The organism is Aeromonas veronii bv. veronii, from assembly GCF_000820225.1.
Classification (GTDB): domain Bacteria; phylum Pseudomonadota; class Gammaproteobacteria; order Enterobacterales; family Aeromonadaceae; genus Aeromonas; species Aeromonas veronii.
The window spans coordinates 1-41,215 of record NZ_CDDK01000026.1; the positions used below are offsets into that span (position 1 = coordinate 1).

Genomic DNA, 41,215 nt, shown 5'->3' on the forward strand with positions numbered 1-41,215 from the left:
CGGCCGCGGCCGTGCCGACAGCGAAGGGGATATCAACCTCGGTGAGGGGCGGGCGCGTTGGTGGGCGGGCCAGAGCGAAGATGTACGGGCCGGATTGGCGGAGGATAGCCGCTATTTCCTCCATCAGGCGCTCTCCACCCCCTGTCTCGATCTGCTTGAGGGGGCGCAGGGGAGCTGGTTGACCAGCGTATCGGGCAAACGCTATCTCGATTTTCACGGCAACAGCGTCCATCAGCTGGGCCACGGTCACCCCAAGGTGGTGGCCGCGGTGCAGCAGCAACTCGCCAATCTGCCGTTCGCGCCCCGCCGCTACACCCATCAGGTCGCCATCGACTGCGCCCGCACCCTGGCCGAGTTGGCCCCGGGCGATCTCAACCGGGTGCTGTTTGCCCCCGGCGGCAGCGAGGTGGTGGGGATTGCCCTGAAGCTCGCCCGTTTCATCACCGGCAACAGCAAGGTGGTGTCCCTCTGGGATGCCTTTCACGGCGCCTCCCTCGATGCCATCTCGGTCGGCGGTGAAGCCTGTTTTCGCGCTGGTATGGGCCCGCTGATGGCCGGAGTGGAGCGCATCCCGCCGCCCACCCGTTATCGCGGTGTCTGGTACCGCGGGGAGGGGGATGACCTGCACTACGCCGATTATCTGGAGTACGTCATCGAGAAGGAGGGAGGCATCGGCGCCTTTATCGCCGAGCCCATCCGCAACACCGATGTGCAGGTGCCCTCGAAGGCCTACTGGCAGCGGGTGCGGGAGATCTGCGATCGCCACAAGGTGTTGCTGATCGTCGACGAGATCCCCAATGCCCTGGGCCGCACCGGCCACTGGTTCAGCTTTGAAGAGTTCGGCATCGAACCCGACATCATCTGTCTGGGCAAGGGGTTGGGGGGCGGGGTGGTACCGTTTGCCGCGCTCATTACCCGCGACCGTTTCAATCAGGCCGCAGCCATCTCACTCGGTCACTACACCCACGAGAAGAGCCCTATCGGCTGCGCGGCGGCCCTCGCGACCATCGCGACCATCCGCGAAGAGGGGTTGCTGGCAAAAGCGCAGGAGGATGGCCGTTTTATGGCGGCCGAGCTCGGCAAGTTGGCCGAACGTCACCCGCTGATCGGGCAGGTGCGCGGTATCGGCCTCCTGTGGGCACTCGATCTGGTGGTCGATCACCGGAGTCGCACCCGCAACAGCCAGGCCGCCGAGCGGCTGCTCTACCGCTGTCTGGAGCTGGGGCTCAGCTTCAAGGTCTCCCAGGGCAACGTTATCCAGCTCTCGCCACCGCTCAATATCGCCCGCGCCGATCTGGTGCGCGCCATCACCATTCTCGATCGCGCCCTTGGCGAGATCGCACTTTCACTGAAACAGGAACACCACCATGACTGACTTGCAGATTGCTGTAGATCCGATCACCGACGTAGAGGCGCTGATCCTCGACTGGGCCGGCACCGTCGTCGATTTCGGCTCCTTCGCCCCCACCTCCATCTTCGTCGAGGCCTTCGCCCGCGCCTATGACTTTCCAGTGACCCTGGACGAAGCGCGCCAGCCCATGGGCCTTGGCAAGTGGGATCATATCGCCGCGCTGGGCCGTCTGCCCTCGGTGGATGCGCGCTGGCAGGCTCGCTTTGGCCACCCCATGAGCCACGCCGAGGTGGACCACATTTATCACACCTTTATGCCGCTGCAGATTGCCGCCGTGACCCGCTTTGCCACCCCCATCCCCGGTGTGCTGCCGGTGTTGGACGCTCTGCGGGTGCAGGGGATGAAAATCGGCTCCTGCTCCGGTTATCCCCGTCCGGTGATGGAGGCGCTGGTACCTGCTGCGGCCGATCACGGCTACCGCCCGGATCACTGGGTCGCCACCGACGATCTCAAAGCCGGTGGTCGCCCCGGCCCCTGGATGGCGCTGGCCAACGTAATTGAGCTCGGAGTGAGCGCGGTGCATCGCTGCATCAAGGTGGATGACGCCGTACCCGGCATCAGCGAAGGGCTTAACGCTGGCATGTGGACGGTGGGGCTGTCTGTTTCCGGCAACGAATTTGGTGCCACCTGGGACGAGTTTGCCGCCATGAGTGAGGCGGAGATCGCCGCCCGGCGCGCACCGGCCGAGGCCAAACTGCGGGCGGCGGGGGCACACTATGTGATTGATACCCTGGCCGACATCGCCCCGGTTATCGCCGATATCAACCGTCGTCTGGCCGCTGGCGAGCGGCCGTAGGCCATCGGTGGGGTCTAACAAAAGCGCTTGGCTGGCTTGAGATACAACACGCCCCCATCCGGGGGCGTGTTGCATTTACAGGGGGAAGCCGCGCGCGGTCAGCGGATATCGATCCGCATCAGGGGAGAGGGGGCGTTGTCGACAAAGTGGTGCCAGATATGGTCGTAGAGTGCCTTCTGGCCGGGGAAACTCACCAGCGCCTTGGCCTCGGCCAGGGAACACCAGCGATATTCGGTGTGCTCGTCGTTGAGGGTCACCGCCTGATTGGGCGGGCAATAGACCACAAAGACCGGTACCACCTCCACCGTATTCAAGCTCGCCTCGTAAAACTGCTCCAGATACTGGCCGTTGTAGAGTTCGGTGACCCTGATCCCCGTCTCTTCGCCAAACTCCCGAATAATGGTCTGCCAGCCGGTTTCACCCGCCTCTACTGTGCCTGCCACATGACACCAGAAGTCCCCCTTGACCCGTTTCATCACCAGCAATTTGGTTTCGCCATCGACAGTGGTAAGGGCAACGCCAGAGACGGCCTTGCAGCGAATGGGGATCATGATCTTCTCTCCGGGTTTGGGCTCTGTGATAGCCACGAACAGTGTGAAGGCGTGTTAATTGAAATACGCCTCGGCGGGTAGGCCCATGACCTCTATTTCATTCAGTCCATTTTTGGCCAGATAGTTGGTCACCAGATTGAACCCCACCCAGTAACCGGCATATTTGGGAAATGGCCGGTTATCACGGCAGTAGAAAAAGTCTAAATAGTTGAACTGCTTGCTGGATAGATGGGGCGTCATCTCTGCCAGGAGCGATTGCCAGTCATGGTGATGAGACTCCTTGAACAGCGAGGGGAGGGTGCCACCATTGAACCTCTGCTCAAAGTAGCAGGCCAGTCCTTCAAAAATCAGGTTTTCGGCCAGTGTTTCTGCTTCCACCTTATTCTTCTTTTGCACGATATGGTGGACTTCGTGGGCCAGCACGGCAGGCAATTCGGTGATGATCACCTCTTTGATATCAGGCCGTTCCAGATCAAGCTGGAGTTCTATCCGATACATGTTGATGGCCCAGCCACCGATACCCGAATCGGGAGCATCCCCCTCGGCAAAAGGGCTGAAGGTGACATCCAGTTGGGAGAGATCGAACAAGGAATTCAATTTGTGCGCCGTCTCGGCAAAAACGTGCGTAATGGTGTCATCGAGCTCATCGAATTTGCCTGAGTCGTTTAACAGGGTGAGTTGCATCCAGACATCCTTGTCTATTGAAAGAGAGTGCTGAGCCACTTGCGTGGTCGCGGCGCCATATCACCACGATTACCCTCTTTCAATCAAGGGGTTACCCGCCCATTATGCTTGCCGTCTGGATCGCCTCGATCAGTGCAGCCCGGTTGATGCGAGGGCGTTCGCCATCGAGCAGTTGCTGCCACAGGGCAATGGCCTGGCTGTAGCGGCCATGCAGGAAGTGATCGGAGGCCAGCAGCATCAGGGCGCTCACTTCCCCCGCGTCCTGCTTGAGGGCGCTCTCCAGCAGGCGGGTTGCCTCGGAAGTTAGCTGCTGGCCCGCCTGATAGTAGAGCACGGTGGCTTGGGCGGCTTGAGTCGCCGCGCTGGCGCCCCCCTCCAGCAGAGCGAGACGCTGGTAGGCGAGCAGGGCGTTGTCATATTCGCCCCGATAGAGATAGAGCTGGCCGAGCGCCGTCCAAGCGTCGAGATCGGCGGGGCTGCGCTGAAGCTTCTGATGCAGACTCCCCAGCTCCTTGTCCTGCAGATCCCGCGGGCTCAATCCCGCCAGCGGGTCGGGACGGGATGCATAATCCTGCCATGCCTGATAGCGGCCGGTGCTGAGATACACAGCGGCAACGGCCGCGATGGCCAGGAGGCCAAGCAGCAACAAGGCCTGCCCGTGCCGGTTATTGCGGCCGCGATTGTTATGCTGGCTGGCCAGTTGCGCGCGCAGGGCCAGCTCAGCCGCCGGGATGGTGTTGGCCAGGCGGGCGGCGCTTAGCTCCCTGTAGAGTGGCTGGTCGGGGGAGAGGCCTGCCTGCTCCCCGTGCATGATCAGCAAATTCAATTCGCTGCGCAGATCGGCGGCGGGTTGAGGGGGGGCCTCAACGATGGCCTTAACGGCAGGGATGGGTTGCGCCTTTGTGCGCGTCAGGCGGCGAAACAGGATCAACAGCGCCAGCCCCAACAGCAGCAGGGGGCCGCCCCACAGCAGCGCCGTGCTGCTCTTGAAGGGGGGATCGTAGCGGACGAAATCACCGAAGCGCTCCGTCATGCGGGCGATCACCTGTTCATCAGACTGCCCCTCGTCTACCCAGCGGTATACCTCGAGTCGCAGATCCCGCGCGATGGGGGAGTTGGACTCCACCAGATTCTGGTTCTGGCACTGGGGGCAGCGCAGGGCGCGGGCCAGCTCTTGCGCCCGATTTTGCAGCTCGGGGTGGCGAAACTGATAGGTGTCGACCCCGCTGGAATATGCAGTTGCACTCAGCAGCATGCCGAGGGCCAGCAGGGCGCAGGCAAGAGAACGGCACATCATGGCTGTGTCTCCCGAGCTGATGTTGCAATAGACGGCGCAATTGCGGGTGCCGTTGTGGCGGCCTTGAGCTGCGCATCCGTTCGCGCCTGGTCGAGCAGGGGAGCAAACTGACGTTGCCAGATCCCTTTGGTTAGCTCGCCGGTATGGCGGGCTAGCAGGGCACCATCGGCATCAAACAGATAGGTCTCAGGCGTGCCGTAGACGCCGAGCTCAAGGGCCAGTTTGCCGTCAGGGTCGGCCAGCACAGCGCGATAGGGGTTGCCCGCCTGGATAAGCCAGGCGCGGGCCGCATCCCCCTTGTCCCGGTAGTTGAGACCATAGAGGGGCACTGTGCCCGCGAGCTCGCTGAGCAACGGATGCTCGGCGCGGCAGTTGGCGCACCAGCTGGCCCAGACGTTAAGCACAAAGGGCTCCCCCTTGAGGCTGGGGGTCTGGATCGGACGCCCATCCAGCAGATTGTCGCTCTGCCACACAGGCAGGGTGCGCCCGAGCGTCGCCTCATCCTGGCTGTAGGGATTGTTGCCAAGGCCGAGCCAGAGCAGGGCGCCGAGGCCCAGGGTCAGCAGCAGTGGAACAAAGAGGCGCAGGCGGGATCTCATAACGCCTCCTGTTCGAGCTGGTGATGGGAGGTGCCAACCGCAACGGAACGAGAGGCTAGCAAAGGGCGACGGGCGAGCAGGCGCAGGGTGCCGCCCGCCATCATCAACAGGCCGCCGAGCCAGATCCAGCGCACCAGCGGCTTGTAGTGCAGCCGCATGGCATAGGCATCTGGCCCCATCTTCTCACCCAGCACCACGTAGAGATCGCCGAACATTCCCCACGCAATGCCCGGTTCGTTCATGTTCATGGTGCGAACGCTGTAGTGGCGCCGCTCCGGCGTCAGCCGCGCCACCTCTTTACCGTTCTTGTGCACGCTAAGTGTGATCCGCTCGGCGGTATAGTTGGGGCCGATCACCGGCTCGCGCCCCTCATAACGAAACTCGAACGCGCCGAGCTGGTAGGGCTGGTTGGCACTTAGCACTGTGCCTCCTTCCTGACTTTGGTGACTCACCTGCGCGATGCCAAGGGCGCACACCGCCACCCCGAGGTGGGCCAGCAAGCTGCCAAACCGATTGAGGGTGAACTCGCGCAGCAATGTCGGTTGCATGAGCGGGAGTAACAGACTGGCCATCAGCCAGAGGCTCATCATATTGGCGAGGATGCCAATCCAGCTACCGGAAAACGATCCCTGTTCCAGATAGGCAAGGCTAAGCAGCCCGCCGCCAAGCAGGCCAAACAGCGGCGGTAACAGAGCGTTTAGTCGGCAATGTGGCGCAAGCTGCTGCCAGCGCAGGCGCGGCAGCTGGGTCATCAGCGCCATCATGCAGAGGGCCAGCGGCACGAAGATGGAATTGAAATAGGGGGCGCCCACCGAGAGCGAGCCCAGATGAAGCGACTGGAACACCATGGGGTAGAAGGTGCCGAGCAGCACGCTGGCGCAGGCCACGCAGAGCAGCAGGATGGAGGCGCCGAGCAGCCCCTCCTTTGACAGCAAGCCAAAGCGGGCATAGGGGGCGCGAATGTCCGCCCGCAGGGCAAACAGGGTGAGGGCGCAGGTCAATAGCAAGCCGAGCAGTAACAAGAGGGTGAGGCCGCGGCTGGGGTCCACCGCAAAGGCGTGTACCGAGGTGAGCACCCCGGAGCGCACTACAAAGGTGCCGAGCAGGCTCAAGGCGAAGGTAAAGATGGAGAGCAACAGCACGGCGTGGCCGTAAGCGCCGCGCTTCTCGCAGACAATCAGGGCGTGCAGCAGGGCAGTGCCGAGCAGCCAGGGCAAGAGGGAGGCGTTTTCTACCGGATCCCAGAACCACCAGCCGCCCCAGCCGAGCTCGTAGTAGGCCCACCAGGAACCTAGCACTATGCCGGCGGTGAGAAACACCCAGGAGCCGAGCGCCCAGGGGCGGCTCCAGTGGGCCACGGCGCCATCCAGTCTGCCCGAATGGAGCGCCGCCATGGCGAAGGCGAAGTTGACCGCAAAGCCGACGTAACCGAGATAGAGCAGGGGCGGGTGGATGATAAGGCCGATATCCTGCAGCATGGGGTTGAGATCGCGCCCCTCCAGCGGCCCCGGGAACTGGCGGTCAAACGGGCTGGAGAAGATCAGGGTATAGAGGGCGAAGAGCCCGACGATCAGCCCCATGATGGCCAATACCCGAGTTGTAATCAGCGGATCGACCCGCCTGGAGCAAAGGGCCACCAGAGCGCCCCACAGCCCCAATGCAAAGACGAAAAAGAGCATGGAGCCTTCATGGCCGCCCCATACCGCCGCCAGCTTGAAGCCCAGCGGCAGGGCGCTGTTGGCGTGTTGAGCCACATAGCTGACGGTGAAATCATCCTGGCCAAAGCAGCTGGCGAGCAGCAGCAGGGCAGCCCCCAGCAGGATGGCATTGATCAGCGCCAGCGGCGTGGCGCAGCGCAGCAGAGTTGGGGAGGCGAGTCGCAATCCCAGCCAGGGCAGGGTGCCCTGCAGCAAGGAGAGTGCCGCCGCCAGTAGCAGTGAGAGATAGCCAAGCTCCGCCAGCACATAACCTCCGGTTCAATCTTTGATCTCATTCATGTCATGACACACACGCCGCGTTGTCTCCCTTTGGCGGAGAACATTGCCAAGCAACGGGTGTGGCATCACCAGAAATTCATTGGGCCAGCAACAAGCCAGCGCCAGTCACCCGAATGGCGGCTGGCGCTGGTGATCATACCGTTATACGACCGTCATTTGACCGGCATAAAGCACGAAGTAGCGCAGCAGCAGGATCCCCACCAGGGTCAGGCTGCAGACCAGCACCAGATGGCCGTTTCGCTCCCGCAGGGGCGCCGGGGTCAGCAGGGCTAGCAGCTGGGGCAGCAGCATGCCGATGCCCACAACGCCGAGCCAGAACACCTGAGCCCAGAAGCCGCTGCCGATGGCGGCCCACATCGCCACCTCTTTCTGGCCGCCACCGAAGTAGAGGCCGGTAAAGAAGCAGACCAGCAGCAATACCTCCACTGCCAGCACCGGCCGCTCGAAGCGATGCACAAAGCCCACCCCCTGGCTGTGGTGATTCTCCTTGAAGAGCGTCACCGCCAGCAAGATGGTGGAGGCGATGCCGGAGCTGATGCCCGAGACCAGAAACAGCACTGGCAACACCGGGTTGTTCAAGAGCGGATAGGTCTTGAGCGCCGAGAGCAGAAAGCCGGTGTAGGCCCCCAGCAGCACGGCGAGCAGCAGCAACAGCGGCGCCAGCAGCCGCTCGATGCGGGCGAGCCAGCCAATCAGGCCATCCACGAAGGCGAACTTCTCCTTGAACAGGTGCCCGCGCAGCCTCTCGATCTCGGTGCGAAATACCACCGCCAGCCAGGCGAACAGCACCGCCATATAGAGCTGGAACAGCATGACCCCCATCGACATCACGGAGTCGAACTGGTAGTGGAACATCAGCTTCCAGAAGGTCCAGGGGCGGGCCAGATGGAAGATAAGGATCAGCAGCCCCAATATCACGCTCGCTGGCGCCAGAATGGCGGTCGCCTTGATGATGCCGCTCTCGCTGCCTGCCCCCTTACGGCGCAGCAGCACCGAGAGGGTGGTGGCCCCGGCGGAGATGCCGAGCAGGAACAGATAGATGGCTATGGGCCAGTCCCAGACAAGGGAAGGGAAGTGAAATGCGTCATGCAACATGATCCATTCCTCCCTCTGTTACTGCGGTAGATGGCGATCGGACAAATCCCCAGACAAGGGAGGGAAAATAAAATGCCGCTTGCATGGTCATGACGTTATCTCCCCTTTGGGCACGCGGTACATCTTGGGCGAGGTGCCGAGCGCCTGCTTGTAGCGATAGGTGGTCTCCTTCACCAGCCGTTGGGAGATGGGGCTGTCCGGATCATCCAGATTACCGAACACCAGCGCCTTGGTGGGGCAGGATTCCACGCACGCCGGCTCCTTGCCCGCCGCCAGGTTGGTCTTGCGGCAAAAGTCGCATTTGTCCGCCACTCGGGTGACCGGGTTGATAAAGCGCACCTGATAGGGGCAGGCGGCGAGGCAATACATGCAACCGACGCAGAGATCCGCGTTGACATCGACGATGCCATCCTTCTTGCGGATATGGGAGGCGCCGGTGGGGCAGACATGCACACAGGGGGCGTTGTCGCAGTGCTGGCAGGACTTGCGAAAGAAGCGGTACTCGGCGTCGGGAAATTCACCGATGGGGCCTGAACGGATGATCTCGAGGCGCGAGACCCCTTCCGGTACTTTGTTCACTTCCCGGCAGGCATCCATGCAGGCGGTGCAACCGATGCAGGCCGTCTCATCGTGGATCATGCCATAGCGTATCCCGTCGATGGTCTGGCTGTGGGCAAGGGGAGTGGCAAGGGAGCGAGTCGGCCCCGTCATCATGATAAGGGCCCCCGCGCCCATGCCCGCCATAAAGTCACGGCGAGAGCAGCTCATGATGCCTCCTTGCCGGTAGCCGGTTTGGACTGCTCCTGCCGGGCCTTGCTGGCCTCATGCTGCTTGCTGTGGCAGTCGACGCAGAGCTTGATGCGGGATTTTTCCGGGATCCCCACCATGAGCTCCTTGGCCGGATGCAACTGGTGACAGCTGGTGCAGGTGAGCTTGGTGGCGTGCACGTCGTGGGCCCAGAGCGCCTCGCGCAGTGGTTTGGGCTCGTGGCAGCTCATGCAGACCCCGTTCTGCTCGCTGATGGGATAAAGCTTGATGCTCTCTTTATCCTTCAGGCTGTGGCTAAAACGCATCACATCCTTGACCCCTTCCCGGTGCTGGGGGGAGGGCTGGCCGTGGCAGTTGGTGCAGGTCACCGGCTTGAGGTTGTTGGGATTGGTCGCCTGACCATGCTTGCCGTGCATCCCCTCGCTCTGCTCCTTGTGACAGTCGGTACAGGCCTTGTCGGGATTGCGTAAAAATTCCACCTCATGTGTAGCTGGAACAGGGGCTGCTGCCGACTCGGCCGCCTGACCCTGCAGGCTGGTGAGCAGCATGGCTGCCATCAGCATCAGTCGTAAAAAATCCATCGTTAAATCACCCATAGGAAGCCTCCATCCGCTGCGGGCCTGGTCTGGCCGGGCCCGCAGGCGCCGTTACTGTGCCAGCCGTCCGGCCGCTTTGGCCTCGGCATCCCAGGCGGGGACCGTGGTCTTGAGGAACTGGGCCTTGTCGCTGTTGAACTGCTTCATATCCATGCCAAGGGCAGCTTGCGCTTTCTCCTTGGTGGAGATGTCGGGGATGGCGATCTCGTGGCTGATCCCCTTGCTGGCCAACAGGCGCGCCAGCTTGGTGCGGGCGTCAGCGGCTTTATCCAGCGCGCTGCCAAGTACCTTGAGGGCCACTTCGGGGGCGTGCATCTGCACCCCGTGGGAGGCGATGGCGTAGTCCCAGCGCCACTGGGCGTGACGGATGTCCTGCAGAATATCCTTCATCTCTGCCTCGGTGGCGCCGGCATCCCAGGCCGCCTTGGCTTCAAAGTGGGCGTGTACCAGCTGCTTCTCGACCTTCAGCTTGGTCTCGATCACCGCCTCTTTGCGCTGTTTGACAATCCCTTGCAGCATCTCCTTGCTCTGGGTGTGGCAGTTGCGGCAGGTCTGCTCGAAGCGATCGAAGGGGTTACCCACCTTGTGATCGGTGTAGACCTTGCCCTGCTCGTTCTGCACTTTGGGCATGTGGCAGTCGACACAGGCGACGTTGTTCTGGCCGTGAATGCCAGCGCGCCAGGTTTCGTACTCGGGGTGCTGGGCTTTGAGCATGGGGGTTTTGGAGAGGGCATGGGTCCAGTCGGCAAAGCCGATTTCATCGTAATAGGCCTCCATCTGCTCAACCGTGGTGCCCTTGTCCCAGGGGAATTTGACCGCCTTGGTGGGGCCGCTGAAGTAATACTCCACGTGGCACTGGCCGCACACCTGGGACTGCTGATCAAAGCGCCCCTGCTCCTTGAACGGCTTGCCGATGGCGGTCATGGCCCGATCGGCATAGGGACGGGAGAGGTGCAGGGCAGGTTTGCCCTCCTTGAACTCCTTCGAGGCGGTATCGTGGCAGTCGGCGCAGCCGATGGTGTTGACTACTTCCGGCCCGCCTTTTGCCCACATCCCCTTGAAGTAGCCATCCTCACCCTGCTCGTCGATGACGCGGGCCACATCCGGGCCTTTGCAGCTCCAGCAGGCCATGGGCAGGGGGCCATCTTCGGCTGTTTTCGGGGCGCCGGTACGCAGGGTTTCGCGCACATCGGTCAGCGCATAGAAGTGACCGCGCGGCTTGTTGTAATCCTTGGAAAAGGGGTAACCGCCCCACAGCACCACCATATTGGGATCTTCCGCCAGCGCGTCGGTGCGTTCCTTGCTTTCGCTGGTGGCTTGCCAGCTGGTGAACTGATCGGCGTGATCCTTGGCGAACAGCTCGCTGCGCGCCTCTATCTTGCCCTTGGTGGTTGCGTCATCAGCCAGTGCCCAGCCGCTGGCGCCAAGGCTGGTAGTCAGCAGCAGGGCGGCGAGGCCCAGTTTGATATGCCTGTGTTGTGAACCCACGTTTATCACTCCCAGATAAATGTTTTGGTCTCGTCTGACCCGTTCCATCTTGGTGTGGATTTTCTCCCCGTCGGGCGGGGTGGGCAGACATTCGCTTGCGGGTGAATAAAACCGCGCAATATGTGATTGCTCGAGGGTTACCCTAACAAATAGGTAAATTTAATGATGATTTATCGGAGGGAGAGTTGTGCCAGATCAATTGGTGCACAGGATTGATCGCTGAAATGAGATCTGGATTAAATTTTATGGAAACTCAACTTCTTGTTAATTGCCGAGCATTCGATGGCAGGCGTTTGATCGATACAGTTACGTACTGGCAATTTTGCCAGCTGAGCTGGATTGCTGCCGTATTGTTCACACATTCCGGCAATGACTTATGCTAATAATTGACTAAATATGCAAGTTATCGGTGTTGTGGTGTGAGCTTTTGACCTTCGGATTATGATTCATTTATTGAAGCTACAGTGGATTTATCGTCAAACGACAGAAATGGTTACATGCAGTCTGGTATGCCTATTAATAAAGGTGATGGGATTAGGTTCATACAAATCTCATTTTATTAAAAAGGGCCTGTTAGATGCACAATCTTGTAAGTTATGGCCATTTTATGGCAATCATTGTCGAAAATAGCGAAAAGACCCACTTAGTCTGGTGCGGTATGATTATTGAACAGACACGTACCCTGTAGGTACTGATGTTGGTGGTTAAGGTTTTGCTGGAGGTTGTATGGCAGAGTTGCAAATTGAAAAGTCCACGGTGATCTCCCAACTCGAGGGCTCCGTGTTTGTCATCAGTGCAGATGGATCTGTCATACGAGCAAAGGTGGGGATGGCATTGCAGCCGGGGGACCGCCTGCAAACTGCCCAAGGGGGCCATTTTCAACTAGCCGAGCCGGGCAGTGAGCCTGCTGGTGAGCAAGATATGGCCGCCAAACCTGAGCCCGCCACACCTGTTGCTGATGGGCAACCGACCGATCCGGAACTGGCCTCATTGCAAGAGGCGATCCGTCAGGGTATTGACCCGACCGAATTGTTTCAAGAGACCGCCGCCGGTAACGCAGCCGCTGCCGGTAATATCGGTGGTGTAGCCGGTTCCAGTTCGGGTGGTTTTGTGGTGGTCGATCGTACCAATGATGCCACCCTGGCCGAGGCCGGTTTTGATACCGACCATGCGGTGCAACCTGTCGGCGATGAGCTGCTGTTTTCCGAAGAGCGCGATTTCTTTGCCGCCATCACCATCACCGAGCCCCAAACCAGCGACAACATTATCAACGCCGATGAAGCGGCTGGCGTCATCATTCGTGGTGTGGTGGATGATGTGGAGGTTGGCCAGCCAGTCACTGTGACCCTTATCGATCAGGCGGGCAATTCACTGACGGTGACGACAGTGGTGCTGCCCGGCCTGGTGTGGGAAGCCAATTTTGGCGATGTGACCGGCAAGCTGGTGGATGGCCCGTTGCAGATTGTGGCCAATACCCAGGATCAGGCGGGCAACAACGCCAGCGATACCGGACAGACTCTGCTCGATACCATCACCACCATTACCCTCGATCTCGCCGATGAGAGCGACACCGGCGCCAGCCAGACCGATGATCTGACCCGCGACAATACCCCGCTGCTGCAAGGGAAGGGGGAGCCCGGTGCCACCGTAACCCTGAGCCTTGGCGGTAGCGTGCTCACCGTCCTGACGGTGGATGCCGCCGGTAACTGGCAATATCAGCTGCCGCAGACCCTGGCCGATGGCCAGTACCAGTTTCAGGTCAATTCCGTGGATATTGCCGGCAACCGTGCCAGCGATACCCTCGTTATCAATGTCGATACTCAGGCATCTATCGACATCGATGATCTCGATACCACTGCCCTGTTTGGCAACAGCAGCGCCACCCTGAGCGGCTCCACCAGCAATGTGGAAGCGGGTCAGAGTGTCATCATCACTTTGGTCGACAGCAATGGCCAGCCGCTGTTGACCACCTCGGCACTGGTGGGGGCCGATGGCCGCTGGCAGGTATCAGGTCTTGATCTCTCCGGTATCAATCAATCCTTTGAAGTGCGTGCCAGTGTCACCGATCTGGCGGGCAACAGCGCCAGCGATGGGGCACCGCTGATCGGTCAAAGCGAAACCCTGACGCTCTCCGAAGCCGGATTGGCCGAAGGCCCGATCACCGCGACCGGTAGTCTAAATACCGGTGCCGGCCAGGATGGCAATCTGCAAGTCCAGTTCGCCGCTGATCAGAGTGCCTTGGAAGGGCTGGGGCTCGTCAGTCATGGCGCGCCTCTTGGCTATACCATCAACGGTCAGACCCTGACCGCCAGTGCTGGTGGGGCGACGGTCTTCACCCTGACACTCAACAGTGATGGCAGTTACCGCATCGTCTGGAGTCAAAGCCTGGATCACGGTCAGGACGCGTTGCGCCTGCCGTTCAACCTCGAATATCGCGACAGCGACGGCGATCTGGTGAAGGCGCCGCTGGTGATCAATCTGGTGGACAGCAATCCGCCCAGCTTCGAGATCCCGGCCATTCCTCTGACCGAAGATGCTTTTACCAACGGCGCCGCCGTGGTGGGCGAGAGCAGCTTTGTAGTCAAACACACCGCCGATCCTCTGCTGGTGGATTCGTTGGTGTTCAGCAATCAGAGCAGCACCCTGACTACCCTCAACGGCTCGGGTCTTGCCAGCGATGGTCATCAGCTGACCTTTGAATTTGCCGATGATCGCACCCTGGTGGGTTACTACCTGGATGACAGTGGCCAACGGGTGGAGGTGCTGCGTGCCGAATTGAATGCGCAGCAGCAGGGCAGCGATCTGGCTGGGCGGGTGGTGGTCACCCTCACCGGCCCGCTCGATCATCAGGGCAGCGACACGCTTTCCCTCGGTTTGCAGGTAAGCGCCAGCGAGATCGATGGCGACAGCACCAGTGCCAACCTGACCCTGACTGTCAATGATGGCAGTGATCCCGCATTGGGCATCGATAAGGGGGTCGCCCTGCAAGAGGGGGGCAACCAGAGCATCGATGGCCAACTGCCGGTGACGGTGGGCAGCGATCGTCTGGTCTCCCTCAACTTTGAGGCCAGCCAGCCGGCGCTGGATGGGCTCACCAGCCAGGGCAAGGCGACTAGTTACGAGGTTCAAGACAACCAGCTGATCGTCAAGGATTGGCAGGGCAAGACGATCCTCACCGTTACCATCGGACTGGATGGCAAATACAGTGTCTCTCTGACCGGGGTGTTTGACGAGCCGGAAGCGACCAACAGCCTCAACCTTGGCCTGAAGGTACAGGGCTCAGATTTTGACGGCGACAAGAGCAATCTCGGCACCCTCAATATCACCATTACCGATGGTGCCTTGCCGCAGGTTAATCCTGTCTCCCTCATGCTCACCGAAGATAGCAACTGGCAGCAAGGCCAGACCCTTGACGGTGATCTGACTATCACGGCGGGCAGCGATCCGCTGGCCAGCATCACTTTCGATGCCAATCAGCCGGGGCTGCAAGGGTTCACCTCGGGCAAGCAGGCCGTGACCATCGCGGTGGCCGATCATCGTATCGAGGGACGTACCCCAGATGGCAAGCTGGTGTTTGAGCTGACCCTCGGTAACGATGGCAAATACAGCTTTACCCTCCATCAACCGCTGGATCAGGGCAGTGCCGACAGCCTGCTCAAGGCGGGCTTTACCCTGCTCGACAGCGATGGTGACAAGGTCTTCTCCACCATTACGGTTGAGGTGGGGGATGGTGCCAATCCGACCATCTCCGCCGTGACCGGCACCACCATCACCGAGATGGCGCAAGGGGAGACGGCTGCCGTCAGCACCATGAGTTTCTCGGTCACGGACGGCAGTGATGCCCTTGACCCTAACTCCCTCGGCTTTGATATCGCCGCTATTCAGAGCACCCTGACCGGACTCACCAGCCACGGTAACCCGGTCACTTTCGCTGTTGATCCCGCAACCGGCCAGCTGGTCGGAACCGCCGGTGGCCAGGTGGTGCTGCGCGCCGAGCTGAGCCTGGTCGATAACAATGGCAACTGGAGCGTCACCGCCAAGGTCACCCTGAGCGGCGAGCTGGATCACAAGGGGAGTGAATCACTCAACCTGCCGCTGGCGGTCACCCTCGCCGATAAGGATGGCGATCGCATCGGTACCACGCTGCCGCTCACCACCGTGGATGGTAAGGCACCGAGCTTTATTCCGGGCAAAGGCGTGTCCCTGGATGAGGGGGACCTCACCGGCAGCAACAGCCTGAGTCAAACCGGTCACTTCGATGTGCAAGCCGGGTCGGATCGGGTGGTCGAGGTGGCCTTTGCCGATGCCAGCGAACAACCTGCGCTGACCGCATTGGGTAAACCGGTGCAGTACGAGCTGGTTGATGGTGACCCGCTGATCCCGGGCAGCCAGCAGCTCAAGGGCTATGTGATGGTCGATGGCCTGCGGGTCGAGGTGTTCGAGGTCAAGCTGATTGGCAGCCTCGATCAGGCGGGCAAGAACGGGTTTGACTATCAGGTCACCCTCTATCAGGGGCTTCATCAGGGCGCCAACGCCGTGACCGAGCTGCCCATCAAGGTGATCGTCAACGACTACGACAAGGCGGGCGGCAACAACGACAGCACCAGCGGCACCCTCAATATCCAGATTGGGGAAGGGGAGAAACCGACCCTGACCCTGACCGATGTAACCCTCAATGAAGGGCGCTTCGATGGCGCCAATTCTGCCACTGATGACCAGCAGACGAGCGGAAAGATCACCATCAAGGCCGACTCGGATCCGGTGACCGATGTGCGGCTGACCCTCTCCGGTCAGGTCATGGATACCAGCGGCAAGCCCATCACCCATAACGGCGAAACCCTGACCTGGAAAGCGGTTGGCACCGATGGTCACACCTTCCAGGCGGTGACCAGTGGTGGTCTGGTAGTGATGACGGTCTCCATTCCCACTGTCCCCGCCACCATCGCCGCTCACACCAGCGCAGAGATCGGTTATCAGGTGACAGTGCATACCAACCTGGATCACGGGGCAGATAACAAGCTGGAACTGACCCTTCCGGTCGAAGTCATCGACAGCGATGGCAGCAAAAATCAGGGAACCGCTACCATCACGGTGACTGATGGCATCAACCCGATCATATCCGCCATTGAACCGGTTCGGGTCGAGGAGTCTGATCTCGATGCAGTCAACGGTCAGCATCCGGGGACCACACCTGCAGAGAGTGGAGAAACCGATAGTGGCAAGGTGACCATCACTGCCGGTTCGGATCGGGTTGCCTCCCTTGAGCTGGATGTGGCTGCATTCAATCAGGCCAATCACCTCACGTCGGGTGGCAAAGCGGTTACGCTGGCTGCACACAGCACCGGCTGGTATCTGGCTACTGCCGAGGGGGGCAAGCCCGTTTTCTGGGTCCACCTCGATGTTAACGGCAGTTACAGCGTCCATCTGGTAGGCCAGCTTGATCACGGTGCACAGGGCAAGGATGAGTTGACCATCGAAGTGCCGCTGTTTGTCACCGATCACGATGGCGATCGTAGCCCCAATGTCAGCGTGACCGTGACGGTACAAGATGACATGCCTATCGGCACTGTGCTGGCTCATACCCTGAGCGAGGGGAGCAGTACCGTGACCGGCGATCTGCTGCCTACCGCCAATGAAGGTGCGGATGGTGCCCGCGTCGAGTCGATTACCATCAATGGCCAGACGTACGCCATCAATGGCTCTTTGATACAAGATGTGATGAGCCCCGATGGCAAGCAGGTGATGGGAACCCTGACCATCTCTGCCGATGGGTCCTACTCCTTCAATCCTGCGGCCGGTTTCAATCACGACGCAAGTCAGCTCAGTCAGGTGGTGACAGCCCATCTGGTCGATGGCGATGGCGATCGTGCAAACAGCACACTGACCCTCAATCTGCAGGATGAAGCGGTGCGCTTTACCGTTAGCGCAGCCATTGGTAACGAAGATCAGGGGTCGCAAGACCCGAGGCTGGGTATCCCTATCAACATGCAGCTCGATATTGGCGATTTCGATCGCGGTGAGCATGTGGATCAGTTGCTTATCCAGGCGCCTGCCAATGCCCATGGCACCTTCTATTACAACGGCGTTGCCCTCACCACCACGGCTGATGGCAAGTGGTTTATCGTGCCGCCAGCGGCCATGGTGACCAGTGATAATGTTCACTACACCACTCAGGGGGTGACCTTTGTGCCTTCAAGCAACTGGTCGAGCTGGAGCAATGGCGGTCAGCCGCTGCACTTCCAGGTGCAACTGCAGGTCGGTGTCACCGAAGGGGCGGCTCCTGCGGCCGTAACGGGGGATCTGGCTGTGACGGTACGCGGTGTTGCCGACAAGCCGATGTGGGACACAGCCAACACCACTCGCCACTATGACACCAATGAAGACAGCACGGGTATCAAGCTGGACGTCAAGGCGAGCCTGACTGACACCGACAGCTCCGAGACGTTGACCTATCAGATCAAGCTGGAAGCGGGCAGGGGAACCCTGATGCTCAACGGTGTCGAGCTCCAGCCAAATAGCAGTGGCATCTACACCGTTTCGGCAGGCAACATCAACAAGGTAACTGTGGTTCCGGGCAAGGATTTCAGTGGTGACATCAAGCTGTCGGTGACGCCGATCAGCACCGAGAAGAACCCGATCGCTCAGGGTCAGGGTACGGCTCAGGGAGACAAAATTGATCTGGTGATCAACGTCAATCCGGTGGCAGATGACGCCAAGCTCACCGTGCGTGACATTCAGGGCAAGGAAGACACCCTGCTCGATCTGGGCAGCAAGATTGCCCTCGCTCATCTGGGTGACAAACTCGATGGCTCCGAGCAGATGTTTGTCCGCATCAGTGGCCTGCCTGACGGTGCAACCTTGTTGCTGGGTGGTTCCGCCGTTGCACAGAACATAGCCGGTTACTATGAGGTTCCTTTTGATCGGATTGGCGAACTCAAGCTGCAACCGCCGAAAAACAGCAACGTCGATTTCGACCTGATCATCAAGGGGGTGGTGAAAGACACGGCGACCTTGACCGATGCCAACGGCCAGCCCCATACCGTGGTGAACGAGAAGGAGACCGGCTCCCAGACCCTTCATGTGGATCTGGTGGGGGTGGTGGATCAGCCCCATTTCGAGCTTGGCAATACCGGCTGGGAGGCCGAAGGGACAGGCTATGCCACCACAGTGGGCGAGGATGGGCGGGCGCCGCTTAACTTTACCCTCACCTCGGGCGAGTGGGTCGATACCCCGCACGACACTTCCGAGAGCCTCAACGTGGTGCTGCAAGGGCTGCCGGAAGGTGCCCGGGTCTTTGATGCCAACGGCAAGGAGCTGACCCTCACCTTTGCCGGACTCGACGCCCATGGCAAGCCGACCTATCAGGTCGATGTCTCCGATTTTGGCAACCTGCTTATTCAGCCGCCCCATAACAGCACGGCGGATTTGAACCTGATCGCCAAGGTGGTGGTGACCGAGAACGATGGCGATCACAAGAGCTTCGATGTGCCGCTGCATATCAAGGTTGAACCCGAGATTGACGCCACCGACTACAGCAAGACCAGCCATGGCCTGGAAGATCAGTTCACCGTGCTGGACTGGCATCCGACCCTTACTGACGGCGCCGAGAAAGTCACGGCGCTGAGTCTCTCCGGGGTGGAGGATGGCTACCAGATCTGGCTGCGAGTCGGCGGTGTCGAGAGCCAGCTGACCGTGGTCAGTGGCAAGGTCACCCTGACTGCCGCCCAGCTCGACAGCCTGCTCAACGGGGGACAACTGCTGGTGAAGGCGCCGGAGGATAGCGATCGGGATACCAATATCCAGAGCCACGTCACTGTTACCCAGCATGATGTGGATTCGGGCGCGGTGGCCGAGAAGGTGATCGATGGCAATCTGCATGTCGATATCCAGGCCGTGGTGGAGCCCGATGGCGCGCTGACCCAGAGCGGTGGAGCTCTCGTGGGGCAGAGCGGTGCTGATATAGACCTGACTGGACGCTTCGTCTTTACCGACCTCGATCCCTCGAGCGTGGAGGAGATCGACTATCTGGTGATCAACCTGCCGGTGTTGAACGGTGGTGCAGGCGATCAGTTCGTGGTGGTTGGCGGTATCAACAACGGTAACGGCAGCTGGATCGTGCCGGCGGGCAATCTCGGTAGCTTCAAGCTGCATGCGCCGGACGGGTTTGTCGGCAAGGTCGAACCGATCCGCATCGATGCCATGGTTATCGACCGGGGCGACGATGGCGATGCCAGTTCCCATGTCAAAGTGAGCCTGGAAACCAGCGCCGAATTTGAGAACCAGCCAGTGACGCCCAAGACACCGGCGGCGACTGTCGATATCGACGACAACGCCGTGCTGGTGGGCAAGGAGGATATCCGGGTTGATTTTGGTCAGCAGCTCAAAGGCGTGATCCATATCGGCGCCGCCGACCAGGCCAGCGACGAGGTGACCATTGTCCTCAAGGGGTTGCCAGCAGGCGTCACCATCAGCGGGGCCGAGTACAACATCTCGACCGGTGAGTACGTCATCAAGGTGCCACCGTCACTGGCGGGCCTGGAAGGGTTGACCCTTGGTTTGCCACAGGACTTTGCCGGCTCGCTCAATATCGAGGTGAAGGTGGTGAATACCGATACCGCCAGTGGCGATATCAAGGTTGACAGCAGCACGGTACGGGTCGATGTGGCCCCCGTAGTCGATGTGAATAGTGGCCGTGGCGAGCATCCGGAACTGACTCTGACCGTGCAGGACACCAACCATGACGGACAGCCGGACAATCTGGAAGATAGCGAGATCCACCTCGATCTCTCGGTGAAACTGGCCGATGTCAGCCCCTCCATCGCGGGCGGCGGCCTCGAAACCGTGGAGCGGGTCACCATCACGGTGGATGCGAAATATGGCTACTTCCTCGATGGCAGTGGTAAGCCGGTTAACACCCTGGTGGTCAACGATGTGGTAGCCCTCAAGGATTTGGTGTTTGTGCCCAAAGAGCACTTCAGCGGTCATGTACCGCTCGATATCAAGGTCGATATCGTCGATACCGCGCTGGTCGGCGGCCAGCAGGTGACCGACAGCGGCAGCTGGAGCGGCCAGGTCGGCTTTGAGGTGAGACCGGTCAACGATCCGGCCCAGCTCTCGGTGCATAGCGTCACGGGGAGCGAGGATGGCACGGTCAACCTTGCCGGATTTGGCGCAACCCTAATCGATAACGATGGTTCGGAGCAGATCGTCGCGCTGCAGATCAAGGGGGTACCGGATGGCTTCACCCTGTCGGCTCCGGCGGTCAACAATGGTGGCGGCGTCTGGCAGATCCCGGTGGGGACCGATTTTTCCAAGCTGACCCTGATCCCGCCAGCTGACTTCAGCGGCACCGTGGAGCTGTCGCTGAGTGCCTTTACCCTGGACAAGGGGCTCACCATTCCGCTCGAAACCAGTGGCAGCTTTACTGTCACTGTGACGCCGGTAGGGGATGCCCTTATCGCCGATATTCAGGATCAGGCGAGTGGTACCGAAGGGGATATGATTACTCTGGATCTGGGGCTGGAGACCCGGGATAACCAGCCAACCGGCGGCAGTGCGGGTAATGTGCATGAGAACAAGCCCGAGCAGGTGCGGGTCACTATCGAAGGGGTGCCTGATGGTGCCGAGATCCGCTTGCCAAATGGCGTGGCTGGGACGGTTGTTGATCTGGGTGGCGGTCGCTGGCAGGTCACTACCGAGGGCGGCAAGCTGGGCGCGGTCGAGCTGGTGACCAATGATGCCAACGGTGCACTGGATCTCAAGATCACCGCCCAGAGCCTCGACAACGGCGCCCTTGGCCCCGAGGTCAATGGCACCATCCATGTGGAGGTGAGCCCGGTCAACGATGCGCCAATCAACGTATTGCCAACGACCCCTCAGGTCGCGCAGGAAGATCAGCCTTTTGTCATCCACGGTTTGCAGGTGAAAGATGTGGATGCAGGCAACAGCCCCATCAAGATCACCCTCTCGGTGGAGCATGGCACCCTGACGCTGCCTGCTGGCAGCGGCGTGACGGTAGTCGGCAACGGCACTGGTTCGCTGGTGCTGACCGGCACGCTGGCCGATCTCAATGCCTTGCTCTCTGGTGGGGTCACCTATCAGGGCAACAGTGATTTCTACGGCAATGACGCCCTGACCATGGTCACCAACGATCAGGGCAACACGGGTAGTGGCGGGGCACTCAGCGATACCGATGTGCTGCCTATCGAGGTGCAGCCGGTCAACGATGCCCCGGTCAATCAGCTGCCTGGCAGCATGACGGTGAAGGAAGATGGCTCCCTGTCGCTCTCCGGCGTCAGCGAGAAGGATGTGGATGCAGGCAGTGCGCCTGTCTCCATGGTGCTGCGGGTCGAGCATGGTGTGCTGACCTTGCTGGGTGCAACTGGTGCCGTGATGGTGCAGGGGGCGGGTACCCGCGAGATCACTCTGGTGGGGTCGCTGGCTGATCTCAACCAGTTGCTGGCAAGCAACCTGCACTATGAACCGGTCAAAGATTTCTGGGGAGAGGATACCCTTACCGTCACTACCTCCGATCAGGGCAACACTGGTGCGGGTGGCCCGCTGAGCGACACCGATCAGGTGACCATCACGGTCACTCCCGAGCCGGATATGCTGGGTCTGACGGTGGATCAGCATGCGTTCCATGCCTTGCAGGGGGCAGTTATCCCCCTTGGCATCAATGCCAGCGTGGTCAATCCGGCAACCGGTGAGCTCTCCATCCGCATCAGCGGTCTGGATGGGGCGCAGGTGCAGGACGAGCATGGTCAGATCGTTGGTCATGCCGATGGCAATGGCGACTGGCTGATCCCGGCCGATCACTCGGTTCCGCTCTACTTCAGCGGTTTTGGCGACGGTGACCATGTGCTGGGGATCAGTGCCGAGTCGAGTGTCGGCGGCTCAACCGTCAGCACGCCCCTTGAGACCATCACGGTGCACGGCCAGAGTGGTCATGAGCTGGTCGGTTCCGATCAGGGGGATTGGCTGTTTGGCTCCTCTGGCGATGACCGTCTATTGGGGGGGCATGGCAACGACATTCTCACCGGCGGGGCTGGCAGCGATCTCTTCGTTTGGCAGCACGGGGATGAGGGGAGTCAGGGGCAGCCCGCCATCGATACCATCACCGACTTCCATCCGGAACTGGGGGACAAGATCGATCTGGCTGACATGCTGCAAGGGGTCACTGGCAATGGTGTCGATGATCTGCTCAAGCATCTCTCTGCCTCGGTGACCACGGGGAGCAATGGCCTGAGCGATGTGAATCTCTCGGTTTCCCCCGCGGGTGATAGCCAGATAACTCAGCAGATCACCCTGAAGGATGTGGACCTGACCAGCTGGAATCTCACCAGCACCTCGTCCCACGATATCCTGCAGAGCATGCTGGAAGATCAACATAGCCTGATCATCCAGCACCCCTGATAGCGTGCGTGAAGCGTAAAAAAGAAGAGCCGGCAATTGCCGGCTCTTTGTTGATCTCTGCGTGGATTGTTTTTATGCGACCGCAAGGGCCGGGGGGATTCAGGCCAGCGCCTGGGCCAGCAGGTGGATCGGATGTTCACAGCGGAAGCTGGTGCTCATCTCGATCTGCCATTTGCAGGTCTCGCAATCGGTGATCACCAGATCGGGGGAGAGGCGGTTGATTTGATCAAACAGCCCCTCACCGATGGTCTGGCTGGTCTGATAGTTCTCCGACTTGAAGCCGTAGGTGCCGGCGATGCCGCAGCACTGGGACTCCAGCACCGTCACCTTGACTCCGGGAATGGCGCGCAGCAATTCGAGGGTGTAGATGACGCCCCCCATCTTCTCCATGTGGCAGGGGGTGTGGTAGGCGATGTGCAGATTGAGCGGCTTCATCGCCGGTTTGTTGCCCTTGTAGAACTCGTTCCACAGGAAGCGGGTCACCAGCGAGATGCGATCCCGCACCTTGTGGTTGTCCTGCTCCAGCAGGTGGGGGTATTCATCGCGCAGGGTAAAGCCACAGGTGGAGGAGGTAGCCAGCAGCGGCATCTCGTTCCCCAGCAGGGAATTCTCCATCTGCTTGATATTGAAGGCCGCCTGCTGCTTGGCCTTGTCCATGAAGCCGTTGGCAATCAGCGGCACACCGCAGCACTTCTCCCGCTCCAGCAGTTGCATGCCTATGTTCATGGCGTTGAGCACTTGCACCAGCTCCTTGCCAAGCTGCGGGTGGTTGTAGTTGACGTAGCAGCCGTGGAAATAGGCTATCTGGCGCTCATATTGGGCCTGGCTGGCTTTCTGCTTCTTGTACCAGCCGCGGAAGGTGCCTTGCGAATACTTGGGCAGGTCGCGGTGGGAGGAGACGCCCAGCGCCTTGTCCAGTACCAGCTTCATGGGCTTGAGCCCGGTGGTGAAGTTGACCACGGGCGCCATCAGGGTGGACATGCCGCCCATCAGATCGGTGTGGGAGAGCACGAATTCGCGGATCCCGGGTTTGAAGCCGCTGTATTTGTGTTTGGCCTTGGCGATGATGTCGCCGATGCGCACCCCGCTTGGGCAGGCCACTTCACAGCGCTTGCAGTTGGTGCAGTACTTGAGGGCGCTGTCGAACAGCTCAGGGCTCTTGATGCGCAGCCGCTCCCCATCCGGGCCCGCCTGTTTCGGGCCGGGGTAGGCGGGATTGGCCTTGGCCACCGGGCAGTAGGCGGTGCAGACGGTGCATTTGATGCACTGATCGAAAGTTTGGTTGGCGTGATCCAGTAGCATGTCAGTTCTCCTCCCGTAGGGTGTAAAGGCACGGGATATGGGACAAAATCATCATTGGGCTGAACTCAAAATGTGACCGGCAGCCTGCCAGCCGGTGGCAACGGCAACGCCGGAGCCGGAACCTTCACGAATTGGGTCGTAATGGGCCAAGACACTGCCCGCGCCATAGAGGTTGGTGAGCGGCTTGCCGCCACGCAGCACTCTGAGTTTGTCGTCGGTCTTGACCCCGAAGCCCATGAAGGGGTGATGGTCAAACAGGCGACGACCGGCCCAGGCGTCGCGCTCCTCCAGACTCAGCACATCGGCATCGAAGATGGGTTCGCGAATGCCGCGCAGACGGGATTCCAGCCCGCGACTAAAGAAGCTGCCGGAGGCAAGCACGAAGTTGTCCGCTTCAAACAGCTGATCATCGCCATTCTGGGTATGTACGCCGACTACCCGGTCACCTTCGTAACGGGCGCCCAGCACCCGCTCGCTGGTGAGGAAGGTGCCACCAAGGGCCATAAAGCGGCGCTTGAGCGCCTCCTGCATTCTCATTCCGATCAGAGACGGCGGCATGGTGGCCACCTCCTTGATGGTGCAGCCGGTGCGCTGTTCCAGCTCCGCCAGACGCGGGCCAACCAGCCCCAGCGACAGGCAGGCGGGCAGCACGATATGGCGGCAGCCGGGTACGCCGCTCTCCTGCACCATGCGGCTGATCTCGCGTGCCAGATCGGCCACCAGATGATGCTTGTCACAGAGGCGCGCGATGTCGGCTGAGCGAAACTCGTGGGGATTGCGGCTGAATTCCGCCAGCTGGGGCAGGCGGATTTCGCCGGTCAGAATGCGGCAGTGGGCAAAGCGCGGATGGGTCGCCAGATTGGCCGCCGCCAGTGCCGGATGAAAGTCGCGAAAGCCTTCGAGGGTAGCCAGCAGTAGCACGTCCGGGATCGGTGCATCGGTGACGCAGGCGCAAGTATCGGGGGAGAGCCAGGTGCGCTTGAGGGTACCGATGGGGGTCAGGCGCTGGTGGTTGGTGTCGTGGCGAACCAGCGGCAATCCCTGTTCGGCGCAGTGGCGCTGCAGATCGGCCAGACTCGCTTCGATATTTTGCATTCCTACTTTGCTGTAGGGGTGATCCGGATGGGCAGCCATAAAGGCGGGCAGGGCGGCGCGGGGATCTCCCTCGCTTTCGAGCAGATCGACCGAGCCGGAGGAGAAGTGCAGGGCACTCTGGCCGGAGGCCATCAGCAGGGTCTTCTGGCCTGCCTCCACCAGCCGCAGGGCAGCCGAGAGTCCCGCCATGCCACCGCCGATAACGATATTGTCAAACTTCATGACGGCTCTCCTTGTGAGTGGTCTCGCTGGTTGAGCCGCGTGGGGTATCGGCAACCAGTTGCGGCGCCGTCCATTCCCCCAGGCCAAACAGCCCTTCGTAGATCCAGTAGGTGAACTCGGCCTCGCGCAGGGCATCGCCCCACAGAACGGGGCGGGTTCCCTTGTAACGCTCCTCAAGGAACTGGCGCAGCATGACGCAGGCCTGACGGCCATCGGCCTTGCCGTACTCCTGCATCAGACCGGCGGCGCGGTAGGCGCACAGCTCGCCCTGACAGGGCCCCATCCCCAGACGGGTGCGGCGGCGCAGATCGATGAGGTTGTCCACATCCAGCTCGCGCAGGGCGTATTCGATTTCACCCGCGGTGACCATTTCGCACTCGCAGATCAGGGCGTTGGCCTTGGGATTGTCACGGAAGAAGGCGATGACCCGCTCGCCGTGGCGGTATTGGGCTGAGCCTTCGACCGGCACCGAGAGACCGGGGGCGGAGACCTTTTCCGGATCCCGCGAGCCGGGCAGGCTCAGTTCGGCGGTCTGGCAGGGTTTGCTGTTGCCGAGTTTCTTGGCCAGCAGATCGGTGGCCCACTCCGCCATCAGGCGGTAGGTCATCAGCTTGCCGCCGGTGATGGTGTTGAAGCCCTTGAGGCCGTCACGCTCGGCGTGATCGAGCAGCACGATGCCGCGACTGATGTTGCGGCCGGTGTCGTCACCGTCCACCGCCACCAGCGGGCGTACCCCGGCGTAGGCGCGCAGCAGACGGGTGCGGGCCATGATGGGGGCGAGCTTGATCCCCTCGCGCAGCAACACTTCGACCTCTTCCGGTTCGACGGTGAGCTGGTCAATCTTGTTGTAATCGATGCGACTGGAGGTGGTACCGATGAGGGAGATGGTGTCGCCCGGCACCAGAATGTCCGCATCCGCCGGTTTGCGGGCGCGGTTGAGCACCAGCTGGTTGATGCGGTAATCCATGATGAGCAGGGAGCCCTTGGCCGGGAACATGCGGATGCCGAGATCGGCATATTCGCAAATTTGCTGGCCCCAGATGCCGGCGGCGTTGATCACCTCCTGACACTCCACCTCGAACGCTTCGCCGGTGCGGGTATTGATAGCCTTGACCCCGTGCACCCGATCTTGCGTGCGGAGCAGCCCCAGCACCTTGCAGTGGGTGAAGATGCGAGCGCCATGCTCTTTCGCGTCCAGCACGTTGGCGGCGGCGAGGCGGAACGGATCGACCGTCCCATCCGGCACATGGATGGCGCCGATCATCGCCGGGTTGGCGTTGGGCTCCATGCGCAGGGCTTCACCGGGATCGAGCTGGCGGGTTTCGATACCGGCCAGGGCACAGGCATCCATAAAGGTGGTTTGGAAATTGATGTCATCTTCCGGCAGGGTGAGGAAGAGGCCGCCCGTGTCCTCGACACAGTGGCTGGCGATCCGCTTGAGGATGCGGTTTTCCTGGATGCATTCGCGGGCGGACTCCTGATCCGTCACCGCGTAGCGGGCACCGGAGTGGAGCAGGCCGTGGTTGCGGCCGGTGGTGCCGGCGGCGATATCATCGCGCTCGAGCAGGATGCAGTCGATGCCGCGCAGTGCGCAATCGCGCATGATGCCGGCCCCTGTGGCACCGCCGCCTATGATGACGACTTGTGTAGTTATTCTTTTCATTGTTGCCCGTCTCATCTCTTCCAGATGAGGCCAGTGTGGCCTACTTCTGAGTGAAAATGTTTGATATGGGCCAAATTTGCGCTCGCAAACGCTCATTTGCTCGCGCGTTAATGAGCATTATGTGACATTTGTCACGTTTGTTATCGCAGCGGTTAATGGGCTGGTGGCGAATGGCAGGCACAAAAAAGGGGCATCGGATGCCCCTTGTCACTGTTTGACGAGTCTGGTGGGTGTGTGATGCGTCAGCCGCAGCACTTCTTGTGCTTTTTGCCGCTGCCACAGGGGCAGGGATCGTTGCGGCCGGTTTTGAGGGGGGCCGGATCCTGCTCTCCCTCGGTGTAGACCCAGCGCCCCTGATAACGCACGAAGCGGGAACGCTCATGGAGGCAGTGACGCTCATCCCCCTCCAGAAACCAGGCTTTAAACTCCACCATCCCGGTTTCATCCTCCGGACCGCCCTGGCTGGCGATGATCTCGAGACCATCCCAGCGGGTGTCGATGCGTGAAAGCTCTTCGGCGGTGAGACCGCCAAGGTGGGCCGGGTGCCAGCTATGGACCAGATACTCCCCCAGACCGAGCACAAAAGCGCTGTAGCGAGAGCGCATCAGCTGTTCCGGGGTGTCAGCCACAGCGCCACTGTGACGTGAGCCACAGCACAATTCGAGAGAAAGGGTTGAGCCGCAAGGACAAAGATTCATGATTTTCACGTTCTGGCCGATTTGTTTAAGGGAATTGTAACGAAAGCTGGGCTCGCCCTGCCAGCACCTATACTGATGAGTAAGCAAGGAATTCCAATAAAAACAGCTGCAAGGATGTGAAAGATGACGCTAAAGCAGAAAATCCTGTTACTGGGTGCAGTACCCGTGCTGCTGATGGCCCTGGTGGTCAATCTCAGTAACTACATGGTCTCCAAGCGCGATCTGGAGTCTGATCTGGTGGTGGCGAGGGAAAATGCCATCAAGGAGCGTAAAGCGCTGCTCAGCAGTTACATCATGATGGCCAAAACCGCCGTCGATGCCGTGTATTCTCTGCCGGATTCTCCGGAAAATCGTCAAAAGGTCAAAGAGTTGCTCAGACCGCTGCGTTACAGCAGTGATGGCTACTTCTTTGTCTATGACTTCGAGGGCAACACCATACTGTTGCCGGTGCGTACTGAGCTGGAGGGGAAAAACCGCTGGAACGACAAGGATGCCAAGGGCAAATTGCTGATCCAGGAGATCCTTAAATCGGCCCGTCAGGGGGATGGTTTTACCGAATACTGGACGGCCAAGCCCTCCATCGGTCGCGATGCCCCCAAACTTGCCTTTACTCTGGTGCTGGACAAATACCAGTGGGCCATTGGCACCGGTTTTTATATCGATGATATCGACAACGAGCTGGCGGCCTTGCGGGCAGAGCGCGAGAGCAATATGCATGCCTCGTTGCAGAGCAGTGTGCTGGTGATCCTGTTGATCCTGGGTATCACCCTGGCGGCGACCGTCATTGTGGGCAACCGGGTTACCAAGCCGTTGGCGGATGCGGTGCTGGCATTGAACGATATTGCCAACGGTGACGGGGATCTGACCCAGCGGCTCAAGGTGCAGAGTCAGGACGAGATTGGCCAGCTGGCCAGCGCTTTCAACCGCTTTGTCGAGCGGATCCAGTCGGTGGTGAGTCAGGTGGGCGAGACCAGCAACCACCTCTTTAGCGCGGTCGACAAGTTGCACCATCTGAGCGAGCACTATGACCATCAGATGCAGGGTCACAGTCGCGAGACCGATCAGGTGGTCACCGCGGTGACAGAAATGAGCTCCACCGCGCAGGAGGTGGCGGCCAGTGCCTCCAATGCCGCGACGGCAACCAGCGATGCGGCCCGTGAATCGGACGCCGCCCGAGGTGTGGTGAGCGGGGCCATCAACAGTATCAACCGGCTGGTGGGGGAGGTGCATACCGCCTCCGGCGTTATCGAGCAATTGGCGCAAGAGACCGCCAAGATTGGCTCCGTGGTGGAGGTCATTCGCGGCATTGCCGAGCAGACCAACCTGCTGGCGCTGAACGCTGCCATTGAGGCGGCCCGTGCCGGTGAGCAGGGACGCGGCTTTGCGGTGGTGGCGGACGAAGTGCGTTCGCTGGCCGGTCGTACCCAACAGAGCACCAAGGAGATCAACGAGATGCTGCAACGTCTGCAGGGCGGGGTGAAGCAGGCGGTGGAGGTGATGCAGGCGAGCGAGGATCGCAGCCAGGAGACGGTGCAGGAGGCGAGCCATATCGCCAGCTCCCTCGATAGCATGGTGATGGCGGTCAGTACCATCAACGACATGAACATCCAGATCGCCACCGCCGCCGAGGAGCAGCACGCGGTCTCCGAGGAGATCAACAAGAACCTGGTGGCCATTCAGCAGATTGTCAGCGAGCTGACCAGTGCGGCGGTGGAATCCAACAGCACCACCCGCGATCTGGCCAGTACCGGTGACAAATTGCGCAAACTGGTCTCGCAATTCCGTTATTGATCTTGCAATGGTCCGTGACGGCCACCACAAGATGCGGCCTGACCCCCGGTTCAGGCCGCACTTTATTTGGGGATTGACCAATAATGTGTGAAAATTGCCAGCCTCTTTTTTTCAGCCTTTGCCCCATACCCTATGAATGAGATCGTGAAAGGTAGTATCGATTTGATCCGGCAGCTCAACTACGGCCTGGTCTATGCCAGCCTGGAAGAGCACAAGGAGCTGTCGCGCACCGATCTCTCCCGCCTGACCGGCCTCTCGCCTGCCAGTATCACCAAGATCACCAGGGAACTGCTCGATGGCGGTTTGGTGGTCACCTGTGGTGAAAGTTCAGTGGGGCGAGGCCGTCGTCAGACCTTGCTGCGCATCAACGAGCGCCGCTTCCAGTTTCTCTCCATGCGTCTTGGCCGTGGCTACGTGGATATGGCGCTGTTTGACTTTTCCGGCCGTTCGCTGGCCCGCCAGCGCCACCTCTTTACCGAGGAGGAGCGCGCCGATCTGCTGGGCAGTCTGGTGCATGCCATCAAGGTGTTTTTGCCGAGAAAGTCCCTCAGTCTGGCCTGCATCGCCCTCTGTCTGCCGGGTCAGGTAGAGCGCCACTCCGGCATGGTCAAGCACTTCCCCTTCTACGATCTGCGCAACTGGCCCCTTGGCCCGACACTGCAACAGGCGTTCTCGGTACCTGTGCTGGTAAGCGGTGACGTGCGCACCTGGATCCAGGCTGAGCGGGAGTGGGGGGCTGCCAAAAATTGCGCCGATGCGGTACTGGTGTTCGTGCACAACGACATCGGGGTCGGCATGGTGGTCAATGGCCAGCTTATCGAGAGCGAGAATGCGCTGCTCGGAGATCTCAGCCACCTGCAGCTCGAGCCCTATGGCCAGCGCTGCTACTGCGGCGGTTTTGGTTGTGCCTGCACCCTGGTGACCAATCAGGCGCTGGAGGCGCAATACCGGGATCTGCGCGAGCGGATGCAGGAGCACGACTTGCCCGAGAGCGTCACCATCCGCGAGCTGTGCGAGCTGGCGCTTGCAGGCAACAGCCTCTGTCAGGATATTCTCCATCAGGCGGCGGGTCGCCTCTCCAAGGTGCTCTCCAATCTCATCTGCCTGCTCAATCCGGGCAAGCTGCTGCTGGGGGGGGAAATCACCCGTGCCGATCGGCTGCTGTTCCCCATGCTGCACCAGTCGCTAGCCAGCCAGCTGCCCGCCGAATATCTGGTGCGGCTGCAGATTGAATCCACCCATTTCTACGAAGACCCCACCAAGCCCACCTCGGTGCAGGTGCACAAGGCGCTGCGCGATGGCAGCCTGTTGCTGGAGCTGCTGCGCAGCTGTCAGGAGTCGTAAGGCAAGAGGAGTGGGCACTGCATCTGGCGAAAGGGGCAGGGATTGCTGTTCCGCCAGCGCGTAACTGGGTACAATCTGCGCTTTTCCGGCAGTCCCCCTGTTATCGCGCCCCGTAGCGCCATGACATGTTGGCACCGCTGCCGTTCCTGTTTTGACTCCAGTTGTGAACCTAGATGAAGCCTGTTCCTGATCACGCCGTCAACCGCCTGCGGGCCTGGCGCAAGAGTATCTCTACCCGACCGTTTCTTGCCCGTGGCGGCACCCTGGCCCGCTGTCCTGCCTGTCAGCTGCGCGAGGATTGGTGTGCCTGCGAGTGGCGCCCCGAGCTCAAAGCGGAGGCCGGTTTCTGCCTGCTGATGTATGACAGCGAGCCGATGAAGCCCTCCAACACCGGTCGCCTTATCGCCGATGTGTTGCCGGATACCACCTGGGCGTTTCTCTGGTCGCGCACCCAGCCCCATCCCGAGCTGCTGGCCCTGCTGGCCGATCCCGCGTGGCAGCCCTATGTGGTCTTTCCCGCCTGTGAAAAGGAGCCGGCCCGTTTGACCGGCGAGGTGGCGCTGGCGCCCGGCAAGAGGCCGCTCTTTATCCTGCTCGACGGCACCTGGCCGGAGGCGCGCAAGATGTTCAACAAGAGCCCTTATCTGGACGGTTTTCCGGTGCTCGCCATCAAACCCGATACGCTCTCCACCTACGGTATGCGGGTCGCCAACTGCGATGAGCACCTCTGCACCGCCGAAGTGGCGGCCTGCGTGCTGGAAGTGGCGGGAGAGCTCAAGGCGGGGCAGGCACTGCAGCACTGGTTCAACTTGTTCAGCAGCCGCTACATGGCCGGTCGGGTCAGCCGTTTCCCCGGTGCCGATGAGGATCATCTCTGTGAGGCGCTGGCGGCCATCAAGGAAGCGAACGTTGCTTCAACGGCTTGCTAACTGGCCTTCTGAGGGGGGGCCAGGGGCATGGCCGCTCAAATCAATGAAAATCAGGAATCAATTGGCTGCCACTGTTTCGTTAGATTCATGGTCAGTGGCTCGCTAGGATAGCGGACAGCCTGTGCCCCCCCCGCACAACGTCGTTTTGGTTAGCTCCGGTTGCCCGGCCCCTTCGGGTAACCCACTCTCGTGAGGTCTATGGATGGAATTGGAACTGGTTACCCTGTTTGCCCTGTTCGGTGTAGCGCTTGTCGCCGGTTTTATTGATGCCATCGCTGGTGGCGGCGGCCTGTTGACTGTACCTGCACTGCTGGCCACCGGCATGCCCCCCGCGCTGGTGCTCGGCACCAACAAGCTGCAGAGCAGTTTTGGCTCCTTCTCCGCCACCTAGTTCTATGCCCGCAAGGGGCTGCTGGAGTGGGCCATGATTTGGCCTGCGGTGATCTGCACCTTTATCGGTGCGGCTATCGGCACGCTGGCAGTGCAGACCATAGACGCCGCCATTCTCGAGCGCCTGCTTCCTTTCCTGCTGATGGCCTTTGCCTGCTACTTCTACTTCTCGCCGCGGGTAAGCGATGCCGAGAGCTCTCGCCGTCTGACTCCCATGCTGTTTGCGCTGTTGGTGGGGGGCGGTGTCGGCTTTTATGACGGGTTTTTCGGGCCGGGCACAGGTTCGTTTTTTGCCATCGGTTTCGTGGCGCTGGCGGGCTTTGGCATGGCGCGCGCCACCGCCCATACCAAGCTGCTCAACTTCACCTCGAATATTGCCTCCCTGCTGTTCTTTGCGCTTGGTGGCAAGGTGGTGTGGAGTGTCGGTTTTTGCATGGCGCTGGGGCAGTTTATCGGCGCCCGCTTTGGCTCCAAGATGGTGCTGAAAAAAGGGGTGAAGCTGATCAAGCCGCTGTTGGTGACCGTCTCCTTGCTGATGTCTGCCAAGCTGGTCTGGAGCCAGTATCCGGAGCTGTTTGCCTGGATCTGAGCTGCGGCGAGTGTGCGATAAATCGGATGTTTACGGGGCCCTTGGGCCCCGTTGTCATATCTGGTGTTTTACAGCGCTAGCGCGGTGTGTCGCTGCAGTGGCGAAAGTGTTGGTGCAGGGCGCTCACCAGCCTGGCAATGCGCTCGCGCTTTAGGCTGTTTGGCCGGTAGACCAGATGCAGGGGGCGGCCCAGTCCGGGCAGTGGGCGGGCCATCTCCCCCTGTTCTCCCACCAGCCCCAACAGGCCAGCGGGGAGCAGCACAGGGCCAATGCCTGCCTTGGCGAGTTCGATGAGCGCCAGATAGGAGTCGAGCTCCATGGCGGGCTCCAATCCCATATCTGCCAGCGGTTCGCGCAGGTAGCGGTTGGAGGGGTTCTCCAGATCCATGGTAAGGATCTTGCGCCTGCTTTCTGCGCTGGCTGGTGGCAGGCTCTGCTGCGTTTCGCCCACCAGATAAAAGGGCTCCTCAAGCAGCAGATCGGCGTCGAGGCCATGGCCGGGTGGGAGCCGACCGGCGCAGATGCCGAGCAGGGCATCACCGCTGCGCACCCGCGCCAGAATGACCGGGGTGTGGTGGGTAGAGAGGGCAAGGTGGGGATCGCGCTCCAGATAGTCACGCATAAAGTGGGCGAGATAACCCGCCAGCAGGGTTTCGGAGCAGGCGATGGGGAGGGGGCTCTGATCCGCCAGATCCTGACTATCGGCCAGCACCCCCTTCATTTCGGCCAGACTCGGGGCCACTCGTTCCAGCAGCTCCTTGGCCTGCGGGGTGAGGCGGATCTGGCGCCCCTCCGGCTCGATCAGCTTCTTGCCGAGGCGCTGCTCCAGCTGGGCAATGCGCTTGCTCACCGCCGACTGGCTGATATAGAGGCGACTGGCCACCTTGGCCATGGTCCCTTCACTCGCCAGCAGGCTCAGCGTCTCCAGCCCTTCCAGTAACATCTCGCCCCCTTGTTTATCGCCATCAGGATCGTCACAGATGGATCAGCGCTACCTTAGGGGCTGACTGGCTCAGGAGCAAGTGTCGTTTGCTGCCTTGGCCGGTCGAATGCGCCATTCGCTGAGGGGCGGCGCGAAGATCACCAGATTGCCGATGAGGCTGATCACCACTCCGGCCACCGAGACCGGCTGCCAGACAAAGCCTTCATAGAAGGTGGAGAGGGTAAGCGCCACCAACGGAAAGAGCACGGTGGCGTAGGAGGCCTTGCTGGCACCGATGCGCCCCACCAGCGTCAGGTAGGCGGTAAAAGCGATCACCGAGCCAAACAGGGCGAGGTAGACCATGGCCGCCAGATAGTGGCCATCGGTCGGCACCACCAGTTGCTGCCCGAGCAATGTGACCCAGCCCAGCAACAGCACCACGCCGTAAACCATGCCCCAGGGCACCAGTTGCAGTACGTGATAGCCGTGGCGCTGGCCCCGGGCCGAGACCAGATTGCCCAGCGAAAAGCAGAGGGTGCCGCCGCAGGCGAGCAGCAACCCCTTCCAGCCGTTTGCACCCAGTTGCGCATCCGCCAGCACCGGCCAGAACAGCAGCAGGGTGCCAAAGAGCCCCAGCAAGGAGCCTTGCAACCAGCGCAGGGTGGGGCGCTTGCGCTCGAACAGCCAGAGGTTGAGGCCGTTGAAGATGCTGGCACTGGCGAAGATCACTGCCGACATGCCGCTCGGGATATAACGGGTGGCGTGGTAGAAGCAGAGAAAGTTGGTGGAAAAGAGCAGGGCACCGAGCAGTGCTGCGTAACGCTGGCCGTGCCAGGGGAGGCGTGGAAAGCGGCCGCTGGCGGCGAGCAGTGCAAACAGCGCAACTGCTGCCAGCAGGAAGCGGTAGAGCACCGACACCTCGATGGGGATGGGGCCAAGTTGCCAGGCGATGGCAATCCAGGTGCTGCCCCAGATAAGCACGGTGGCAAGATAGAGCATCAGATTCATCACAGTTCCGGTGAGTCAGGGAGAGATGACCCACTATGGGGCGAGCCCTGATGGCTGGATTGCACCATCTTGCGGTTTTTCATCGCACTGCGCTGTCATCTGCGGGCGCGGTCGGTAAGATGGATGGCAGCGGGATAACCCGTACACATAACCGGAACAGGTGGCAGGGGCGAATGAAAACAGCAGGGGTATTTGATGCACTGGTCAGCACCGGCGCCCGGCTGGAGGACGCCTGCTGGCTGGAACCCGGGCTTGGCGTCGCCAGTTGGCGCAACTGCTATGACCAGACCCGCTATCACAAGCCGGGCCACCACACCCTGAGCGTCTATCTGCAGGGGGGCGAGCAGACCGAGCGACTCGATGGGCCGGGTGGCCACGGCGGCACCGGCAAGGTGTGCATCATGCCGGATCACCACAGATCCGAGTGGTTGGTGCGCGAAGAGTTTCGCTTCTTTCATCTCTACTTCACCCCGGCTCACCTCACCCGTATCGCCGAGGAGGTGTGTGACAAGGAGGGGCGCCACCTGCAACTGGTGGACAAGACCTTTATCGACGATCCGCAGGCGGCTTCGCTGGTGCAGCGCCAGTTGATGCAACTGCAGTGGCAGCACGGGGTCGATCGGCTGGCGCTTTCCCACGGCGCCTGGATGTTGATCCTCCACGCCTACCGCCACCACACCGAGGAGGCTCCCGGTCTGCCGCCTCTACGCGGCGGGCTGGCGCCCGTGGTGATCAAGCGGGTGCAGGAGTATCTGCAGGCCCATCTGGCCGATTCGGTCACGCTGGCAGAGCTGGCCCAGCAGGCGGGGCTGAGCGAGTATCACTTTGCCCGCATGTTCGGCCAGAGTCTCGGCTGCCCGCCCCACCGCTATCTGCTTGGGCTGCGGCTCAAACGGGCCAAGCAGCTGTTGGCTGGCCCCGAGCCGCTGGCCAGTATCGCCAGTCAGTGTGGCTTCTCTTCCCAGGCCCATTTCGGCAATCGTTTTCGCGAGGCGTTTGGTTTGACGCCGGGGCAGTGGCGGGCGCAATTGTCATCTTCTCGTCACAGATAACCCTGAGACTTTAGGCAAAAGAGGTGTACTCTCTACCACTTATCCATTGAAAGGAATGCCCATTGAATTATCGCAAACGTCAAATCCGTACCCGTCATCTCTGGTTCAGCCACTGGAATGCCCCGCAAGATCGCACCGCTGTTGTTACCCCTCCCGAACCTGCAGTGCCTCACAGTTCACGTTGAAAAAGCCCCGCCTGCGATAGGATTTTTCCGGTAACTTTGCCACTATTGCCCCATCACAATGATGTGGACACGGCTGGATGTTTCTGGAACGTATTGAAGTCAAAGGTTTTCGCGGTATAAATCGCCTGTCGCTCGGGCTGGATCAGACAACAGTGCTGATCGGCGAGAATACCTGGGGTAAATCGAGCCTGCTGCGCGCCCTCTGGTGTCTGCTGGGGCAGGATGCCGAGCCCTATCAGTTCACCGCCGAGGATTTTCACCAACCGGAAGATCCCGAATTGGCCCCGGCGCGCCACCTGCAACTGGTGCTCACCTTCAGTGAGCACAGACCCCAGATGTGTCAGCACTCCCGTCGGTTGGCCCGTCTTTGCCCCTCCTGGGTGCTGCACAAGGACAAATTCCACCGCATTCATTATCGCGCCAGCGCCGAGCTGCAGGCGGATGGCTCTGTGCTCACCATTCACGACTTTCTCGACGGGGTAGGCAAGAGCCTGCCCATCGCCAACACCCACGAGCTGGTCTGCCTGCTCATCACCATGAACCCGGTGTTCCGGCTGCGGGACGCCCGTACCGCTCGCAACGGGGTGGAGACATTGCAGTGGGGAGATCTCTCCGAGCATCGCCTGAGCGAGCTGGCGGACAAGCTGATCGATGAACCCCAGCGCATCGGCGAGCCGGAGCTCAAAGAGGCGTTGCAGGCGGTGCGCCAGCTGATGGATCACTACTTCAACGCCCTGGCCCCCATCAAGAACAAACCGCGCAGCCAGCGTGACATCATCAATCGTCCCATGACGCTGCGTAATCCTGGCAACCTGCACACCCTGCTGCGCCATGCCGATAACCGCACCCTGCAACTGGCGATGGCCGGGATGGCGGCGACCCTGCTGCAAGCGCGGGGCAACCGGGAGCTGGAGGAGGGAGCCCGCCCCATCATGATCCTGGAGGACCCGGAGAGCCGGCTGCACCCAACCATGCTGGCGCTGGCGTGGGGGCTGCTGGAACAACTGCCGGGCCAGAAGCTGCTCACCACCAACTCGGGGGACTTGCTCTCCTCCCTGCCGCTCAATCAGGTGCGGCGGCTGGTGCGCCGTCAGCAGGATATCCTCTGTCACCAGCTGGGGGGCGAGCGTTACAGCAGCGACGATCTGCGCAAGATCGCCTTCCACGTGCGGATCAACCGCCCCATGTCGCTGTTTGCCCGTTGCTGGCTGCTGGTGGAGGGGGAGACCGAGATCTGGCTGCTCTCCGAGCTGGCGCAGATCTGCGGTTACAGTTTGCGGGCCGAGGGGGTGCGGATCATCGAGTTTGCCCAGTGCGGCCAGTCGCCGCTGATCAAGGTGGCGCGGGATTTTGGCATCGAGTGGCACCTGTTGACCGATGGCGACGAGGCGGGGCTCAAGTATGCCACCTCGGCCCGTGGCCAGCTCAAGGGCGAGCGGGAGCGGGACCGACTGACCCAGCTCCCTGCCGCCGACATCGAGCACTACCTCTATCACAACGGTTTTGAAGCTGTGTTTCGCCGCGAGGCCGGGGTGGGCGGGCGCGCCATGTGGAGCGCCAGTCACATCATCAACAAGGCGATCCATCACCGCAGCAAGCCGGGAATGGCGCTGGCGGTGGTGGAAGAGGCGGAGCGGCTCGGCGCCGAGCATATTCCGCCGGTGATCCGCCAGATGTTTGCCCGGGTGGTGGCGCTGGCCCGCGGTCAGGGCTAACGCCACCACCGCATCCCGTCACTATGGATATGGCTGCCAGCAGGGCGCCCTTCAAGGTGGGCCTTGCTGGCGGCAGATTGCCCCTGATTGTTTGCCCACGATTGTTTGTCGCGATTGGGGATAGCCCTCGGTTTGGGTATACTCGCCCCTCTCTGGCGCCCCGGTGGCGCACCTCGAATCTTTACTGCTGGAGGCGTCGTGTTCGTCCAACTCCCTTTTTGGCTCTTTCCCCTCACCGGCTTGATGGCGCTTGGCGCCCTGATCGCCCTCGGTATCGTGCTGTGGCTCGGTGATATCTGCCCTGGCCAGCGTTCGCGCATCAGTCAGCAGCTCTTCTCCATCTGGGTCATTACCGCGCTCTCTCTGATGCTGGCGGTCGAGGCCAAGGCGGCCAGCTGGCTCATCTGGAGTGGTGGGGCCGCACTGGTGCTCGGGGTTGGCTTGTCGCTGGCCCAGTCACGGCTGGAGGGCAAGCGCTCAGTCCCCTCGACACTGCTCTGGCTACCGGCGTTGCCGCTCGCTCTCTATGGCATCGGGCTGCTGCAACTGCAGGGCTGGGTGAGCGGTCTGCTGCAGATGGCGATGCTGGGGGCGGCCTTTGCCCACCTGATGCTGCTGCGGGCCCGTCATCGTCTCAAGGCATTCAACACCCTGTTGCCGCTGGCCGGTCTGGTGGGGGCGATGGCCAGCCTTGTCTGGCTGGCAGTGCTGGTGGGCTGGCAAGGGGATGAGGCCAATCTCGATGCCCTGATCCCGGCGGTGGTAACCCAGGCAGCGCTGCTGGTGGCCTCTCTGCTGCTCTGGTTCAGCCCACTCTACTTGCAGCGTGACACAGCGCCAGTGGTAGTCTCTACCTCCCTGTGTGGCCTGCTGATCGCCCAGATTGCCGCTACCAGTGTGTTGCACCAGCTGATCTGACACTGGCGCTGAAAAGAGAAAGCCCCGAGCCAACACTCGGGGCTTTTGCCTATCTGGCTTGCAGGTATCGCTGCTATCAATTCACAGCAATCGATCAATAGAAATCGTCGGCCCCGCAGATAAAGAGGCAACTGCTGCGTGGCTGGGCCAGATATTCGCGGGTCAATCCCTCCAGCGGCATGCCGAAGGTGCAGATATCCTGCGGCGAGGGGAGGGCGGTATCGAGGATCCGCCGCCAGTAGCCGCCGACCCCCTTGGGGGGGCTCGGCAGGTTGAAGGTGAGGGGCTCCCAGTAGGCGTTGAACAGCACATAGAGCGCCAGCTTGGTTTCGCTCGACAGCGCCGACATGGCGATGGCGTGGGAGTGGGGGCTGAAATCCGGTTGCCCGGCGTTGACCCCGTGCCAGCAGATCTCGCTGTGGCGCAGGATCTCGGTGAGTGACAGCGGCATGCTCTCCTGCTCCGGGCGCTGGAACAGGTGTTTGCGGTATTGGATCAGCTCCTTCATAAAGCGGAACATCTCCTGACTGCGGGCATTGGGCAGCCAGTTCATCCAGCAGGTGGCATTGTCCTGGCAGTAGCCGTTGTTGTTGCCCCGCTGGGTGCGCAGCAGCTCGTCTCCCATCAGCAGCATGGGGGAGCCCACCGAGAGCAGGGTCGCTACCATCATGTTTTTGGCCTGGCGCATCCGCAGGGCGTTGATCTGGGGATCTTCCGTCACCCCTTCGTGGCCGTGGTTCCAGCTGAAGTTATGATCGCAGCCGTCACGGTTCTCCTCCCCGTTGGCTTCGTTGTGCTTGCTGTTGTAACTGGCCCAGTCCCACAGGGTAAATCCGTCGTGGCAGGTAACGAAGTTGATACTCTTCTCGGGATCGGCGTGGTGATAGTGGTAGATGTCGGGGCTGCCGCACAGCCGCTCGACAAAGGCGGTGACGCTGTTGTCATCCCCGCGCAGAAAGCGGCGCACATCATCCCGGAACTGGCCGTTCCACTCACGCCAGCGGGCGCCGGCCAGTGACCCCACCTGATAGAGTCCCCCAGCATCCCAGGCTTCGGCAATCAGCTTGATGTCGGCGATGTTGGGGTCGGTATCTATGGTGCGCAAGGTAGGCGCATTGGCCTGCGGCTGACCCGATTCATCCCGCGACAGAATGGCAGCCAGATCAAACCGAAAGCCATCGACGTGCATCTCCTGACGCCAGAAGTGGAGGCTGTCCATGATCATCCGCAGCACCACTGGATGGGCGCCGTTGAAGGTGTTGCCGCAGCCCGAATAGTTGGTGTCCTTCTGGTTGTTGTCGAGGATGTAGTAGGCCTCGTTGTCGATGCCGCGACACGAGAAGGTGGGGCCATCATCACCCCCTTCGGCGGTGTGGTTGTAAACCACATCCAGGATCACCTCGATATTGGCCTTGTGCAGCGCCTTGACCATGTCGCGAAACTCGGTCAGCGGATCATCGCCGCAGGCGTATTGGGCGTGGGGGGCGAAAAAGGACATGGGGCTGTAACCCCAGTAGTTGGAGAGTCCTTTGGGCGCATCCTGAGGATCGAACTGGAACACCGGCAGCAGCTCGACGGCGGTGACACCGAGAGATTGCAGATAGGGGATCTTCTCAATCAGCCCTAGATAGGTGCCACGCAGCGCCGGATCGACCCCGGAGCTCGGGGACTTGGTAAAGCCCCCCAGATGCAGCTCGTAGATCACCGAGCGGGAGAGGGAGTGAGCGGGCAGTTTGTCTCCTTCCCAGTCGTAGTGGCGAGTATCGACCACCTTGTTCTTGGCGCAACAAGCCAGATTGCTACCTGGACGGGCCGCCGCCCATCGATCGTAATTGGCGCCAAGCTCGATGCTGCGGCCGTAAGGGTCGAGCAACACCTTCTCGGCATCGAAGCGGGTGCCGCCATATGGGCGCCACGGGCCCTGAATGCGATAGGCGTAACGTTGCCCGACCGAAATCCCCTCCACATGGATATGCCAGTAGTAGGCGGTGCGGTTGAGGCGCGGGGAGAGGGGGATCACCTCGGGGGTCGCATCGTCTGCGCTTGCGAAGAGCAGCAGTTCGACCCGGCTGGCGAGGCGTGCCCAGATCGCGAAGTTGACGCCGTTACTGTCGGGTGTGGCCCCCAACTGACGGCAGTGACCGGCGGAGATGCGCATATTCTACCTACCCAAAATGAGGAGTGTTCACCTTATTGAGTGTAGTGCCGGATGCCTGGCAAGGACTCGATTGCCTGAAAAAACAGCATGATGCTGCTAATGACCGCACTATTTGTCCGATTAATCTACGAATAAACTTTTTTTGAGATATTTACTTGCAATCTGTGCGCTGGCGCCTATTATTGGCGACCTCAGACGCGGGGTGGAGCAGCCCGGTAGCTCGTCGGGCTCATAACCCGAAGGTCGTCAGTTCAAATCTGGCCCCCGCAACCATCTGAGATCCTGACCAGTCAAACCGGTGTAACCGGTTGGTGGAAAAGGAGAAATCGAACTGGCTACTGCTCGGCCACTTCGAGAAAAATTCGGACGCGGGGTGGAGCAGCTCGGTAGCTCGTCGGGCTCATAACCCGAAGGTCGTCGGTTCAAATCCGGCCCCCGCAACCAACTCTTTCGTCAGCTTGCGATTGTGTAAACAGTCGAAAGCAGACAAACGCCACCAAGCTACTGCTCGGCTTGAGGGTGACAATTCGGACGCGG

The 41,215-nt window shown here is 60.8% G+C and carries 25 protein-coding genes, 2 tRNA genes and 1 pseudogene; 12 read left to right on the forward strand and 16 right to left on the reverse strand.

Annotated features, from left to right (window positions below; all coding sequences use genetic code 11):
- Together BN1139_RS11300 and phnX are read left to right on the forward strand one after the other, a co-directional pair.
- The coding region (locus tag BN1139_RS11300) for an aspartate aminotransferase family protein (RefSeq protein ID WP_041980464.1) at positions 1-1,375 on the forward strand (1,375 nt) is incomplete at its 5' end.
- Entirely contained in the window at positions 1,368-2,207 is an 840-nt protein-coding gene (phnX, locus tag BN1139_RS11305; RefSeq protein ID WP_005352489.1) for a phosphonoacetaldehyde hydrolase, read from the forward strand. The genes BN1139_RS11300 and phnX, both read left to right, overlap by 8 nt.
- A gap of 98 nt (positions 2,208-2,305) precedes the next feature.
- Here phnX and BN1139_RS11310 read toward each other — a convergent pair whose 3' ends face one another.
- From BN1139_RS11310 to nrfA, 9 genes are all read right to left on the reverse strand, one after another.
- Positions 2,306-2,758 (reverse strand): NUDIX hydrolase, encoded by a 453-nt coding sequence (locus tag BN1139_RS11310; RefSeq protein ID WP_005352485.1) that lies wholly within the window; start codon positions 2,756-2,758, stop codon positions 2,306-2,308.
- Positions 2,759-2,812: 54 nt separating this feature from the next.
- Positions 2,813-3,442: a DUF2268 domain-containing putative Zn-dependent protease gene (locus tag BN1139_RS11315; RefSeq protein WP_005352482.1), complete on the reverse strand. Its 630-nt coding sequence runs from the start codon at positions 3,440-3,442 to the stop codon at positions 2,813-2,815.
- 91 nt (positions 3,443-3,533) lie between these two features.
- Positions 3,534-4,739: a heme lyase NrfEFG subunit NrfF gene (gene nrfF / locus BN1139_RS11320; RefSeq protein WP_005352477.1), complete on the reverse strand. Its 1,206-nt coding sequence runs from the start codon at positions 4,737-4,739 to the stop codon at positions 3,534-3,536.
- The gene (locus BN1139_RS11325; protein ID WP_005352475.1) at positions 4,736-5,338 is read right to left on the reverse strand and encodes a DsbE family thiol:disulfide interchange protein; all 603 of its coding nucleotides are present in this window, start codon (positions 5,336-5,338) and stop codon (positions 4,736-4,738) included. Before BN1139_RS11325 ends, nrfF begins: the two co-directional genes overlap by 4 nt.
- The gene (nrfE, locus tag BN1139_RS11330) at positions 5,335-7,302 is read right to left on the reverse strand and encodes a heme lyase NrfEFG subunit NrfE (protein WP_005352472.1); all 1,968 of its coding nucleotides are present in this window, start codon (positions 7,300-7,302) and stop codon (positions 5,335-5,337) included. The genes BN1139_RS11325 and nrfE overlap by 4 nt, the downstream gene beginning before the upstream one ends.
- Positions 7,303-7,476: 174 nt before the next feature.
- Positions 7,477-8,430, reverse strand: coding sequence for a cytochrome c nitrite reductase subunit NrfD (gene nrfD, locus BN1139_RS11335; protein ID WP_005352469.1), 954 nt, complete (start codon positions 8,428-8,430; stop codon positions 7,477-7,479).
- An 87-nt stretch (positions 8,431-8,517) separates the two neighbouring features.
- Positions 8,518-9,198, reverse strand: coding sequence for a cytochrome c nitrite reductase Fe-S protein (gene nrfC, locus BN1139_RS11340; RefSeq protein WP_005352467.1), 681 nt, complete (start codon positions 9,196-9,198; stop codon positions 8,518-8,520).
- Positions 9,195-9,794 carry a cytochrome c nitrite reductase pentaheme subunit gene (gene nrfB, locus BN1139_RS11345; RefSeq protein WP_005352464.1) on the reverse strand — a complete coding sequence of 200 codons (600 nt, stop codon included), beginning with the start codon at positions 9,792-9,794 and terminating at the stop codon, positions 9,195-9,197. The genes nrfC and nrfB overlap by 4 nt, the downstream gene beginning before the upstream one ends.
- Positions 9,795-9,845: 51 nt before the next feature.
- Entirely contained in the window at positions 9,846-11,282 is a 1,437-nt protein-coding gene (gene nrfA, locus BN1139_RS11350) for an ammonia-forming nitrite reductase cytochrome c552 subunit (RefSeq protein ID WP_005352462.1), read from the reverse strand.
- A 726-nt stretch (positions 11,283-12,008) separates the two neighbouring features.
- On the opposite strand from nrfA, the gene BN1139_RS11355 reads away from it, so the two are divergent.
- A complete protein-coding gene (locus tag BN1139_RS11355) occupies positions 12,009-22,697 on the forward strand; it encodes a retention module-containing protein (protein ID WP_005352459.1) in 10,689 nt (3,562 codons plus the stop codon).
- A 99-nt stretch (positions 22,698-22,796) separates the two neighbouring features.
- Here the strand turns inward: BN1139_RS11355 and glpC are convergent, their stop codons facing one another.
- The 4 genes from glpC to BN1139_RS11375 all read right to left on the reverse strand — a co-directional run bounded on the left by glpC (position 22,797) and on the right by BN1139_RS11375 (position 27,677).
- Positions 22,797-23,999: an anaerobic glycerol-3-phosphate dehydrogenase subunit GlpC gene (glpC, locus tag BN1139_RS11360; RefSeq protein ID WP_005352457.1), complete on the reverse strand. Its 1,203-nt coding sequence runs from the start codon at positions 23,997-23,999 to the stop codon at positions 22,797-22,799.
- Between the two features lie 51 nt (positions 24,000-24,050).
- Entirely contained in the window at positions 24,051-25,316 is a 1,266-nt protein-coding gene (glpB, locus tag BN1139_RS11365) for a glycerol-3-phosphate dehydrogenase subunit GlpB (protein WP_005352456.1), read from the reverse strand.
- Entirely contained in the window at positions 25,306-26,979 is a 1,674-nt protein-coding gene (gene glpA / locus BN1139_RS11370; RefSeq protein WP_005352453.1) for an anaerobic glycerol-3-phosphate dehydrogenase subunit A, read from the reverse strand. The genes glpB and glpA overlap by 11 nt, the downstream gene beginning before the upstream one ends.
- A 242-nt stretch (positions 26,980-27,221) precedes the next feature.
- Entirely contained in the window at positions 27,222-27,677 is a 456-nt protein-coding gene (locus BN1139_RS11375; protein WP_074045197.1) for a YchJ family protein, read from the reverse strand.
- 123 nt (positions 27,678-27,800) lie between these two features.
- Between BN1139_RS11375 and BN1139_RS11380 the strand changes: the two genes are divergently transcribed.
- From BN1139_RS11380 to BN1139_RS11395, 4 genes and pseudogenes are all read left to right on the forward strand, one after another.
- Positions 27,801-29,468 (forward strand): methyl-accepting chemotaxis protein, encoded by a 1,668-nt coding sequence (locus tag BN1139_RS11380; RefSeq protein WP_005352447.1) that lies wholly within the window; start codon positions 27,801-27,803, stop codon positions 29,466-29,468.
- A 132-nt stretch (positions 29,469-29,600) separates the two neighbouring features.
- A complete protein-coding gene (locus BN1139_RS11385; RefSeq protein WP_005333476.1) occupies positions 29,601-30,812 on the forward strand; it encodes an ROK family transcriptional regulator in 1,212 nt (403 codons plus the stop codon).
- Positions 30,813-30,985: 173 nt separating this feature from the next.
- Positions 30,986-31,741: a tRNA-uridine aminocarboxypropyltransferase gene (locus BN1139_RS11390; RefSeq protein WP_005352444.1), complete on the forward strand. Its 756-nt coding sequence runs from the start codon at positions 30,986-30,988 to the stop codon at positions 31,739-31,741.
- Between the two features lie 202 nt (positions 31,742-31,943).
- A pseudogene (locus BN1139_RS11395) lies at positions 31,944-32,720 on the forward strand (TSUP family transporter).
- A gap of 76 nt (positions 32,721-32,796) precedes the next feature.
- Here BN1139_RS11395 and BN1139_RS11400 read toward each other — a convergent pair.
- Both BN1139_RS11400 and BN1139_RS11405 read right to left on the reverse strand, forming a co-directional pair.
- Positions 32,797-33,663 carry a LysR family transcriptional regulator gene (locus BN1139_RS11400; RefSeq protein ID WP_005352442.1) on the reverse strand — a complete coding sequence of 289 codons (867 nt, stop codon included), beginning with the start codon at positions 33,661-33,663 and terminating at the stop codon, positions 32,797-32,799.
- A gap of 69 nt (positions 33,664-33,732) precedes the next feature.
- Positions 33,733-34,650 (reverse strand): DMT family transporter, encoded by a 918-nt coding sequence (locus tag BN1139_RS11405; protein ID WP_005352440.1) that lies wholly within the window; start codon positions 34,648-34,650, stop codon positions 33,733-33,735.
- Positions 34,651-34,823: 173 nt separating this feature from the next.
- On the opposite strand from BN1139_RS11405, the gene BN1139_RS11410 reads away from it, so the two are divergent.
- The 3 genes from BN1139_RS11410 to BN1139_RS11420 all read left to right on the forward strand — a co-directional run bounded on the left by BN1139_RS11410 (position 34,824) and on the right by BN1139_RS11420 (position 38,520).
- Positions 34,824-35,702, forward strand: coding sequence for a helix-turn-helix domain-containing protein (locus BN1139_RS11410; RefSeq protein ID WP_005352438.1), 879 nt, complete (start codon positions 34,824-34,826; stop codon positions 35,700-35,702).
- 262 nt (positions 35,703-35,964) lie between these two features.
- A complete protein-coding gene (locus BN1139_RS11415) occupies positions 35,965-37,602 on the forward strand; it encodes an ATP-dependent endonuclease (RefSeq protein ID WP_005352435.1) in 1,638 nt (545 codons plus the stop codon).
- Between the two features lie 198 nt (positions 37,603-37,800).
- Positions 37,801-38,520: a hypothetical protein gene (locus BN1139_RS11420; RefSeq protein ID WP_005352432.1), complete on the forward strand. Its 720-nt coding sequence runs from the start codon at positions 37,801-37,803 to the stop codon at positions 38,518-38,520.
- A 94-nt stretch (positions 38,521-38,614) separates the two neighbouring features.
- Here BN1139_RS11420 and glgX read toward each other — a convergent pair whose 3' ends face one another.
- Positions 38,615-40,678, reverse strand: coding sequence for a glycogen debranching protein GlgX (gene glgX / locus BN1139_RS11425; protein WP_005352430.1), 2,064 nt, complete (start codon positions 40,676-40,678; stop codon positions 38,615-38,617).
- A 196-nt stretch (positions 40,679-40,874) separates the two neighbouring features.
- On the opposite strand from glgX, the gene BN1139_RS11430 reads away from it, so the two are divergent.
- Positions 40,875-40,951 (forward strand) — tRNA-Met (locus BN1139_RS11430).
- A 94-nt stretch (positions 40,952-41,045) separates the two neighbouring features.
- A tRNA-Met gene (locus BN1139_RS11435) sits at positions 41,046-41,122 on the forward strand.
- Positions 41,123-41,215 lie beyond the last annotated feature (93 nt).

What these genes read in the sequence shown, in the direction of transcription:
- nrfF (WP_005352477.1), bottom strand. Translation starts at nt 4,739, where the DNA reads ATGATGTGCCGTTCTCTTGCCTGCGCCCTGCTGGCCCTCGGCATGCTG.
- BN1139_RS11385 (WP_005333476.1), top strand. Translation starts at nt 29,601, where the DNA reads ATGAATGAGATCGTGAAAGGTAGTATCGATTTGATCCGGCAGCTCAAC.
- glpA (WP_005352453.1), bottom strand. Translation starts at nt 26,979, where the DNA reads ATGAAAAGAATAACTACACAAGTCGTCATCATAGGCGGCGGTGCCACA.
- glgX (WP_005352430.1), bottom strand. Translation starts at nt 40,678, where the DNA reads ATGCGCATCTCCGCCGGTCACTGCCGTCAGTTGGGGGCCACACCCGAC.
- BN1139_RS11380 (WP_005352447.1), top strand. Translation starts at nt 27,801, where the DNA reads ATGACGCTAAAGCAGAAAATCCTGTTACTGGGTGCAGTACCCGTGCTG.
- nrfC (WP_005352467.1), bottom strand. Translation starts at nt 9,198, where the DNA reads ATGAGCTGCTCTCGCCGTGACTTTATGGCGGGCATGGGCGCGGGGGCC.
- BN1139_RS11405 (WP_005352440.1), bottom strand. Translation starts at nt 34,650, where the DNA reads ATGAATCTGATGCTCTATCTTGCCACCGTGCTTATCTGGGGCAGCACC.
- BN1139_RS11355 (WP_005352459.1), top strand. Translation starts at nt 12,009, where the DNA reads ATGGCAGAGTTGCAAATTGAAAAGTCCACGGTGATCTCCCAACTCGAG.
- BN1139_RS11375 (WP_074045197.1), bottom strand. Translation starts at nt 27,677, where the DNA reads ATGAATCTTTGTCCTTGCGGCTCAACCCTTTCTCTCGAATTGTGCTGT.
- BN1139_RS11410 (WP_005352438.1), top strand. Translation starts at nt 34,824, where the DNA reads ATGAAAACAGCAGGGGTATTTGATGCACTGGTCAGCACCGGCGCCCGG.
- BN1139_RS11310 (WP_005352485.1), bottom strand. Translation starts at nt 2,758, where the DNA reads ATGATCCCCATTCGCTGCAAGGCCGTCTCTGGCGTTGCCCTTACCACT.
- BN1139_RS11400 (WP_005352442.1), bottom strand. Translation starts at nt 33,663, where the DNA reads ATGTTACTGGAAGGGCTGGAGACGCTGAGCCTGCTGGCGAGTGAAGGG.
- glpC (WP_005352457.1), bottom strand. Translation starts at nt 23,999, where the DNA reads ATGCTACTGGATCACGCCAACCAAACTTTCGATCAGTGCATCAAATGC.
- glpB (WP_005352456.1), bottom strand. Translation starts at nt 25,316, where the DNA reads ATGAAGTTTGACAATATCGTTATCGGCGGTGGCATGGCGGGACTCTCG.
- nrfD (WP_005352469.1), bottom strand. Translation starts at nt 8,430, where the DNA reads ATGTTGCATGACGCATTTCACTTCCCTTCCCTTGTCTGGGACTGGCCC.
- BN1139_RS11390 (WP_005352444.1), top strand. Translation starts at nt 30,986, where the DNA reads ATGAAGCCTGTTCCTGATCACGCCGTCAACCGCCTGCGGGCCTGGCGC.
- phnX (WP_005352489.1), top strand. Translation starts at nt 1,368, where the DNA reads ATGACTGACTTGCAGATTGCTGTAGATCCGATCACCGACGTAGAGGCG.
- BN1139_RS11415 (WP_005352435.1), top strand. Translation starts at nt 35,965, where the DNA reads ATGTTTCTGGAACGTATTGAAGTCAAAGGTTTTCGCGGTATAAATCGC.
- BN1139_RS11315 (WP_005352482.1), bottom strand. Translation starts at nt 3,442, where the DNA reads ATGCAACTCACCCTGTTAAACGACTCAGGCAAATTCGATGAGCTCGAT.
- nrfB (WP_005352464.1), bottom strand. Translation starts at nt 9,794, where the DNA reads ATGGGTGATTTAACGATGGATTTTTTACGACTGATGCTGATGGCAGCC.
- BN1139_RS11325 (WP_005352475.1), bottom strand. Translation starts at nt 5,338, where the DNA reads ATGAGATCCCGCCTGCGCCTCTTTGTTCCACTGCTGCTGACCCTGGGC.